55 protein-coding genes and 3 tRNA genes (1 of these 58 running past the window's edge) are annotated in these 56,080 nt (G+C 70.9%); 30 read left to right on the plus strand and 28 right to left on the minus strand.

The features are described 5' to 3' along the window. Positions 1-125: 125 nt before the first annotated feature. The 3 genes from CVS47_RS01005 to CVS47_RS01015 form a co-directional block, all read right to left on the minus strand. A complete protein-coding gene (locus CVS47_RS01005) occupies positions 126-1,730 on the minus strand; it encodes a sugar transferase (protein ID WP_127094415.1) in 1,605 nt (534 codons plus the stop codon). Positions 1,731-2,036: 306 nt separating this feature from the next. Continuing rightward, a complete protein-coding gene (locus tag CVS47_RS01010) occupies positions 2,037-3,200 on the minus strand; it encodes a polysaccharide deacetylase family protein (RefSeq protein WP_241240227.1) in 1,164 nt (387 codons plus the stop codon). 72 nt (positions 3,201-3,272) lie between these two features. Next, a complete protein-coding gene (locus tag CVS47_RS01015) occupies positions 3,273-3,887 on the minus strand; it encodes a TetR/AcrR family transcriptional regulator (RefSeq protein WP_127094416.1) in 615 nt (204 codons plus the stop codon). A gap of 108 nt (positions 3,888-3,995) precedes the next feature. On the opposite strand from CVS47_RS01015, the gene CVS47_RS01020 reads away from it, so the two are divergent. From CVS47_RS01020 to CVS47_RS01030, 3 genes are all read left to right on the plus strand, one after another. Further along, complete coding sequence (locus tag CVS47_RS01020) at positions 3,996-4,802, plus strand: sugar phosphate isomerase/epimerase family protein (RefSeq protein ID WP_127094417.1); 807 nt, start codon at positions 3,996-3,998, stop codon at positions 4,800-4,802. Beyond that, positions 4,799-5,932 (plus strand): Gfo/Idh/MocA family protein, encoded by a 1,134-nt coding sequence (locus CVS47_RS01025; protein WP_127094418.1) that lies wholly within the window; start codon positions 4,799-4,801, stop codon positions 5,930-5,932. The genes CVS47_RS01020 and CVS47_RS01025 overlap by 4 nt, the downstream gene beginning before the upstream one ends. Positions 5,933-6,158: 226 nt before the next feature. Continuing rightward, positions 6,159-6,671 (plus strand): glycine cleavage system transcriptional repressor, encoded by a 513-nt coding sequence (locus CVS47_RS01030; protein ID WP_127094419.1) that lies wholly within the window; start codon positions 6,159-6,161, stop codon positions 6,669-6,671. A 16-nt stretch (positions 6,672-6,687) separates the two neighbouring features. Here CVS47_RS01030 and CVS47_RS01035 read toward each other — a convergent pair whose 3' ends face one another. Continuing rightward, complete coding sequence (locus CVS47_RS01035; RefSeq protein WP_127094420.1) at positions 6,688-7,311, minus strand: TetR/AcrR family transcriptional regulator; 624 nt, start codon at positions 7,309-7,311, stop codon at positions 6,688-6,690. Between the two features lie 92 nt (positions 7,312-7,403). On the opposite strand from CVS47_RS01035, the gene CVS47_RS01040 reads away from it, so the two are divergent. After that, entirely contained in the window at positions 7,404-8,900 is a 1,497-nt protein-coding gene (locus CVS47_RS01040) for an MFS transporter (RefSeq protein ID WP_127094421.1), read from the plus strand. A 90-nt stretch (positions 8,901-8,990) separates the two neighbouring features. On the opposite strand, the gene CVS47_RS01045 is transcribed toward CVS47_RS01040, so the two are convergent. The 9 genes from CVS47_RS01045 to CVS47_RS01085 all read right to left on the minus strand — a co-directional run bounded on the left by CVS47_RS01045 (position 8,991) and on the right by CVS47_RS01085 (position 15,554). Beyond that, positions 8,991-9,743 (minus strand): amino acid ABC transporter ATP-binding protein, encoded by a 753-nt coding sequence (locus tag CVS47_RS01045; RefSeq protein ID WP_127097122.1) that lies wholly within the window; start codon positions 9,741-9,743, stop codon positions 8,991-8,993. 77 nt (positions 9,744-9,820) lie between these two features. After that, positions 9,821-10,840, minus strand: coding sequence for an amino acid ABC transporter permease (locus CVS47_RS01050; protein ID WP_127094422.1), 1,020 nt, complete (start codon positions 10,838-10,840; stop codon positions 9,821-9,823). Positions 10,841-10,845: 5 nt separating this feature from the next. Continuing rightward, the gene (locus CVS47_RS01055; protein WP_206502705.1) at positions 10,846-11,751 is read right to left on the minus strand and encodes an ABC transporter substrate-binding protein; all 906 of its coding nucleotides are present in this window, start codon (positions 11,749-11,751) and stop codon (positions 10,846-10,848) included. 42 nt (positions 11,752-11,793) lie between these two features. Continuing rightward, positions 11,794-13,467 carry an amidohydrolase gene (locus tag CVS47_RS01060; protein WP_127094423.1) on the minus strand — a complete coding sequence of 558 codons (1,674 nt, stop codon included), beginning with the start codon at positions 13,465-13,467 and terminating at the stop codon, positions 11,794-11,796. A 168-nt stretch (positions 13,468-13,635) separates the two neighbouring features. Continuing rightward, on the minus strand, positions 13,636-14,664 hold the full coding sequence (locus CVS47_RS01065; protein WP_127094424.1) for an RNA polymerase sigma factor: 1,029 nt from the start codon (positions 14,662-14,664) through the stop codon (positions 13,636-13,638). Continuing rightward, on the minus strand, positions 14,664-15,050 hold the full coding sequence (locus CVS47_RS01070) for a YciI family protein (RefSeq protein WP_127094425.1): 387 nt from the start codon (positions 15,048-15,050) through the stop codon (positions 14,664-14,666). The genes CVS47_RS01065 and CVS47_RS01070 overlap by 1 nt, the downstream gene beginning before the upstream one ends. 192 nt (positions 15,051-15,242) lie before the next feature. Beyond that, positions 15,243-15,315: transfer RNA gene (locus CVS47_RS01075), tRNA-Phe, on the minus strand. Positions 15,316-15,381: 66 nt separating this feature from the next. Continuing rightward, positions 15,382-15,455 (minus strand) — tRNA-Asp (locus CVS47_RS01080). 26 nt (positions 15,456-15,481) lie between these two features. Then, positions 15,482-15,554 (minus strand) — tRNA-Glu (locus tag CVS47_RS01085). A gap of 176 nt (positions 15,555-15,730) precedes the next feature. Between CVS47_RS01085 and CVS47_RS01090 the strand changes: the two genes are divergently transcribed. Further along, the gene (locus CVS47_RS01090; RefSeq protein ID WP_241240228.1) at positions 15,731-17,197 is read left to right on the plus strand and encodes a M23 family metallopeptidase; all 1,467 of its coding nucleotides are present in this window, start codon (positions 15,731-15,733) and stop codon (positions 17,195-17,197) included. 673 nt (positions 17,198-17,870) lie between these two features. On the opposite strand, the gene ppa is transcribed toward CVS47_RS01090, so the two are convergent. Continuing rightward, positions 17,871-18,404, minus strand: coding sequence for an inorganic diphosphatase (gene ppa, locus CVS47_RS01095; protein WP_127094426.1), 534 nt, complete (start codon positions 18,402-18,404; stop codon positions 17,871-17,873). 110 nt (positions 18,405-18,514) lie between these two features. Here ppa and tilS point away from each other — a divergent pair, with 110 nt between their 5' ends. The 13 genes from tilS (at position 18,515) to lysS (ending at position 30,460) form a co-directional block, all read left to right on the plus strand. Then, positions 18,515-19,525, plus strand: a complete 1,011-nt coding sequence (tilS, locus tag CVS47_RS01100) for a tRNA lysidine(34) synthetase TilS (protein ID WP_127094427.1) — start codon at positions 18,515-18,517, stop codon at positions 19,523-19,525. Between the two features lie 17 nt (positions 19,526-19,542). Then, the gene (gene hpt, locus CVS47_RS01105) at positions 19,543-20,094 is read left to right on the plus strand and encodes a hypoxanthine phosphoribosyltransferase (RefSeq protein WP_127094428.1); all 552 of its coding nucleotides are present in this window, start codon (positions 19,543-19,545) and stop codon (positions 20,092-20,094) included. Between the two features lie 128 nt (positions 20,095-20,222). After that, a complete protein-coding gene (ftsH, locus tag CVS47_RS01110; protein WP_127094429.1) occupies positions 20,223-22,229 on the plus strand; it encodes an ATP-dependent zinc metalloprotease FtsH in 2,007 nt (668 codons plus the stop codon). A 9-nt stretch (positions 22,230-22,238) separates the two neighbouring features. Next, positions 22,239-22,823, plus strand: a complete 585-nt coding sequence (gene folE, locus CVS47_RS01115) for a GTP cyclohydrolase I (protein ID WP_127094430.1) — start codon at positions 22,239-22,241, stop codon at positions 22,821-22,823. Beyond that, positions 22,820-23,659 (plus strand): dihydropteroate synthase, encoded by an 840-nt coding sequence (folP, locus tag CVS47_RS01120; protein WP_127094431.1) that lies wholly within the window; start codon positions 22,820-22,822, stop codon positions 23,657-23,659. The genes folE and folP overlap by 4 nt, the downstream gene beginning before the upstream one ends. Then, the gene (gene folB / locus CVS47_RS01125; protein ID WP_127094432.1) at positions 23,632-24,075 is read left to right on the plus strand and encodes a dihydroneopterin aldolase; all 444 of its coding nucleotides are present in this window, start codon (positions 23,632-23,634) and stop codon (positions 24,073-24,075) included. Before folP ends, folB begins: the two co-directional genes overlap by 28 nt. Further along, entirely contained in the window at positions 24,072-24,605 is a 534-nt protein-coding gene (gene folK, locus CVS47_RS01130; protein WP_127094433.1) for a 2-amino-4-hydroxy-6-hydroxymethyldihydropteridine diphosphokinase, read from the plus strand. The genes folB and folK overlap by 4 nt, the downstream gene beginning before the upstream one ends. Then, complete coding sequence (locus CVS47_RS01135) at positions 24,602-25,078, plus strand: DUF3180 family protein (protein WP_127094434.1); 477 nt, start codon at positions 24,602-24,604, stop codon at positions 25,076-25,078. Before folK ends, CVS47_RS01135 begins: the two co-directional genes overlap by 4 nt. After that, positions 25,035-25,610: a PH domain-containing protein gene (locus CVS47_RS01140; protein ID WP_127094435.1), complete on the plus strand. Its 576-nt coding sequence runs from the start codon at positions 25,035-25,037 to the stop codon at positions 25,608-25,610. The genes CVS47_RS01135 and CVS47_RS01140 overlap by 44 nt, the downstream gene beginning before the upstream one ends. Beyond that, the gene (locus tag CVS47_RS01145; protein ID WP_241240229.1) at positions 25,607-27,274 is read left to right on the plus strand and encodes a PH domain-containing protein; all 1,668 of its coding nucleotides are present in this window, start codon (positions 25,607-25,609) and stop codon (positions 27,272-27,274) included. Before CVS47_RS01140 ends, CVS47_RS01145 begins: the two co-directional genes overlap by 4 nt. Then, a complete protein-coding gene (locus CVS47_RS01150; protein WP_127094436.1) occupies positions 27,271-27,990 on the plus strand; it encodes a DUF2520 domain-containing protein in 720 nt (239 codons plus the stop codon). The genes CVS47_RS01145 and CVS47_RS01150 overlap by 4 nt, the downstream gene beginning before the upstream one ends. Beyond that, positions 27,987-28,832 (plus strand): pantoate--beta-alanine ligase, encoded by an 846-nt coding sequence (panC, locus tag CVS47_RS01155; protein WP_127094437.1) that lies wholly within the window; start codon positions 27,987-27,989, stop codon positions 28,830-28,832. Before CVS47_RS01150 ends, panC begins: the two co-directional genes overlap by 4 nt. 92 nt (positions 28,833-28,924) lie before the next feature. After that, the gene (gene lysS, locus CVS47_RS01160) at positions 28,925-30,460 is read left to right on the plus strand and encodes a lysine--tRNA ligase (RefSeq protein ID WP_127094438.1); all 1,536 of its coding nucleotides are present in this window, start codon (positions 28,925-28,927) and stop codon (positions 30,458-30,460) included. Between the two features lie 8 nt (positions 30,461-30,468). Here the strand turns inward: lysS and CVS47_RS01165 are convergent, their stop codons facing one another. Further along, on the minus strand, positions 30,469-31,602 hold the full coding sequence (locus CVS47_RS01165; RefSeq protein WP_127094439.1) for a DUF4192 family protein: 1,134 nt from the start codon (positions 31,600-31,602) through the stop codon (positions 30,469-30,471). A gap of 211 nt (positions 31,603-31,813) precedes the next feature. On the opposite strand from CVS47_RS01165, the gene CVS47_RS01170 reads away from it, so the two are divergent. The 3 genes from CVS47_RS01170 to CVS47_RS01180 all read left to right on the plus strand — a co-directional run bounded on the left by CVS47_RS01170 (position 31,814) and on the right by CVS47_RS01180 (position 34,411). After that, positions 31,814-32,023 (plus strand): hypothetical protein, encoded by a 210-nt coding sequence (locus CVS47_RS01170; RefSeq protein ID WP_164734578.1) that lies wholly within the window; start codon positions 31,814-31,816, stop codon positions 32,021-32,023. Positions 32,024-32,066: 43 nt separating this feature from the next. Continuing rightward, entirely contained in the window at positions 32,067-33,560 is a 1,494-nt protein-coding gene (gene cls / locus CVS47_RS01175) for a cardiolipin synthase (RefSeq protein WP_127094441.1), read from the plus strand. 137 nt (positions 33,561-33,697) lie between these two features. Further along, positions 33,698-34,411 carry a hypothetical protein gene (locus CVS47_RS01180; RefSeq protein WP_127094442.1) on the plus strand — a complete coding sequence of 238 codons (714 nt, stop codon included), beginning with the start codon at positions 33,698-33,700 and terminating at the stop codon, positions 34,409-34,411. Positions 34,412-34,430: 19 nt separating this feature from the next. Here the strand turns inward: CVS47_RS01180 and CVS47_RS01185 are convergent, their stop codons facing one another. Beyond that, on the minus strand, positions 34,431-34,664 hold the full coding sequence (locus CVS47_RS01185; RefSeq protein ID WP_127094443.1) for a helix-turn-helix domain-containing protein: 234 nt from the start codon (positions 34,662-34,664) through the stop codon (positions 34,431-34,433). Next, positions 34,661-35,269 carry a hypothetical protein gene (locus CVS47_RS01190; RefSeq protein ID WP_127094444.1) on the minus strand — a complete coding sequence of 203 codons (609 nt, stop codon included), beginning with the start codon at positions 35,267-35,269 and terminating at the stop codon, positions 34,661-34,663. Before CVS47_RS01190 ends, CVS47_RS01185 begins: the two co-directional genes overlap by 4 nt. A gap of 230 nt (positions 35,270-35,499) precedes the next feature. Here CVS47_RS01190 and CVS47_RS01195 point away from each other — a divergent pair, with 230 nt between their 5' ends. Then, the gene (locus CVS47_RS01195; RefSeq protein ID WP_127094445.1) at positions 35,500-38,022 is read left to right on the plus strand and encodes an ATP-dependent Clp protease ATP-binding subunit; all 2,523 of its coding nucleotides are present in this window, start codon (positions 35,500-35,502) and stop codon (positions 38,020-38,022) included. A gap of 116 nt (positions 38,023-38,138) precedes the next feature. After that, positions 38,139-38,651, plus strand: coding sequence for an amino-acid N-acetyltransferase (locus CVS47_RS01200; RefSeq protein ID WP_127094446.1), 513 nt, complete (start codon positions 38,139-38,141; stop codon positions 38,649-38,651). A gap of 168 nt (positions 38,652-38,819) precedes the next feature. Here CVS47_RS01200 and CVS47_RS01205 read toward each other — a convergent pair whose 3' ends face one another. The 10 genes from CVS47_RS01205 to CVS47_RS01250 form a co-directional block, all read right to left on the minus strand. Next, a complete protein-coding gene (locus tag CVS47_RS01205) occupies positions 38,820-39,590 on the minus strand; it encodes an enoyl-CoA hydratase/isomerase family protein (RefSeq protein ID WP_127094447.1) in 771 nt (256 codons plus the stop codon). 9 nt (positions 39,591-39,599) lie between these two features. Then, entirely contained in the window at positions 39,600-40,721 is a 1,122-nt protein-coding gene (gene paaE / locus CVS47_RS01210) for a 1,2-phenylacetyl-CoA epoxidase subunit PaaE (RefSeq protein ID WP_127094448.1), read from the minus strand. Further along, positions 40,721-41,212 carry a 1,2-phenylacetyl-CoA epoxidase subunit PaaD gene (paaD, locus tag CVS47_RS01215; RefSeq protein WP_127094449.1) on the minus strand — a complete coding sequence of 164 codons (492 nt, stop codon included), beginning with the start codon at positions 41,210-41,212 and terminating at the stop codon, positions 40,721-40,723. The genes paaE and paaD overlap by 1 nt, the downstream gene beginning before the upstream one ends. Next, entirely contained in the window at positions 41,209-42,087 is an 879-nt protein-coding gene (paaC, locus tag CVS47_RS01220; RefSeq protein ID WP_378790474.1) for a 1,2-phenylacetyl-CoA epoxidase subunit PaaC, read from the minus strand. The genes paaD and paaC overlap by 4 nt, the downstream gene beginning before the upstream one ends. A gap of 11 nt (positions 42,088-42,098) precedes the next feature. Next, positions 42,099-42,380, minus strand: a complete 282-nt coding sequence (gene paaB, locus CVS47_RS01225; protein ID WP_127094451.1) for a 1,2-phenylacetyl-CoA epoxidase subunit PaaB — start codon at positions 42,378-42,380, stop codon at positions 42,099-42,101. Beyond that, the gene (paaA, locus tag CVS47_RS01230) at positions 42,377-43,333 is read right to left on the minus strand and encodes a 1,2-phenylacetyl-CoA epoxidase subunit PaaA (protein ID WP_127094452.1); all 957 of its coding nucleotides are present in this window, start codon (positions 43,331-43,333) and stop codon (positions 42,377-42,379) included. The genes paaB and paaA overlap by 4 nt, the downstream gene beginning before the upstream one ends. Positions 43,334-43,429: 96 nt before the next feature. Further along, on the minus strand, positions 43,430-43,849 hold the full coding sequence (paaI, locus tag CVS47_RS01235) for a hydroxyphenylacetyl-CoA thioesterase PaaI (RefSeq protein WP_127094453.1): 420 nt from the start codon (positions 43,847-43,849) through the stop codon (positions 43,430-43,432). Next, entirely contained in the window at positions 43,846-45,924 is a 2,079-nt protein-coding gene (gene paaZ, locus CVS47_RS01240; protein ID WP_127094454.1) for a phenylacetic acid degradation bifunctional protein PaaZ, read from the minus strand. Before paaZ ends, paaI begins: the two co-directional genes overlap by 4 nt. Further along, positions 45,921-46,793, minus strand: a complete 873-nt coding sequence (locus tag CVS47_RS01245) for a 3-hydroxyacyl-CoA dehydrogenase family protein (protein ID WP_277600952.1) — start codon at positions 46,791-46,793, stop codon at positions 45,921-45,923. The genes paaZ and CVS47_RS01245 overlap by 4 nt, the downstream gene beginning before the upstream one ends. Beyond that, the gene (locus CVS47_RS01250) at positions 46,790-47,533 is read right to left on the minus strand and encodes an enoyl-CoA hydratase/isomerase family protein (RefSeq protein WP_127094455.1); all 744 of its coding nucleotides are present in this window, start codon (positions 47,531-47,533) and stop codon (positions 46,790-46,792) included. The genes CVS47_RS01245 and CVS47_RS01250 overlap by 4 nt, the downstream gene beginning before the upstream one ends. Before the next feature lie 118 nt (positions 47,534-47,651). Between CVS47_RS01250 and CVS47_RS01255 the strand changes: the two genes are divergently transcribed. Both CVS47_RS01255 and CVS47_RS01260 read left to right on the plus strand, forming a co-directional pair. Next, the gene (locus tag CVS47_RS01255) at positions 47,652-48,269 is read left to right on the plus strand and encodes a TetR/AcrR family transcriptional regulator (protein ID WP_127094456.1); all 618 of its coding nucleotides are present in this window, start codon (positions 47,652-47,654) and stop codon (positions 48,267-48,269) included. A 53-nt stretch (positions 48,270-48,322) separates the two neighbouring features. After that, positions 48,323-49,048: a hypothetical protein gene (locus CVS47_RS01260; protein WP_206502706.1), complete on the plus strand. Its 726-nt coding sequence runs from the start codon at positions 48,323-48,325 to the stop codon at positions 49,046-49,048. Positions 49,049-49,373: 325 nt separating this feature from the next. Here the strand turns inward: CVS47_RS01260 and CVS47_RS01265 are convergent, their stop codons facing one another. Then, a complete protein-coding gene (locus tag CVS47_RS01265; RefSeq protein WP_127094457.1) occupies positions 49,374-50,924 on the minus strand; it encodes an amino acid permease in 1,551 nt (516 codons plus the stop codon). 156 nt (positions 50,925-51,080) lie between these two features. Here CVS47_RS01265 and CVS47_RS01270 point away from each other — a divergent pair, with 156 nt between their 5' ends. The 5 genes in view from CVS47_RS01270 to CVS47_RS01290 are tightly spaced (at most 46 nt apart) and all read left to right on the plus strand, a layout consistent with a single transcriptional unit that may run on beyond the window. Next, entirely contained in the window at positions 51,081-52,436 is a 1,356-nt protein-coding gene (locus CVS47_RS01270; RefSeq protein WP_127097128.1) for a glutamine synthetase family protein, read from the plus strand. Continuing rightward, on the plus strand, positions 52,417-53,193 hold the full coding sequence (locus tag CVS47_RS01275; protein ID WP_127094458.1) for a gamma-glutamyl-gamma-aminobutyrate hydrolase family protein: 777 nt from the start codon (positions 52,417-52,419) through the stop codon (positions 53,191-53,193). The genes CVS47_RS01270 and CVS47_RS01275 overlap by 20 nt, the downstream gene beginning before the upstream one ends. Then, positions 53,190-54,545: an aldehyde dehydrogenase family protein gene (locus CVS47_RS01280; RefSeq protein WP_127094459.1), complete on the plus strand. Its 1,356-nt coding sequence runs from the start codon at positions 53,190-53,192 to the stop codon at positions 54,543-54,545. Before CVS47_RS01275 ends, CVS47_RS01280 begins: the two co-directional genes overlap by 4 nt. Before the next feature lie 46 nt (positions 54,546-54,591). Continuing rightward, entirely contained in the window at positions 54,592-55,371 is a 780-nt protein-coding gene (locus tag CVS47_RS01285) for a 3-oxoacyl-ACP reductase (protein ID WP_127094460.1), read from the plus strand. 31 nt (positions 55,372-55,402) lie between these two features. Then, positions 55,403-56,080, plus strand: the 5' portion of a protein-coding gene (locus CVS47_RS01290) for a FadR/GntR family transcriptional regulator (protein WP_241240231.1). It continues 36 nt past the right edge of the window; 678 of the gene's 714 nt are visible here — the first part of the coding sequence; it begins with the start codon at positions 55,403-55,405; the stop codon falls past the right edge of the window.

The raw sequence follows: 56,080 nt of genomic DNA on the forward strand, positions 1-56,080 counted from the left end.
AGGACCCACGGCCACCGCGGTCGGCGCGAAGAACGCGCACGTATCGCAGCCGACATGTGGGGGACACACCGGGGATGGTGGCCGTGGATCCGGTTCGGGAAATCTGTGTGGCGGTGCTGTTCATGTCAGTACGCGCCCTTCGGGTGGATCATGACGCGCGCGGTGCGGACCATGATCATGAGGTCGTTGGTGACCGACCAGTTCTCGACGTAGCGCAGGTCGAGTCGGACGCTCTCGTCCCAGGAGAGGTCGCTGCGACCGCTGACCTGCCAGAGGCCGGTGATGCCGGGCTTGATGTACAGGCGGCGGTAGACGCGTCCGTCGTAGCCGACGACCTCGCTGGGCAGCGGCGGCCGGGGGCCGACGATGCTCATGTCGCCGATGAGGACGTTCCAGAACTGGGGCAGCTCGTCGAGCGAGTACTTGCGCAGGACGGCTCCGACGCGTGTGATGCGCGGGTCGTTCTTCATCTTGAAGAGAAGACCGGACCCCTCGTTGGCTGCTTTGAGAGCGATGAGCTCGCTCTCGGCGGAGGTGCGCATGGTGCGGAACTTCAGGATGCCGAACTCGCGGCCGTCGCGACCGATGCGGGTCTGACGGAAGAAGACGGGGCCGCCGTCGTCCATCTTGATCGCGAGGGCGACGAACATGCCGATGAGAGTGATCGGGATCATCGCGATCACGGACAGGGCGATGTCCATCGCGCGCTTCATGGAGTGCGCGCCACCCTCGAAGCGGGGGATCTCGACGTGGATGAGCGGCAGGCCGTCGATCGGCTTCAGCGAGATGCGCGGTCCCGCGACGTCGGCGAGGCGGCCGGAGAGGATGAGCTCGGCTGCCGTGCCCTCGAGGTCCCAGCTCAGACGCTTGATGAAGTCGGGGTCGTCAGGCGGCGTGCTCGCGACGATGATCGTGTCGGCCTCGACAGCCCGGGCGTGCATCGACACGAGGCCCATCCGGCCGAGGACGGGATAGGCGCGGCCGTCGACGACGATGGTGTCGCGGTCGGCCTCGGGGGTCGTCGCCCCGACCACGTGGAAGCCGAGGCCGCGGTTGGCCGCGAGATTGCGGATGACGTATTCGACGTCGTGCTCCGTGCCGGCCACGATGACGCGGGAGGCGTAGTGGCCGAACTCGCGCTGGCGGGCGAGCCAGCGGCGCCAGCCCCAGCGCGCGGTGATCAGGGAGAGCAGTCCGACGGGAAGCGCGACGAGCAGGATCATGCGGATGCCGCTCCACTGGAACACCACGAACAGCATGGCGAGCACGCCGAACGCCGCCGCGGTCGCATGGGCGACCCGCTTGTACTCGGTCGCCCCGGTGCCCAGCACCTTCGGCGAGCGGGTCTGGAACATCCACAGCAGCAGCACCCAGGCGGCGAGGGTGATGGCCGCGACGCGCATCACGACACCCACTTCCGGCGACGTGGCGCGCAGGCCGATGGTGTCGATGCCTGCGGCGAGCGCGGTCACCGCGACGACGATGATGCCGTCGGTGATACGGAGACGCCGCACGTAGCGGCGCTCCCACATCCGGCGTCGCTCGAGGGAGGGCTGCACGCGCGGCATGACCGTCGGAGCCGAGCGAGAGGTGTGGGCCGTCGTCGACACGCGCGACGCCTCGACGCGCCGCAGCGTGCTGCGCGTCGGTGCGATGACCGCGGCGATCGGCAGGTAGGCCGCGGCGTTCGCGGCTGCCGGATCGGTGACCGTCGCCTCGACGGTCGTCACGACAGCGCAGCGGTCAGCTGCACGCCGGACATGGCGTCCTCAGACATATATCGTTTTCCCCAGTAAACGATGAGACGACCGAAGCCGTCCATTCCCCAGTTCACGCAATCTGTCGAGCCCCAGCCCGACATGCGAGACATCCCACTGCCCCACCTGCGTGGCTCCCCGTGGCGGCGTCGAAGACGGCACTACATGAGAGTTCCTTCATCCTAGGGTCGCAGGTCGCGAGCTGTCCACCCGGAGGTGGGTGATTGTTCATCTTCCCTGCTGGCGCATAGGAACGTCGTGCGCGCACAACGCGGGTGCTCAGCCGATCATGCCGACGAGCGCGTCGAGTCCCATTCCGTAATTCACGCGCTGCACGGGCAGGGCGAGCTTGTCCGAGCCGATGGAGACGTACCCCGGCTCGATCGTGCGGCCCATCTCGTAGCCGGCCTGCGCCACGCCGTGCTTGGTCACGTCGTTGTAGTGGCCGAACGGATACGCCACGACCTCCTTCACCCCGAGCACCGACGCCGACATCTCCAGGTCGGCGGCGATCTCGTCGGCGCTGGAATTGACCATCCGGCCCTGACCGTTGTCGCCGGCGCGGTGCATGTCATGGGTGTGCGACCGGCGCAGCACGTAGGGGTTCGGCGCAGCATCCTGTCGCCACGCGGTGATCATGAACGACGTGGTCATGACCTTGTACTTCTCCACCACGGGTGCGGCGAGGTCGAACCAGGTCTGGTCCGCATCGTCGTCGGTGACGATCACCGAGTGGTTCGGCAGGAACACCTCGCCGTCGATGAACGCCCCCAGTTCGCGCCACGTGGGCAGGTAGAAGCCGTCCGACGCGATGTAGGCCATGTGCGCATCGAAGTCGCCGATGTAGGCGTAGTTGCCGCGCAGCCAGCCCTCCTCGCCTCCCGGGCTGGTCGTGAACTGGTGGTACATGAGGATCGGGATGCGCGCGTTCTCGGCCGCGTTCTCCTCCGGCGTCTTCCATGACGCGAACAGCGTGACCTCGCGATCGGTGCAGGCGACGCTGCGGGACTCGTTGATGCGCTGCGCGGTGGTGAAGGCTGCAGCATCCTGAGCCGTCGTGTACCAGCCGGCGAATACGCGGCCGTCCGCGGAGGGCAGGGGGAGGTCGGCGTACAGCCCGCCCTCCGTCTGCAGCGCGGGCTGGTCGCTGATGCCGTCGCCGGTGAAGGTGACCGCGCAGGCGGCAGGATCGGTTGATCCGGCCAGCAGCTGCTGCGCGGCCGTGAGCGGCGTGGTGGGGGTCGCCGTCGGGAGGTCGGTCGGCGCGGACGGAGCGGGCTGCCCGTCGGCGACGGGCTCACCCGTGCCGGGCGTCACCAGCCGCGGCACGACGATGATCGCTGCGACGATGGCCCCGATCACCCCCACCGCGCCGAGGGCGGCGACGGTGCGCCGGCGCCTCATCTGACGTGAGGCGCGACGGCGTCGTCGGGTGGTGTCCATGGCGAGGTCCCCTTCGGTGCCGGGCGGCGAGACCGGCGGCACCACCGATGATAGGGGCCGTACGCCGCCGGCTCAGGGATTCTCGCGCGGCGACAGCAGGGCGTCGAGCAGCCCGAGAGCGCCTTCCAGGTCGACGGCGTCGTCGAGCAGCCACTGCGTCTGAAGACCGTCGGATGCCGCGATCACGAGCGATGCGGCCAGCTCCGCATCCACGTCCGCGCGCAGACGACCCGCGCGCTGCTGCGCGCGGATGTCATCGGCGAGCCCGGTGCGGATGCGGGAGAAGCGCTGCGTGGCGAACTCCCGCGCGTCGGGGTGGCCCTCCTCCAGCGCCGTCGCGACCAGCGTGCTGTAGAGCTGCACGAGACCCGGCACCGTGCGGTTGCGGCGCGCCGACTCCATCATCACGCCGACGGCGGAGGTGTCCTGCGGGTGCGGCTCGGTCTCGTCCGCGCGCCGCTCGGACGCCCGGTACACCTCGACGAGCAGCTGCTCGCGCGAGGTGAAGTAGTGCGTGAGGGCGGCGTGCGAGACGCCGATCGCGTCGGCGATGGAGCGCAGCGACGTGCGCTCGGCGCCGCGCTCGGCGAACACCTCGATGGCGCGGTCGAGGATCTGCTGGCGGCGGGCGAGCCCCTTCGCGTAGGACCCGCGCCGCCTGGATGCCTCGGGGGCGTCATCGGACATGGTCGAAGTGTATCCGGCGAATACTTCCAATTGGAGGTTTTGAGTTGTAGCCTGAGCGTGGTCGCCGGTCGCGGCGGCCTGTCAACGGCGATCCCAACGAGAGAGACCATGCCTCCGATCACTTCCGTCCAGCTCTTCACCGTCAAGACGGCCCTCGACGCCGATCTCGAGGGCACCCTCGCGAAGATCGCCGACGCGGGCTTCACCTCCGTCGAGCCCTACGACTTCGTGCGCCGTGCCGATGCGCTCGCCGCCGCCTTCACTGCACAGGGGCTCGCCGCGCCCACGGGCCACGCCTTCCTCGCGTCCGACTCCTTCGTGCGTCCCGACGGCACCGGCACCACGGTCGAGGTGCCCACGCACGACGAGGTCTTCGCCGCGGCCAAGACCCTCGGCATGACGATCGTCATCGACCCGTACACGGTCCCGGCCCGCTGGGAGACGCGCGAGCAGATCGAGGACACCGCCCGCCGCCTGAACGCCGCCGCCGCCGCCGCTGCTCCGCATGGCCTCCGCGTCGGCTACCACAACCACGCGCACGAGCTCGAGGCGCAGATCGACGGCGAGACCGGACTCGAGGTGCTCGCGTCGCTGCTCGACCCCGAGGTCGCCCTCGAGGTCGACCTCTACTGGGCCGCCCGCGCCGGCGTCGACGTGCCCGCGCTGCTGCAGCGTCTGGGTGACCGCGTCAAGGCCGTGCACGTCAAGGACGGCACTCTCGCCCCCGAGCTGCTCGACGCCTACCCGCCCGCCGACCAGGTGCCGGCCGGCGAGGGCACGGTGCCCCTCGCGGAGGCGCTGGATGCGGCATCCGCCCTCGAGTACTCCGTCGTCGAGTTCGACGCGTTCGACGGCGACCTGTTCGACGCCGTCCGCACGAGCCGCGTGTTCCTGGACGAGCGGGCCGGCCGGTGACCGGCGGCACGGTCGGCGTCGGCATCATCGGCGCGGGCAACATCAGCGACACCTACCTTGAGAACCTCTCGAGCTTCCCCGACGTCACGGTGCACGTCGTCGGCGACATCCTCGAGGACCGCGCGAAGGCGCAGGCCGATAAATACGGCGTGGCGGCATCGGGAGGCGTCGACGCGGTCCTGAGCCACCCCGACGTCGAGATCGTCGTCAACCTCACGATCCCGGCGTCGCACGTCGAGATCTCGTCGGCGGCGATCGCCGCGGGCAAGAACGTGTGGAGCGAGAAGCCGATCGGCGTCGACCGCGAGAGCGCGAAGGCGCTGATCGAGCAGGCGGATGCCGCGGGCCTGCGTGTCGGCATCGCACCGGACACCGTCCTCGGCCCCGGTCTGCAGTCGGCCAAGCGGGCCATCGCCCGCGGCGACATCGGGCGCCCGCTGTTCGCCCAGACGTCGTTCCAGTGGCAGGGTCCGGAGATCTTCCACCCGAACCCCGGCTTCCTCTACGCCCGCGGCGGCGGTCCGCTGCTGGACATGGGGCCCTACTACGTCTCGGCCCTCGTGCACCTGTTCGGTCCGGTCGCCGCCGTGGCGGCTCTCGGTCTGCGCAGCTCCGAGACCCGTCAGGTGCAGGTCGGCGAGCTCGCGGGCACGGACTTCCCGATCGAGATCCCCACGACCGTCAGCGTGCTGACGCAGTTCGAGCAGGGCGGCCAGGCGCAGAGCCTCTACAGCACCGACTCGGCGCTCAAGCGCCACGGCGTCGTGGAGATCAACGGCACCGAGGGCACGCTCGTCATCCCCGACCCGAACACCTTCGGCGGACGCATCTACATCACGCGCCCGATGACCGAGGTCGTCGTGCCCCCGGCGCCGACGGTGCAGGATGTGGTGGAGGTCGAGCAGGAGGGCGTGCTCGTGGGGCGTGGTCTCGGACTGCTCGACATGGCGCGCGCGATCCGCGAGGGCCGCCCGCACGTCGCGAGCGGCGAGCTCGGCTACCACGTGCTCGACACGCTGCTGGCGATCGAGGAGTCCGCCGAGCGCGGCGCCTTCGTGCCGGTCGAGAGCACCGTCGCCGGCGTCGGCTCGGTGCCGGCCGGCTTCGACCCGCTGGCCCGCACGGTCTGACGTCTCTCGGAGGGGCGGGTGCGCGCGGCGCGCCCGCCCCTCCGCGTTCGCGGAGGCAGACTCGCTCGTCAAGGGCGGGTTCACAACTCCACGGATCGCGCCGCTGTCGAGCCTGCAGGCCGGGCGGAGCGCCGGCGGACGTCCGGATTCGTGGAGGTGCGCACGCCGCCGGGGTGGGCAGAGCGAGCGGATGCCGCGCCCCGGCCCCGTCGCTACGCTGAGCCCCATGACAACTCTCGTGCTCACCGTGGTCGGCGACGACCGTCACGGACTCGTCGCCGCCGTCGCCGACATCGTCGGGGAGCACGGCGGCAACTGGGAGAACAGCGAGCTGGCCGAGCTCGCCGGCGCCTTCGCCGGGATCGTCGAGATCTCGGTCCCCGACGCGCGCGAGGCGGAGCTGCGTGCCGCACTCGGACGTCTGGAGGGGATGCTGTCGGTCACGGTGCACGCCGGGACGCCGACCGCCGCAGCGGCGGGGGAGCGGCGCGTCACCATCCGCGTCCTCGGCAACGACCGGCCGGGCATCGTCAAGGACGTCTCCTCCACGGTCGCGGCGCAGGCGCTGAGCATCGAGCGCATGACGACCGAGACGCGAGACGCGGCCATGGCCGGGGGCCGTCTGTTCGAGGCCACCATCGTGGCGGCGGTCGCGGCATCCGTCGATGTCGATGCCGTGCGGTCGGCCGTCGAGGCCCTGGCCACCGACATCCAGGTCGACGTCGCCCTCGAGGTCTGAGGCCGCGGGCGAAGCCTCAGGCGTTCGGCCGGAGTCCTGCCGCCGGCAGCACGACCTGGTCGATCGTGCGGATCATGAAGTCGCGGTCGACCGGCTGCTGGAGCATCAGCGAGCGGAAGTTCACGATCGCCGCGCCGAGGGTGGACAGCATCTCCAGGTCGGCGTCGGCGGGGATCTCGCCCCGGTCGATCGCCCGCTGGAAGATGAGGCGGTTGGCTGCGGCTCGGGGCTCGATCAGCGCGGCCTGGGCGGCCGCGGCCAGCTCGGGGTTGCGCGCGATCATCGACATGATCCCCGCCATCACCTTGAGCCGGTGCTCGGCGTTCTTCAGCGTCGGCGACTTCACCATCGCGACGAGGTCGCCCCGCAGCGTCCCGGTGTCGGGCGGCGACGACAGGTTCAGGTCGCCGGACTTCATGCGGGCGACGGCGTCGATGACGAGGTCCTCCTTCGAGGACCAGCGACGGTAGAGAGTCGCCTTGCCGGCTTTCGCCCGCGCGGCGACCATGTCGATCGTCATGCCGTCGTAGCCGGTCTCGGCGAGGACGTCGAGCGCGGCATCCAGGATCTCGGGATCGCGGGACTCGTCCCGCTTGCGTCCGAGGCGCGGCTTGACGTCAGCCTCATCGACCTGGGTCATCAGCGCCCCCTTCCTGTCACATCGAGATTACCAGCGTATGAATTCCTGTACGAAGTATTTCCGGAACTGAACATTACCGTATAGTGATCGCCATGTCCTCTGAACTCACCCCGCCGCCGACCGGTCGCCGGCACTGGATCACCCTCGTCGTGGTCGGACTCGCCCAGCTGATGGTCGTCCTCGACGGCACCGTGGTGAACATCGCCCTCCCGTCCGCACAGGCCGACCTCGGCTTCACCGACGGGCAGCGCCAGTGGATCATCACGGCGTACTCGCTCGCTTTCGCCAGCCTCCTGCTCCTCGGCGGCCGCCTCTCCGACCTCATCGGCCGCAAGCGCACCTTCGTGATCGGTCTCGTCGGCTTCGCCGTCGCCTCGGCGCTCGGGGGCGCCGCCGGCTCCTTCGAGCTCCTCGTGGGCGCCCGTGCCCTGCAGGGCGTCTTCGGCGCGCTGCTCGCCCCGACCGCGCTCGCTGTGCTCACGACGACCTTCACCGTCCCGAGGGAGCGCGCCCGTGCCTTCGGCGTCTTCGGCGCGATCGCCGGCGCAGGCGGAGCGATCGGACTCCTCCTCGGCGGCGTGCTGACCGAGGCGCTGAACTGGCGCTGGAATCTCTACATCAACGTCGTCATCGCCGTCGTCGCGATCATCGGCGCCTTCCTGTTCGTCCCGCCGATCACCCGCACCGGCCCGCGGCCGCGACTCGACGTGCCGGGCACGATCCTCGTCTCCGGAGCGCTGTTCGGTCTCGTCTACGGCTTCTCGAACGCCGAGACGGACGGCTGGGACGCCCCCGTGACGTGGGGGATGCTGGCCGCCGCGGCCATCCTGCTCGTCGCCTTCGTGCTGTGGCAGCGCCGCGCGCGGCACCCGCTGCTGCCGCTGTCGATCGTGCTCGACCGCAACCGCAGCGCCGCGTACCTGTCGGTGCTCATCGCCGGCGCGGGGATGTTCGGCATCTTCCTGTTCGTCACGTACTACCTGCAGCTCACACTCGGCTACTCGCCCATCCAGACCGGGCTCGCCTTCCTGCCGATGATCGGGATGCTGGTGCTCGCCGCCCAGCTCGGCACGAACCTGCTCGTGCCCCGGTTCGGCCCGAAGGTGCTCGTGCCGATCGGCATGCTGCTGGGCGTGATCGCGATGATCTGGCTCACGTTCCTCGACACCTCGAGCGTGTACGTCGCCGACGTCATGCCCCCGCTGATGATCATGGGCTTCGCGATGGGCACGATCATGCCCGCCTCGATGCAGACGGCCACCCTCGGGGTGGACCGGCAGTTCGCCGGCGTCGCCTCGGCGATGGTCAACACCAGCCAGCAGGTCGGCGGCTCGATCGGCACCGCTCTGCTGAACACCCTGGCCGCGACGGCCATGGCCGACTACCTCGCGGGGCACACGCCCGTCACTCCCGAGATCGGGGTGGATGCGGCCCTGGCGAGCTATTCGACGGCGTACGCGTGGGGCGCCGGATTCTTCCTCGTCGGCGCGATCGTCTCGGCGACACTCTTCCGGCGACGGGGACAGGGGCTGTCGCTCGCGCACCCGCCCGCCGACGCCCGCGCCGAGGAGCCGGTCGTCGCACACTGAGCCTCGCGCCCTGTGCTCTGAGCCCCGCGCCCTGAGTCCTGACACAGCAGAACGCCCCGGCCGCCACGGCCGGGGCGTTCTGCGCGCGGGTCAGAGCACGCGGGCCAGGAAGGCCTTCGTGCGCTCGTGCTGCGGGTTGCTCAGCACCTCGCGGGGGTCGCCGGTCTCGACGACGACGCCGCCGTCCATGAAGACGAGCGAATCGGCGACCTCGCGGGCGAAGCCCATCTCGTGCGTGACGACGATCATCGTCATGCCCGACTTCGCCAGCTGCTTCATCACCTCGAGCACCTCGCCGACGAGCTCGGGATCGAGGGCCGAGGTCGGCTCGTCGAAGAGCATCAGCTTCGGGTCCATCGCGAGGGCACGCGCGATGGCGACGCGCTGCTGCTGACCGCCCGACAGCGAGGCCGGGTACGCCTTGGCCTTCTCGGCGAGGCCGACCCGCTCGAGGAGCTCCATCGCGCGCGCCGACGCCTTCGCCTTGGACTGCCGCTTCACCTGGGTGGGCGCCTCGATGACGTTCTCCAGCACCGTGAGGTGCGGGAACAGGTTGAAGCGCTGGAACACCATGCCGATGTCCTTGCGCTGCTCGGCGGCCTCCTTCGGGCGCAGCTCGTAGATCTTGTCGCCGCGCTGGCGGTAGCCGATAAGCTCGCCGTCGACCGTGAGGCGGCCGCCGTCGATCTTCTCGAGGTGGTTGATGCACCGCAGGAACGTGGACTTGCCCGACCCGCTGGGCCCGATCACGCAAACGACCTCGCCGCGCTTGACGCTCAGCGAGATGTCCTTGAGCACGACGTTCGAGCCGAACGACTTCACGATCCGGTCGGCGACGACCATCGTGTCGGTGCCTCCGGAACCGTTCGCGTTCCGGCCGGTCGAGGCCGCAGCATCCGGTGCCGTCGCATCGCCGAGCGTCATGATGTCGTCCCCTCATCGTGCGGCCGCCGTCGTGGCCCGTCCGGCGGTGCGGCGATCGTTCCGGTCACGGGCGTCTCGACCACCATCGCGTCTCCTTGGTGCGCACCGCCGAGGTCGACGTGCCGGGTGCCGCGGGCGAAGCGGCGCTCCAGGAAGTACTGGCCGATCATCAGCAGCGACGTGAAGAACAGATACCAGATCGACGCCACGATCAGCAGCGGGATCGGGTTGAACGTCTCGGCCGAGATGTCGCGCGTGCGCGTGTAGAGATCGGTCGAAAGCGGAACGGCCGTCACCAGCGATGTGGTCTTCAGCATCGAGATGACCTCGTTGCCGGTCGGCGGAATGATCACGCGCATCGACTGCGGGATGATGATGCGCCTCATCGTCTGCGACCACGACATGCCCAGAGCGGTCGACGCCTCGGACTGCCCCGGATCGACCGACAGCATGCCGGCGCGCACGATCTCGGCCATGTAGGCCGCCTCGTTCAGCGCGAGGCCGATGACCGCGAGCCAGAAGACGTTGATGGCGTCCTGGGTCGTGAACTCCGTGAAGACCTGCGTGAAGGGGATGCCGACGCTGATCGTCTTGTAGATGGTGGCGAGGAGTCCCCAGAACACCAGCTGCACGTAGACGGGGGTGCCGCGGAAGATCCACAGGTACACCCACGCGACGCTCTTGAGCACCGGGTTCGGCGACAGGCGCATGACGGCCAGCAGTGTGCCCAGCACGATCGCGCCCACCATCGCGAGCACGGTGAGCTGGAGCGTCACGAGTGCCGCCTGCGAGACGCGGACGTCGAAGATGTACTTGCCGACCGCAGGCCAGTCGTAGGCGGGACGGTTGAACGCGGCATCCCAGAGGAATGTCAGCACGATCAGCACGATGATGACCGCGATGACGTTGCGCACCGGGTGGCGCAGCGGGATCGCCGTGATGCGCTCGGGGCCCGAGTCCGGGCCCGCGCCCGGCGTCGCGCCGGAGCGCGACGCCGAGCCGGAGGGGGTGGCCACGGGTGTTACTCCGTGGCGCCGTTGATGTCGATCGCGTCGATGGCGCCCTGCTCGACGCCCCACTTCTCGAGGATCGCGGTGTAGGTGCCGTCCTCCATCAGCGACTGGAGCGCGGCCTGCAGGGCCTCGCCGAGCGTGCCGCGGTCCTTCGCGATCGGCATGCCGTAGAGGAAGACGGAGTATACGTCGCCCTGCGTCTCGAGCTTGCCGCCGGACTGCGCCACGGCGTACTGCGTGACGGGGGAGTCGGCCGACATGGCGTCGGCGCGGCCGAGTGTCACGGCCGCCGTGGCGTCGTCCTGCGTGTCGTAGCCGAGCAGCTGGATCGGCTCCTTGCCGGCGGCGACGCACGCGTCGCTCTTGGCGGGGCCGTCGTCGAGCGCTTCGGTCGTGCCGTTCTGGACGGCGAGCTTGAGGCCGCAGGCGTCATCGGGGTCGATGGTCTTGCCCGCGAGGGCCGCCCACTGGATGCCGGCGGTGTAGTAGTCGATCATGTCGACCTGCTGCTGACGCTCCTTCGTGTCGAAGAAGGAGGACAGTCCCACGTCGTACTTGCCGCCGGTGATCGACGGGATGATGTTGTCGAACTTCGCGATGTTGTACTCGGTGGTGAGCCCGAGCTTCGCGGCCATGGCGTCGGCCAGCTCGATCTCCCAGCCGACCGGGTTGCCCGCGGCATCCTTGAACTCGTTGGGGGCGTAGGTCGCGTCGGTTCCGATGACGAGCTTGCCCGCCGACACGACCTCCTCGGGGAGCTTGGCGGCTGCCGCATCGTCCTTCGTGACGGATGCCGCACCGCCGGAGGCGGCGGCGGAGCCCGCGGGAGTGGCGGGGGCGTTGTTCACGCAGCCGGAGAGCAGCAGGGCTGCGGACGCCAGGAGGGCGATCGGGGCCAGACGGGCGAGTTTCATGGTGTCCTTCTTGGTTCTCATCGGGAGGGGGGACGTGATGACTCAGTCACCGTAGACGCGGACGCCCCGCGTGTACGTCTGACGAGTTCGAGTCGATGCGATATCGAGACGATCGAGAGCGAACGGATCGCGGTCGGTGACGACCAGATCGGCGTCGTAGCCGGCGACGATGCGTCCGGCTCGATCCTGGTGGTTGATGGCCGCCGAGCCACTCGTGTACGCCGCGAGCGCGGTGACGAGGTCGAGCGCCTGCTCGGGATAGAAGGGGCGGTCGGAGTGATCCGGATGCCCCGCCGGCAGCATCCTGTTGACCGCGACGTGCAGCGCGGCCCAGGGGTCCGGCGTGGTGACGGGCCAGTCGGATCCCGCGCACAGGGCGGTGCCCGCCCGGGCCAGGTCGCCGAACGGGTACTGCCAGGCGGCGCGCTGCTCGCCGAGGATCGGCAGGTTCAGCTCGACCATCTGCGGCTCGAACGTCGCCCACAGCGCCTGGAGGTTCGCGGCGACGCCGAGCGGAGCGAAGCGCGGGACGTCGTCGGGGTGCACGACCTGCACGTGCGCGAGGTGGTGGCGGTTGTCGTTGGCGCCGTTCGCGTCGCGGGCGACGGCCAGGGCGTCGAGGGCCTCGCGCACCGCCCGGTCGCCGATCGCGTGCACGTGCACCTGGAAGCCCTGCGCGTCGAGCGCCGTGACGGCCCGGGTGAGCTCGTCGGGCGAGAGGAAGGAGTGTCCGCGGCTGTCGCCTCGCAGTGACGTCGCGCACCGGCATCCCGCGGCATCCGTGCCGGGCACGAAGTACTCGTCGAGCATCGAGGCCGTCTGGTTCTCGGGGATGCCGTCCTGCATGATCTTGACGCTGCCGGCGCGGAAGCGCGGGTGGCGGAGGCGCTCGCGACGCGCCAGGAGGTCGTCGAGCTGCTCGAGCCCCTGATGGCGTTCCCACCACAGGGCTGCGACGACCGTCGCGGTCAGCTCGCCGCTCTGCGCGGCGGCGAGGTAGATGTCGCCCGTGTCGGTGTGGTTGCCGTAGTCGCCGACGATGGCGTCCTGCCAGCCGGTGACGCCGAGGGAGTGCAGATAGCGCTGCGCGGTCATGAGCGCGGCGTGGTTCTCGGCGTCGGTGTCGGCGGGGATGACCCGCGAGACGCGCAGCCGCGCGCCCTCCTGCAGCACACCGGACGGAGCGCCGTGCGCGTCGCGCTCGATGCGTCCGTCGTCGGGATCAGGGGTCTGGGCATCGACGCCTGCGAGTCGGAGCGCGGCGGAGTTGACCCACGCGCCGTGGTGGTCGCGGTTGGAGAGGAAGACCGGGCGGTCGGGCACGACGGCGTCGAGATCGGATGCCAGGGCGATGCCCCCCGGGAAGGCCGCGAGCTGCCAGCCCCCGCCGAGGATCCAGGGCGCGTCGGGGTGCGCCCCGGCGTAGTCGCGGATGAGACGGAGGTAGTCCTCGCGGGTGGCGGCCTCCGAGAGGTCGCAGCGCATGCGCTCGAGTCCGCCTTCGATGGGATGGATGTGCGCATCCACGAAGCCCGGGGCCAGCATCCCGCCCTCGAGGTCGACGATCGTCGTGCCGGCGCCGATGAGGCCGTCGACGTCGATGCCGACGGCGGCGATCGTGCCGCCCTGCACGGCGACCTGCGTTCCGGCGGGCAGCACGCGCGTGCCGTCGAAGACCGTTCCTCCGCGGAACACGGTGTCGGCATGGACCGTCATAGAACCTGGACTCTCACTGCGCAGCGACGCGCATCGGGTGGGACGCGTCGACGATATCGGCAGGATAGCCCTCCCGCGCGTCGCGCAGGAGTCGCGGCCGTTTCGCCCCCGCTCCGCCCGGCCGTTGAGCGAGCGCAGGGAGTCGGATCGCACGACCTTCGCCGAACGTCACTCGGCCGCCAGAGCCGCCGCGTACGCCGCCCGCGCTCCCTCGGTCGGCGCGACCGCGAGCAGCGCCCGGTAGAGGAGGAGCAGCGCGTCCCGATCGACGACGCCCGAGCGTCGGCGATCGCAGTGCACCGACTGGATGGCCGCCTCGAGCTGGAAGCGTCCGAGCGGGGAGCCCAGGGCCGCCGCGCGCTTCAGCAGCGCCTCGCCTTCGGCGATGAGCTCACGCGACCACAGGGCGGTGTCCTGCTGGTCGAGCCGAGGCCACGGGTGGCCGACGCGCGCGGGCGCGCGCGACTGCGCGAGGGTGAGCAGCGCGGCGAGGCCCCATGCCTCGGGCTCCGTCTCCAGGAGCGACGCCACGAGCACGGCCAGCCACCGCGCCTCGTCGGCGGTCGACGCGCGGATGTCGTCCCCCTGCGTCAGCCAGTCGATCGCGTAGGCGCCGTAGATCGCCTCGAGCACCGCGGGAAGCCGGGCCGGCATGTCCTCTCGGGCGGGGATGGCGAAGGGGATGCCCGCGTCGCGGATGCGTCGCTTGGCCCGCACGAGGCGCTGCGCCATCGCTTTCGGCTCGACTCCGAACGCGGCGGCGATGCGCGCGGCGTCGAAGCCGAGCACGGTCTGGAGCATGAGCGGTGTGCGGACACCGGCGTCGATCGCCGGGTGCGCGCAGGCGAACAGGAGCTCGAGCCGGCGGTCGGGAATGGCATCCGCTCGCTCGACGATCGCGGCCACGTCCATCCCCCCGACCGCGTCGGCGCCGAGATCCAGCGGCGCCGAGGTGCGGCGGGCCGCTGATCCCAGCAGATCGCGCTGTCGGTTGCGTGCCACGGTGAGCAGCCATCCCTCCGGATTGTCGGGGATGCCCGAGTCGGACCAGGTGAGGAGTGCGCGCTCGAAGGCGTCGGCGAGGGCGTCCTCTGCGAGGGCGACGTCGCGGGTCGGCGCGGCGAGGAGCGCGACGAGCCGGCCGTAGGACGTCCGCGCCACGCGCTCGGCGGTGGCGCGGGCATCCTGCGGCGGCATCACTTCAGGACCGGCCCTCCGGTCCAGGCGCCGTCGACGAAGCGGGTCGCAACCGGGCGGATCTCCACGTGGCCGTACCGGGCCGCCGGCGCGCGCTGCGCCCACTCGATCGCCGCGTCGAGGTCGGGCACGTCGATGACGAACGTTCCGCCCAGCTGCTCCCTCGAGTCTGAGAACGGACCGTCCTGGATGACGAGGTCGCCGGAGGCGAGCGTGATGGTGGTGGTCGCGGAGGAGGGCATGAGCACCTCCGCCGAGATGAGGATGCCCGCGGCATCCACCGCCTTGGCATAGTCGTCGAAGGCGCGCATCCCCTCGGCCAGCGCCTCGGGGCCGAGCTCGTCGGCGGTCATCTCGGGATAGGTGAGGAGCAGGGTGTAACGCATGGCGGATCCTTCCGGTGAGTCGATACTGACACCAGGGTGACGATCGAACACGGGAGGGATCGACAGGTCCCACAACATCCGCGGAGGGGATGACCGGACGCGTTGCGGCGGCGCCGGCATCCGGGCAAAGCGAAACCCCCGTGAGTAGAAGCCTCACGAGGGTCTCTGGGGTGATTGTAATGATCACCCTTGTGGCTCCGACGGGCGTCGATCCCGTGACCTCACGATTTTCAGTCGTGCGCTCTACCAACTGAGCTACAGAGCCGAGCGGCATTGCGAGAATGGCGCTCCCGAAACGAAAGGCCCTCCGAAAAGGGCCCGTCGCTCGAAGCGACCCTGACGGGACTTGAACCCGCGACCTCCGCCGTGACAGGGCGGCACGCTAACCAACTGCGCTACAGGGCCATGCGTTTTTAGTTGTGTTGTCGACGTGACCCCAACGGGATTCGAACCCGTGCTACCGCCGTGAAAGGGCGGCGTCCTAGGCCACTAAACGATGGGGCCGAGTGAACCCGGGGGCCCACGCTTGCCGACGCCCAAGCATACGCAATCCATTGTGGATCCGCCAATCGGAGGCGCGTCCGCCCGCCGATCCGGCCCGTCTGACGGAGGATGAGGATGCCGCGGACCGGGCCTTCCGCGGACGGAGAACGGTTGCGAATGTGACTGATGTTGCTAATGTGAACGAGGTCAAGCGATCGGAGGACCCGCTGGACGTCACGCGTGTCAACAGCGAGGAGTGCGGCTGCGGCCCCACTGCCGATGAGAAGCGCGCCCTCTGGCCGACGGTGAACCGGCGCGCGGCGCTCGGACTCGGAGCCCTCGGGTTCCTCACCTTCGGCGCACTGAGCTCCGGCGCCATCTCTCCCGCGTTCGCCGCGGACTACCCCTCCTGGGACGACGTGCAGGCGGCGAAGGCCAACGAGGCGGCCAAGGGTGCGGAGATCTCCCGCATCCAGGGCATCATCGACAGCCTCAACAGCGAGGTCGCCCGCACGCAGGCCGAGGCCGTGCGCACGTCCGACGTCTTCTACCAGGCGCAGCAGACCTTCTTCGAGGCCGTCCACCGGGCCGACGACCTGCAGGCGCAGGCGGATCAGCAGGCGGCGACGGCGACGGATGCGGCGAACAAGGCCGGACGCATCGCCGCCCAGCTCTACCGCAACGGCGGTGACGACACGTCGATGGAGCTGTTCTTCGCGGGCTCCGCCGCCTCGGCCGACGATCTGCTGTCGCGCCTCGGCACGATGGACAAGCTGATCCAGCGCAACCAGGCCGTCTACGCCGACGCCGTGACCGCCCGTGATTCGGCCCAGAACCTGAGCAACCAGGCATCCGCCGCCCGTGACGAGCGCGACCGCCTCCAGAAGGAGGCCGAAGCCGCCATGCTCGCCGCGCAGAACGCGGCCGATGCGGCGCAGGCCGCGCTCGCCGAGCAGGAGGCGAATCTCACCACCTTGCAGGCGCAGCTCATGGCGCTGCAGGACACGACCGCCAAGACGATCGCCGACTACCAGGCCGGTGTCGAAGCCGCCCGCCTGGCGAAGGAGGCCGAGGAGCGCCGTCAGCGCGAAGAGGCCGAGCGCCTCGCGCGTGAGGCCGCCGCGCGCCGCCAGCAGGAGATCGACGCGGCGGCGGCTGCAGCGGCTGCCGGTGGTGGCGGCGGCGGAGGCGGCTCCGGCGGTGGTGGCGGTGGCTCCGGTGGGGGCGGCGGCGGTGGCGGCGGTGGCTCAGGATGGGTTCGACCCAACTGGGGCAACGAGTCCTCCGGCTACGGCCCGCGCTACGTCCAGTGCGGCAACGGCTACTGCTCCAGCGGATTCCACGAAGGCGTCGACCTCGCCCAGGGCTGCGGGTCCGCGATCTACGCGGCCTCGTCGGGCACGGTCACCTACGCCGGGTACAACGGCGGCTACGGCAACTACGTCCGCATCGACCACGGCGGCGGCATCGGCACGGGCTACGGCCACATCCGCGACGGCGGCATCTACGTCCGCCGCGGCCAATGGGTCAACGCCGGCGACGTGATCGCGGCGGAGGGCAACACCGGCAACTCGTTCGGATGCCACCTCCACTTCGAGGTCTACATCTGGGGCGCCACCACCAACCCCGTGCCGTTCATGGCCGATCGGGGCATCTCGGTCTGATGCGCGGTGCCGGCGTGCGTCGGATCCGGCGTCTCGGCTCGCTGCGCTCGCTCGACGGCGGTGACGCGTCGACGCTTGCGTCCATCTGACGCTGCCTGCGGGCATGGGGCGCCGGATTCCGCGATACGCGTCAGGTGAGTGAGACGGATGCTGCGGCATCCGATCCTCGCGACCCTTCACGTGACGCTTCCTGCGGGAAGGGGTCGCCGGATGCCGCGTCACGCGTCAGGTGAACGGGCCGGATGCTGCGGCATCCGACCCTCGCAACCGTTCACATGACGCTCCCTGCGGGAATCGGCCGCCGCATGCCGCGATATGCGCGTCAGGTGAACGAGGCGGCTGCTGCGGCATCCGATCCTCGTAACCGTTCACGTGACGCTTCCTGCGCGAATCAGCCTCCGCATGCCACGTCACGCGTCAGGTGAACGGGCCGGATGCTGCGGCATCGGATCCTCGCGACCGTTCACGTGACCCTCCCCGCGGGAGTGAGTCAGCGGATGCCGCCGAATGCGTCAGGTGAGTGAGACGGATGCTGCGGCACCGGATCCTCGCGACCTTTAACGTGACGCCCCCTGCGGGAGTCGGCCACCGCATGCCGCAACCGGCGTCAAGGCCGCGCACAGAGCGAGGGCGGATGCCGCGTCGTGCGCAGCATCCGCCCTCGTGACGATCCTCAGACCGTGCGGGGGGCTTCGCCCTCACCCTGCGTCTTGGTCTGACCCTCGTGCTCGTCGAAGCGGACGATCGACTCGGCGAGGAGGCGCTCGGCCTCGTCCTTGCCGGCCCACACGTCGACCTTGACCCACTTGTTGGGCTCGAGGTCCTTGTAGTGCTCGAAGAAGTGCTCGATCTCCTTCTTCGTGTACTCGGGGATGTCGTCGAGGTCCTGGATGTGGCTCCAGCGGGGGTCCTTCGTGAGGACCGCGACGAGCTTGTCGTCTCCGCCGGCTTCGTCCTTCATCTTCAGCACGCCCACGGGGCGCACGCTGACCATGACGCCCGGGAAGAGCGTGACGTCGAGCAGCACGAGCACGTCGAGCGGGTCACCGTCCTCGCCGAGCGTGTTCTCGAAGAAGCCGTAGTCGGCCGGGTAGCCCATCGGGGTGAACAGCACGCGGTCGAGGAACACGCGCCCGGTGCCGTGGTCGACCTCGTACTTGACCCGGCTGCCGCGCGGGATCTCGATGACGGCGTCGTGTGAGGCCATGCCTGGTGCTCCTTCTGAAGGGGTCGTATGCCGCGGACCAGCCTAGCCGGGGCGGTCGTCGCGCCGTGAGCGGATGGGCGGGTGGCGCGGGGCGGGGATAGCGTGGTGCGGTGACGCATCGACCCTCTCTCGACCCCGCCGTGGCCGACGTGCGGCGGGCGGTGCGCGACGCGCTCGCCGGTCTGCCCGAGGGTGCGACCGTGCTCGTCGGCCTCTCCGGCGGCGCGGACTCCCTCGCCCTCGCCGCTGCGACGGCGTTCGAGGCGCCGAAGGCGGGACTGCGCGCCGGCAGCGTCACCGTCGACCACGGATTGCAGGGCGGCTCGGAGGAGATCGCGGCGCGCGCGGTGGCGCAGGCGGAGGCGCTCGGGCTCGACGCGATCGCGGTGACGGTCGACGTGGGCGGCGCCGGCGGACCGGAGGCGGCGGCACGCGACGCGCGGTACGGCGTGCTGAAGGATGCCGCAGCCGACGCCGGTGCGGTCGCGGTGCTCGTCGGACACACCCTCGACGATCAGGCCGAGACGGTGCTGCTCGGGCTCGCGCGCGGCGCCGGCGCGGGGAGCCTGCAGGGCATGGCGTGGTCGTCCGAGCTCGCTCCGGGCGTCGCTCTGATGCGCCCGCTCCTCGGCCTGCGCCGTGAGACGACCCGCGCGGCGTGCGCCGCGCTGCAGCTCGCGCCGTGGGACGACCCGCACAACAGCGACCACCGGTTCGCCCGCGTGCGCGTGCGCGAGACGGTGCTGCCGATGCTCGAGGCCGAGCTCGGGCCGGGCATCGCGGAGGCGCTCGCGCGCACCGCCGCGCAGCTGCGCGAAGACGCCGAGGCCTTCGACGAGATGATCGACGAGACGATCGAGGACATCGTCGAGCACGCCGAGGCGGGCATCTCCGTGTCGGTCGCCGCGCTCGCCGCCAACCCCGCCGCCCTGCGACACCGCATCATCCGTCTCGTCGTTGCTTCAGAGTTCCACCAGAGCCTCACGAGGGCGCAGACGCTCGAAGTGGCACGGCTCGTCACCGACTGGTCGGGGCAGGGGCCGATCGACCTGCCCGGATGCCGCGCCCGGCGCGTCGGAGGGCGCCTCGAGTTCACGGCGCCCGTGGCACCGACCGGGTAGCGACCTAGACTTGCCGCATGCGTGCGGCCGACATCTCCGGAGACCTCAGTCGGATCCTCGTCACCGAGGAGGAGATCACGGCGAAGCTCGACGAGATCGCCGCCCAGGTGGCGGCGGACTACGAGGGCAAGGACCTCCTGCTCGTCGGCGTGCTCAAGGGCGCGGTCATGGTGATGGCCGACTTCGCCCGCGCTCTGCCGGTGCTCGCGCCCATGGACTGGATGGCCGTGTCCTCGTACGGGGCCGGCACGCGCTCCAGCGGCGTCGTGCAGATCCGCAAGGACCTCGACACCGACCTCCACGACAAGCACGTGCTCATCGTCGAGGACATCATCGACTCCGGTCTCACGCTGAGCTGGCTGCTGGAGAACTTCGCGTCGCGGGGCGCGGCATCCGTCGAGGTCTTCGCCCTGCTGCGCAAGCCCGAGGCCGCCAAGGTGCACGTCGACTGCCGTTACGTGGGCTTCGACATCCCGACGGAATTCGTCGTCGGCTACGGGCTGGACTACGCCGAGCAGTACCGCAACCTGCGGGACGTCGCGATCCTCGCCCCGCACGTCTACTCCTGACCGACGCCGGAGGGCCCTGTTTCGCCGTCGGCGAATGCACAGACCCCCCATAGGCCGCCCGGGATACCCTGAGTCCACCGCGCCGAGCCGCGGTTCGTCGACGAAAGGGAACGGGCCTCGCCCGCACCATGAACTTCAAGAAGCTCACCCGCAACCCGCTCATCTATGTGCTGATGATCGGGATCTTCCTCATCGTGGGGTTCTCGCTCATCTCGAGCCTGGGCGGCGCAAAGCAGATCTCCACGCAGGAGGGTCTGCAGCTGCTCAAGGGCGACACGGTCACCGAGGTGGTCAACACCGACGGCGACCAGCGCGTGGATATGAAGCTCTCCCAGCCCTACGAGGGTGCGAGCGATGTGCAGTTCTACTACGTCTCGGCGCGCGCCGGCGAGGTCGTGCAGGCCGTCACGACAGCCAACCCGTCGGACGGCTTCAACGACGCCGTCCCGAAGGCGAGCTGGTTCGACGGCATCCTCTCCCTCCTCATCCCGATCCTCCTGCTCGGCCTGCTCTTCTGGTTCCTGATGTCCAGCGCCCAGGGCGGCGGCAGCAAGGTCATGCAGTTCGGCAAGTCGCGCGCGAAGCTCGTCAGCAAGGAGTCGCCGTCGGTGACCTTCGCCGACGTGGCCGGCTCCGACGAGGCCATCGAGGAGATGCAGGAGATCAAGGACTTCCTGAAGGACCCGTCGAAGTTCCAGGCCGTCGGCGCCCGCATCCCGAAGGGCGTGCTGCTGTACGGCCCTCCCGGAACGGGCAAGACGCTCCTCGCCCGCGCCGTCGCCGGTGAGGCCGGCGTGCCCTTCTATTCGATCTCCGGCTCGGATTTCGTCGAGATGTTCGTCGGCGTCGGCGCCAGTCGCGTCCGTGACCTGTTCAACCAGGCCAAGGAGTCCTCTCCCGCCATCATCTTCATCGACGAGATCGACGCCGTCGGACGCCACCGCGGCGCCGGCATGGGCGGCGGCCACGACGAGCGCGAGCAGACGCTCAACCAGATGCTCGTCGAGATGGACGGCTTCGACCCGAAGGTCAACGTCATCGTCATCGCGGCCACGAACCGCCCCGACATCCTCGACCCCGCCCTCCTGCGTCCCGGCCGCTTCGACCGTCAGATCGGCGTCGACGCGCCCGACCTCAAGGGCCGCAAGCGCATCCTCGAGGTGCACGGGCGTGGCAAGCCGCTGGCCGATGGCGTCGACCTCGAGGTCGTGGCCCGCAAGACGCCGGGCTTCACCGGCGCCGACCTGGCCAACGTGCTGAACGAGGCTGCCCTGCTGACGGCGCGATCCAATGCGCAGCTCATCGACAACCGCGCTCTCGACGAGGCGATCGACCGCGTCATCGCCGGTCCGCAGCGGCGCACGCGCGTCATGAAGGATAAGGAGAAGCTCATCACCGCGTACCACGAGGGCGGCCACGCCCTCGCCGCGGCGGCGATGAACCACACCGACCCGGTGACGAAGATCACCATCCTGCCGCGCGGCAAGGCGCTCGGCTACACGATGGTGCTGCCGCTGGATGACAAGTACTCCGTCACCCGAAACGAGCTCCAGGATCAGCTCGCGTACGCCATGGGCGGCCGCGTCGCCGAGGAGATCGTCTTCCACGACCCGACCACCGGTGCGTCCAACGACATCGAGAAGGCCACGGGCATCGCCCGCAAGATGGTGACCGAGTACGGCATGACCGACGAGGTCGGCCCGGTCAAGCTCGGAGCCGCCAGCGGTGAGGTGTTCATGGGTCGCGACATGGGTCACGGTCGCGAGTTCAGCGAGAAGCTCGCCGAGCGCGTCGACGGGCAGGTTCGGGCGCTCATCGAGCAGGCCCACAACGAGGCCTACGAGGTGATCAACGCCAACCGCGATGTGCTGGACCGTCTCGCCCTCGAGCTGCTCGAGAAGGAGACCCTCGACCACATCGAGCTCGCCGAGATCTTCAAGGATGTCAAGCGCCTGCCGCCGCGCCCGCAATGGCTCTCCAGCAGCGATCGCCCCGTCTCGACCCTGCCGCCGGTCGACGTGCCGCAGCGTCGTCAGGAGGCCGGCCTCGCCGCGTCGGTCGAGGCGGAGGCGCCCGTCGCCGAGAAGGCCGCCCGTCGCCAGCCCTCGGGACAGGCCCGCCCGGCGACCGCGTAGGCTCCGTTCGTGGCCGTAGACCGCGAACGCGTCGTCGCACTGGTGCGAGAGCTCCTGGTGGCGATCGGTGAGGACCCCGATCGCCCCGGGCTCCGCCAGACGCCCACGCGCGTCGCCGACGCCTACTCCGAGTTCTTCTCCGGAGTGGGGGAGGATGCTGCTGCTCCCCTCGCCCACACGATCTCGATCGCACGCGGCCCCTTCCCCGACACGCTCCCGTCGGGGGCGGTGATGCTCCGCGGCATCCGCTTCCGCTCGGTCTGCGAGCATCATCTGCTGCCGTTCGGCGGCCATGCCCACATCGCCTATCTTCCGGGCGAGCAGGTCGTCGGCCTCGGGTCACTGCCCAAGGTCGTGGACATCCTGGCCTCCCGCCCGCAGGTGCAGGAGCGGCTGGGCGAGCAGATCGCCGACACCCTCGCCGCATCGCTCGACGCCCGCGGCGTGCTCGTCGTGCTCGACGCGGTGCACGAGTGCGTGACGATGCGCGGAGGGCGGCAGTCCGATTCCTCCACCGTCACCATCGCGGCGCGCGGCGAGCTGGCCGAGCCGGCCGCCCGCGGCGAGATCATCGCGCTGCTCGGGCGGTCATGAGCGCCCTCATCATGGGGGTGGTCAACGTCACACCCGACTCCTTCAGCGACGGCGGGCGCTACATCGACGCCGATGCGGCGATCGTCCACGCCCGCTCGCTGCACGCGCAGGGCGCCGCGATCCTCGACATCGGCGGTGAGTCCACCCGCCCCGGCGCCGTGCGCGTCGAGCCCGCCCTCGAGCAGGAGCGCGTGCTCCCCGTCATCGAGGCGCTCAGCGCCGACGGCATCGCGGTCAGCATCGACACCATGAACGCCTCGACCGCCGTGGCCGCGGTCGCTGCCGGTGCGCGCATCGTCAACGACGTCTCCGGCGGCCTCGCCGATCCCGACCTGCTCGCGGCTGTCGCCGGCACGGAGGCCGACATCGTGCTGGGGCACTGGCGCGGTCCGTCGGCGGAGATGTACGCCTCGGCGCAGTACGACGACCCCGTGCGCGAGGTCGTGGCCGAGCTCGCGCGCCGCGTCGAGGCGGCGGCCCAGGCCGGCATCCCGCCCGGGCGCATCGTGGCCGACCCGGGCATCGGCTTCAACAAACGCGGCGAGCAGAACTGGGCTGTTCTGCGCGGACTCCCTCGGCTCATCGGCCTCGTGCCCCGTGTGCTCGTCGGCACGAGCCGCAAGCGGTTCCTCGGCGAGGCGCTGGGCGAGCCCGACGCGCCGGTCGACGACCTCGCCCGCCGCGACCTGGCGACCGCGGTCACCAGCGTGCTGGCTGCCCACGCCGGCGCCTGGGCCGTGCGCGTGCACGACGTCGCCGCCACCCGTGACGCGCTGCGCATCGCGCAGTGCTGGGAAGGAGAGGGACGTTGGACGTCTCGGACCAGATCATCCTGACGGGCGTCCGCGCCTTCGGGCACCACGGCGTCTACGACGAGGAGCGGCGCGAGGGGCAGGAGTTCGTCGTCGACCTCGTGCTCGACGTCGACACGCGCGCGGCGGCGGCCTCCGACGACGTCGCCGACACCGTCCACTACGGGGAGCTGGCCGAGCAGATCGCGGCCCTCGTCGCCGCCGACCCCGTCGACCTTCTCGAGACCCTCGCGGCGCGGATCGCCGACGCCGTCCTCGAGCGTCCGTCCGTCGCCGGCGTGCAGGTCACCGTGCACAAGCCCGCGGCACCCATCCCGGTGCCGTTCGGCGACGTCGCCGTCCGCATCCACCGCCGGGCCGCAGCAGCCGGCTCCGCGGCATCGAAGCCTGCGGCCTCGAAGCTTGCGACGTCGGAACTCGAGCAGGGGGACACCGCATGAGCCGCCGTCTCGCCGAGGGATTCCAGGGGGATGCCGCGGCCGCCGACCGCGCGGCCGTGACCGCCGTCGTCGCGCTCGGCGCGAACCTCGGAGACCGCGCAGACGTCATCGCCGAGGCCGTGCGGGATCTCGCGCGACTGCCGCTGGTGACCGAGGTGCGGGCCTCCGAGACGATCGAGTCGGTGGCCGTCACGCCGGACGGTCCCGACGAGTCCCGCCCCGGCTACCTCAACGCCGTCGCGCTCCTCTCGACCCGCCTCGCGCCGTCGGTGCTGCTGACGTACCTGCACGCGATCGAGGCGCGGCACGGCCGCGAGCGGCGGGAGCGCTGGGGCGACCGCACCCTGGACCTCGACCTCATCTCGTACGGCGACGTCCGCAGCGACGATCCGGCGCTCCGGCTGCCGCACCCCCGCGCCGCCGAGCGCGACTTCGTGCTCGGGCCGTGGCTGGCCGTCGACCCCGACGCCGAGCTGCCGGGCGCGGGACGGGTCGCCGACATCCTCGACGCCCTCCGGAGCGCGTCGTGAGGCGCACGGGCCCCGGCGTCCTGATCGTCGCCGCGGTGCTCGGCATCGCCGCCGGCTTCGGCGTGGACAGCGCGCTCACCGCGGCGGGCCGCGCCACCTTCACCCCGGCGGTCACCCTGCCGATCCTGCTCGTCCTGCTGGGCGCCCTGGCCGTGCTGCTGGCGCTGCCGGTGCGACGAGCGGTGCGGGGCGGCCAGCCGACCGACCCCTTCCGCGCCGTGCGGACGGCGATGCTGGCCAAGGCCTCGAGCATCGTGGGCGCCGCCGTCGCGGGCTTCGCCGGCGGGCTGGCTGTCTTCCTGCTGTCCCGGCCGACCAGCCCCTCGGTAGGCTCGTTGACGGCGATCATCGCAACGGCTGTCAGCGGTGCGATCCTGGTCGCCGCCGCCCTCGTCGCGGAGCACATGTGCACGATCCCGAAGGACGACGATGACGAACAGCCTGGAAGCACCGGTGCCGGACCCGACGCCTGACCCGGTGCTCGACGCCGGCACCTACACGAGCATCCGCGAGCCACGCAGCGCGCGCCGCCTTCCGCTCGGCGACGGCACGTGGCATCAGATCTCACCCGCCTACGTGCGGGTGCAGCTCATCGCGAACGGCCTGTTCCTCCTGGTCGTCGTGGCCGCGATGCTCGCCGTGGCCCTCGTGTGGAAGCAGTGGTGGGCCTGGATCCCCGGCGGCATCATCTCGCTGCTGATCGTGTGGACGATGGCGATCACTCCTCGCCAGGCCCGCTCGATCGGCTACCAGCTGCGCCAGGACGATCTCGTCTTCCGCCGCGGCATCCTGTGGCAGCGCACCGTAGCCGTGCCCTACGGGCGCATGCAGCTGGTGGACATCACCCACGGTCCACTCGACCGCGGGTTCGGCATCGCGCAGCTCAAGCTCGTGACCGCCGCCGCCTCCACGGGCGTCGTCATCCCGGGGCTCGCCCAGAAGGCCGCCGACAGGCTCCGCGACACGCTCATCGACGTCGCCGAGACGCGCCGGACCGGACTGTGACCGACCCCTCCCTCCCCGCCGCGGACCGGACGGACATCGGTCCGCCGACGCACCCCGGGCCGCCGTCGGCGCAGCCGGTGCCGACGGCGGCATCGGACCCGTCGCCCACGGCTCCCGACCCCCGACGGGTCGGATCGCCGCTCAGCGACGGCGAGTGGCATCGCCTCCACCCGCTCACCCCGCTCTTCCGCGGCGGGCTCTTCCTCGTCGTCGTGATCGGCATCGTGATCGCCAACTTCCGCGATCGCCTGATCGAGCTGTTCTTCCCGCTGCCCGCCGGTCGCAGCGGACGGAGTGCGCCGCCCGATCCCATCGACTACGTCCTGAGCCACGACCTCGCCATCGTCGCCCTCCTGGTCATCGTGGGGGTCGCCGCGATCCTCGTCGGAGCGTTCTACGTCTCGTGGCGGTTCCACACCTTCCGCATCACCGGCGACGACGTGGAGGTGCGCTCCGGCGTGCTGTTCCGCTCGCACCGTCAGTCGCCGCTCGACCGCGTGCAGGGGGTCAACCTCACGCGCCCGATGGTGGCGCGCCTGCTGGGCATGGCCAAGCTCGAGGTCGTCGGTGCCGGACTCGACGCCAACGTGAAGCTCGAGTACCTCTCGACCTCCAGCGCCGAGGCCGTGCGCGCCGACATCCTGCAGCTCGCCTCCGGCCGTCAGCTGGCCGAGCGCGCGCTCCGCGGCGAGCCGCGCACCCGGCGCGAGGCCGCGTCGTCCGCCGTCAGCGAGGGCTTCACCGGTCTCATCGCCGGCGCGGAGCAGCCGGTGGAAGACCCCGCATCGGTCGTCCACATCCCGATCGGGCGGATCGTGGCATCCCATCTCCTCAGCGGCTCGACCATCACCCTCGTCGTCCTGATCGTCGGCATCGTGGTCGGAGCGATCCTCGGCACCCCGTGGATCCTCTTTGGCGTCCTCCCCACCGTGCTCGGATTCGGCGCCTACTGGGTGCGCGGCATCACGAAGACCCTGCGGTACTCCATCGCGCCGACTTCCAGCGGCGTGCGCATCACGTTCGGGCTCTTCACGACCGTGACCGAGGTGCTGCCGCCCGGCCGTATCCACGCCGTCGAGATCCGCCAGTCCGTGCTGTGGCGACCGTTCGGCTGGTGGTCCATCACGGTGAACCGCCTCTCCGGCGGGAGCGCCGCGCAGAGCGCCGCCGACCCCTTCACCACCGTGCTGCCGGTGGGCACGCGCGAGGACGTGGCGAAGGTGCTGCAGCTCATGCTGCCCGCGATGCCCGAGGCGGAATGGCCGGTGGTGTTCGACGACGGCGTGCTGGGTCCGCGCGCGGACGACCCGTACACGAACACCCCGCGACGCGCGCGTCTGCTGCGCCTGCTCTCGTGGCGCCGCAACGGCTTCCTCCTCGTGCCGGGCGTGCTGCTCCTGCGCCGCGGGTTCATCTGGCGCACGCTCGGCATCTTCCCCCTGGCTCGCGCCCAGAGCTTCGGGCTGGAGCAGGGTCCGCTGGCCCGGGCGCTGAACCTCGCCGCGGTGACCGTGCACACGATCACCGGCCGGGTGACAGGAACCCTCGGAGCCGTCGATCGGGATGCTGCGCTCGCCCTCTTCGCGGACGCGTCGGCCGCGACGGTGGCTGCGGCGGCCACCGACCGCAGCCACCGCTGGGCCGGCGAGGAGGACCGCTCGTGAGGCGCGACGGACGCCTGGGCGTCGGCATCATCGGCGCGGGCCGGGTCGGACCCGTGCTGGGAGCAGCGCTGGCCGGCGCCGGCCACGCCCTCACCGGCGTGACCGCCGGATCGGATCCCGAGCGGGTCGAGGCGGTGCTCCCCGGCGTTCCGGTGCTCGACGCCGTCGAGGTCGCGCGGCGCAGCGAGCTGGTGGTCGTGGCCGTGCCGCACGATCAGCTCCCCGGCCTCGTGAAGGGCCTTGCCGACCTCGGCGGCTGGCAGCCCGGACAGCTCATCCTGCACACCGATCCCGCCTACGGCGTGGCCGTGCTCGGACCGGCGATGGCGCTCGGCGCGATCCCGCTCGCGGTGCACCCGGCGATGACCTTCACCGGCACGTCGATGGACCTCCGCCAGCTGCCCCACAGCTACGCCGCCGTGACCGCCCCCGGGCCCGTGCTCCCCATCGCGCAGGCGCTCGCCGTGGAGATCGGCTGCGAGCCCGTCGTGGTGGGCGAGGCCGACCGCCCCGACTACGCCGAGGCGATCGCGACGGCGACGGAGTTCTCGCGCTCGATCGTGCGGCAGGCGGCGTCGATCCTCGCGCGGGTGGGCGTCGACAACCCCGGGTCGTACCTCTCCTCGCTGGTGCACTCGACGGTCGACCACGCCCTCGCCGACGCCGGCCGGCGCGTCACGGACGAGGGTCCGCTCGACGTTACGATCGACGGATGATCCGCACCGTCTCGGAATTGCGTTCGCGGCTGACCGAGACCCGTGCCGCTGCCGGCACGCCGCGGGTGGCCTTCATCTCGACGATCGGCGCACTCCACGACGGGCACATCGACCTCGTCCACCACGCGCGCGAGATCGCCGACATCGTGGTCGTGTCGATCTTCGTCAATCCGCTGCGCTTCCGCACCGCGGACGAGCGCACCGCCTACCCGCGGACACCCGAGGCCGACGAGGAGCTGCTCACGTCGCTCGGGGTCGACATCGTCTTCGCCCCCGATGAGGCGGAGCTGCTGCCGCGCGGCTTCGACACGACCAAGGTGACGGCCGGCGACCTCGGCCTCCGCTACGAGGGCCGCACCCGCCCGTTCTACTTCGACGGCCTCCTCACCGTCGAGGCGAAGCTGCTGAACATCGTCCGCCCCGACGTCGCCGTCTACGGGCTGCGTGACCGGCAGCGGGTCTTCCTCGTCGAGCGCATGGTGCGCGACCTGTTCGTGGACGTCGAGATCGCGACGGTCGACACGGTGCGCGAGGACGACGGCCTGCCGATCTCGACGCGGGTCGGCATGCTCGAGGACCGTGACCGCGCCGCGGCGGCGAAGCTCCCCGCGGCGCTGGACGCCGCAGCATCCAATGCCGACCGCGGTGTCGACGCCTGCATCGCCGCGGCCCAGTCCTCGCTGATGGGCGAGCCGCGCATCCGGCTCGAGTACCTCAGCGTCGTCGACCCCGCCACCTTCCTCCCCGTCGACGAGGGGCACGCGGGCCGCGCGCTCGCGCTGATCGCGGCCTCCGTCGCCGGGCACCGATTCATCGACAACGCCGAGATCGTCCTCAACTGACGCGGGTGCGCCCGCCTCGGCGGGTGTCTCCGCGCGTGGGGTCGCACGGGCGCCGCCGGTAGACTTCCGGAGACTTCCGAGGAGCCCCCACCGTGACAGACACGTCGTCGCCCGCGCCCGCCGATCAGGAGATCTCCGCCGAGGAGATCGCCGACGTCTTCGAGCAGAAAGCCGTGCGCCTCGCCAAGCGCGAGCGCCTCATCGCGGAGCGGACGGACGCCGCGGGTGGCGCCTATCCGGTCTCGGTGCCGGTCACCGACACCATCCCCGCGCTCCGCGAGCGCTTCGGCACACTTGAGGCGGGCGAGGAGACCGGCGTCACCGCCGGGGTGGCCGGACGCGTCGTGTTCAGCCGCAACACCGGGAAGCTCTGCTTCGCCACGCTCCAGTCGGGCGACGGCAGCCGCATCCAGGCGATGGTCTCCCTCGCCGTCGTCGGCGACGAGAGCCTCCAAGGCTGGAAGGAGCTGGTCGACCTGGGGGACCACGTGTTCGTCTCGGGCGAGGTCATCTCCAGCCGCCGCGGCGAGCTGTCGATCATGGTGTCGGAGTGGACCATCGCGTCCAAGGCGGTGCTGCCGCTCCCCAACATGTACTCCGAGCTGAACGAGGAGAGCCGCGTCCGCAGCCGCTTCCTCGACCTCATCGTGCGCGATCGCGCCCGCGAGACCGTCCTCGCCCGCGCCAAGGTCAATGCCAGCCTCCGTGCCACCTTCACCGCGCACGGCTTCGTCGAGGTCGAGACCCCCATGCTGCAGGTGCAGCACGGGGGAGCCTCGGCGCGCCCCTTCGTCACCCACTCGAACGCCTTCGACGCCGACCTCTTCCTACGCATCGCGCCCGAGCTGTACCTCAAGCGGGCCGTCGTCGGCGGCATCGACCGCGTGTACGAGATCAACCGCAACTTCCGCAACGAGGGCGCCGACTCCACGCACAGCCCCGAGTTCGCCATGCTCGAGGCCTACCAGTCGTACAGCGACTACAACGGCATCGCCGACCTCACGCAGGAGATGATCCAGAACGCCGCCGTGGCCGTGACCGGCTCCACCACCGTGACGTGGGCCGACGGCACCGAGTACGACCTCGGCGGTCAGTGGGACCGGCTGTCGATGTACGACTCGCTCTCGGCGGCGGCCGGGCGATCCATCACCCCGCAGACGCCGCTCGACGAGCTCGTCGCCTTCGCGGCCGAGGTGGGCGTGGACGCCCCGCCGCACCCGACGCACGGCAAGTACGTCGAGGAGCTGTGGGAGCACTTCGTCAAGAGCGGCCTGACCCGCCCCACGTTCGTCATGGACTTCCCCGTCGACACCAGTCCGCTCGTGCGCGAGCACCGGTCGATCCCCGGCGTCGTGGAGAAGTGGGACCTGTACGTCCGCGGGTTCGAGCTCGCCACCGGGTACTCGGAGCTCATCGATCCCGTCATCCAGCGCGAGCGCTTCGTCGAGCAGGCGGCGCTCGGCGCCTCCGGCGACGTCGAGGCCATGCGCATCGACGACGAGTTCCTCCGGGCGCTGGAGCACGGCATGCCGCCGACCGGGGGCATGGGCATGGGCATCGACCGCCTGCTGATGGCCATCACGGGCCTGGGCATCCGCGAGACGATCCTCTTCCCGCTGGTCAAGTAGCGACCGACTCACCGCGTCCCGCCGGCGCGGAAGGCCCAGTCGGGGAGGTGGCCGGCGACGACGAACGAGCGCACGATCTCGGCCAGGCCGTGCTCGGGCTCGATCTCGCACGCCCATGAGGCGTACTGCTCGGCGTGGGTGGATCGTCCGAGCGCCCACGACAGCCACGCGCAGGTGGCGAGAGAGCCGGCGCGCTGGGGCCGCGGGGCGGCCACCGCCGCGCGGCGGGCGATCTCCAGCGCCCTCGCGAGCCGGGTGTGGACGGGCACCGGCCCCTCGCCCCACATGCGCATCGCGAGCCCCGAGGGATACTCCTCACCGGCCTCCCACCGGAGCTGCGCGTCGAGCGCCTGGTCGCCGTCGTCCACGCCGCCGCACCACTGCACGAGCGCGATGTCGCGCAGCGACGGCCGGCCGAGCGTCCAGATCATGAGCGCCGTCTGGAACGGCGTGAGGGCCGCGGCATCCCACCCCAGGGCGTCTTCGAACAGCGACGGCACATCGTCGAGCGCGCACATCGCCGTCAGCGCCGTCGGGTCGACGCGGCCACCCGTGCCGGCTCCCTCGCCGCCCGCGTCGGGACCGCAGACGAGCGCGATCGCCCGGCGCAGCGCGGTGAACGCCCCGGCGACGTCCTTCCGCTCGGATGCGCTCGCGGCGGGCAGCGCCGCGCCGGCGAGCTGATCGCCGGTCGGCAGGTCGGGCATCTCGCCCGCCGGCGCGGCGATCTCGCGGAGAGGCCTGCCCGCCTTCGGCCCGTCCGGATCGAGGAAGGAGCCCCAGCCGTCCGCAGCGACGCAGAGCATGTCGGTCACGTGGAGGCCGCACTCCCGGGCACGCCGGGCGAGCGCGTCGGCGAGGCCGCGGTGGGGCATGTCGCCGGGCGTCCACGCGTCGTCCGTATAGACGACGACGGCGACCGCGTCGGCCGCGGAGACCCGGCACACCATGCCGATGAAGGTGGCCGCGAGCGGCGCGGGTGCGAGGTCGCCGGGCGGCAGGTCGACCCGCATCCCGCCGAGGCTGCGGCCACGTCCGAACGGGATCAGCACGATGCTGCGCCGCGGCAGGAAGCCCACCATGCGCGGCACGAGGGCGAGGAACTGCGCCGCGTCGGCGGCCTTCACAACGGGAGTGGTCATGTCCCGAGGATCGGATGCCGCGGCTCCGGCCGTGCGGAGTCTCCACAGGGTGCGCACCGTGACGTCGAGGTCGAGCGGGATGCAGACGGGACGGACGGAACGGGGGAGGAGCGGGCGATGGGGGACGGATCGGTGTGGCGACCGCGTGGGGGAGGAGGCGCGTACGGGACCTGCTCAGCCGCGACCGTCCGGGGCCGCGTATCCTGGACACATGGACAGCAGTTTCTGGGCGGCCGTGTTCTGGTCGCTGGTGCCGACGGCCGTCGTGAGCACCCTGTTCTTCTGGATCCTGCGCAGCATCATCCGCTCCGACCGCACCGAGCGACGCATCTACGCGCGCATCCAGGCGGAGGAGCGCGCGAAGCGCGGGCTGCCGCCCGTCCCGGCATCCGCTCCCGCCGCGGCTCCCGCCGAGCGCTGAGCCCCCGCCCCCACGGGGCCGTCCCCGGCGCGCACTACGCTGGATGGACTGCCCGCCGGGAGGACGTTCCGTGGTCGACATCACCTTCGACGCGTCGTGGTGGCTGATCCTCGTCTTCGTCAGCGATGTGATCATCCGCATCGCCGCCATCATCGTGGTGCCCCGCAACCGCCGTCCGACGGCCGCCATGGCCTGGCTCCTGGCGATCTACTTCATCCCGTTCGTGGGCGTTCTGCTCTTCCTGCTCATCGGCAACCCGCGTCTGCCGCGCAAGCGCCGGCGCAAGCAGGAGCAGATCAACGAGTACATCACCGAGACCAGCAGCCACCTCGACTTCGGCACGCTCCGCCCCCACGCACCCGACTGGTTCACGTCGCTGGTGACGATGAACCGGCGCCTGGGCGCCATGCCGCTCGCGGGTGACAACGCGGCGCACCTGATCGCCGACTACCAGGAGAGCCTCGACACGATGGCCGCCGCCATCCGCACCGCCGAGGGGTACGTGCACGTCGAGTTCTACATCCTGCAGAGCGACGACTCCACCGACAATTTCTTCTCGGCGCTGGAGGAGGTCGCGGCGCGCGGGGTCACCGTGCGGGTGCTGCTGGACCACTGGGCCAACCGCGGCAAGCCGTTCTACAAGAAGACCCTCGCCCGGCTCGATGCCATGGGCGCTCAGTGGCGGCTGATGCTGCCGGTGCAGCCGCTCAAGGGCAAGTACCAGCGCCCCGACCTGCGCAACCACCGCAAGCTGCTGGTCGTCGACGGCACCGTGGCGTTCATGGGGTCGCAGAACGTCACCGACTCCACCTACAACCTGCGCAAGAACATCCGTCGCGGGCTGCACTGGGTCGACCTGATGGTGCGCCTGGAGGGGCCGGTCGTGGCATCCGTCAACGCCGTCTTCCTCAGCGACTGGTACAGCGAGACCGACGAGGTGCTCACCGACGAGATCGACCTCTTCGACGTCAAGAGCGGGCCCGGAGACCTGGACTGCCAGGTGGTGCCGTCGGGTCCCGGGTTCGAGGTGCAGAACAACCTGCGCCTCTTCGCCGCCCTGCTCTACTCCGCCCAGCGCCGCATCACCGTCGTCAGCCCGTACTTCGTGCCCGACGAGGCGATGCTGCTCGCGATCACCACCGCCTGCCAGCGCGGACTGCAGGTCGAGCTGTTCGTCTCGGAGGAGGGCGATCAGGCGATGGTCTATCACGCGCAGCGCAGCTACTACGAGTCGCTGCTGCGCGCGGGGGTGAAGATCTGGATGTACCGGAAGCCGTACATCCTGCACACGAAGTGCTTCACCATCGACGACGAGGTCGCCGTCATCGGCTCGAGCAACATGGACATGCGCTCCTTCGGTCTCAACATGGAGATCTCGCTCCTCGTGCGCGGCGAGGAGTTCGTGCAGGAGATGCGCAACGTCGAGGACCGCTACCGGCGCATCAGCCGTGAGCTGACGCTCGAGGAGTGGCAGAAGCAGCCGCTGCGCTCCACCATCCTCGACAACATCGCGCGCCTCACCTCGGCGCTGCAGTGACCGCGCACGCGGCGACAGGGTGAACCGTGTCGGCCCGAGCTCGGCGGGGCGAACCGTTACAGGGGCGTAGCCAACCCGTTATGGCGCCGTGACCGCATTCGCCGAAGACCCCCAGAGGGCTCGGACAGAATCGGATCATGCCCCTTCTCTCGCGTCGCGCCGTGGCCGCGGCATCCGCTCTGGCACTGGCCGTCGGCCTCGCCGGGTGCGCCACCGCCTCGGGTCCCGGGTCCGCACCCGCCTCGCCGTCCGATGATCCGACGGCGACGACGCAGCTGCACGCCGCGTGGCTCGACGACGGTCGCGCCGTGGGCATCGTGACCCAGGGCAGCTCGACCTGCGTGCCGATGGCCGACGAGCCGATGTATGCCGACGGCGTGGTCACGGTGGAGCTCACCGACCCCGAAGGTCAGGCGTGCACCAAGGACCTCGTTCCTCGCGCGAGCGTCGTCACCCTCCCCGCCGGTGTCGATCCGGCGGACGGCCTCTCCATCGTCGTGACCGGCACCTACGCGGGGGAGGCCGACCTCCAGGGCGACTCCGCGCTGACCGGTGTGCCCGGCGACCCGACCGAGTACCTGCCCAGTGCCGGCTGGTTCGACACGGGCGCCTTCCTCATCCTCACCTGGGGCAGTTCGACCTGCCTGCCGGTGGCCGAGTCGGTCACCGCGACCGGCCCGAGCGACGTGACCGCGGTCTTCGCGACGCCGCCGGCCGATCAGGTCTGCACGGCCGACATCGCCCCGCGCGTGCTGGTCACCGCGGTCGACGGCCTCGACGAGCAGAGCGGTGCGCACCTGACGATGAAGGGCGACAAGTTCGACGGCGTCCGGATCCCGATCGCGGGCTGAACCGCGTGACAGTGGGCGGTCAGTCGGTGCGGACCAGCAGGTCGCCCACGCTGCAGTCCAGCGCCCGGCAGATCGCCGACAGCGTCGAGTAGCGGATGGCCCGCGCTCGGTCGTTCTTGAGGACCGACAGGTTCACGATCGACACGCCGACCAGCTCGCTCAGGCGGGTGAGTGTCATGCCGCGCTCGGCGAGGAGCTCGTCCAGGCGGCAGTGGACGCCGGACGGACCGTCGTCGGCCTCCGCCGGGCTCATACGAGCCCTTCGGTCTCGCGCTGCAGCCGCTCGCCGACCTGGAACGCCGTGGCCACCGCGGTGAGGGCCAGCAGAGCCAGGACCGGGACGAAGTCGAACTCGAACGACGTGCCGTCGTACGTGTAGTCGCTCACGGCGGACAGGGCGCCGTTGACGGTCATCGAGGTGAGGATCGAGCCCGCGAACCAGCCGACCGCGAAGATGCCGAGGCCCGTGTAGACGAGGCGCGAGGTGCCCTTCTGGAACGCGAGGCCGCGTGCCAGTCGCAGGCAGAAGAGGGCGGCCACGACGATGCCGGCGATGAGCGCCAGACCGACCACGATCGGCTCCGCCCACAGGGCGAAGAGGGTGGCCGGCGCAGGCGACGCCACCGTGACGGTCGCCTGCTGCACGGCGACGTCGACCGGCGCGCCGTCCGGGCCGATGGGGAGCGTCGCCGTCTCGTCGACGAACGGCACGAGGACCGGGATGTCGCGGCCCCGGGCGACCTCGGTGAGCCGGGCGATGACGGACACCGTCACGGCGACGATGCCGACCGCTCCCAGGCCGGCGTACAGGTACATGCCGAGGCGGTCGCTCTTAGACAGCTGGGTGTCTGAGGACATCGGAGTCTCCTATCGATGATCGTTACCAACGACTTTCGATAACAACGATAAACGATACGCGAGGAGTGTCAAGAGCTCCGTCACGGACACCGGCCGGCTCGGGAGAGGACGGCTCCGCGGGGTCGCTATGCCGACGGCGAACACGGGGATGCGGCATCCGTCGCCTGGTTACCCTCGTTACAAGACGCGGAAACCCGCGTCGGATGTGGCCCCCGGCCGGAGGAATTGAGATGTTCGAGAGATTCACGGACCGTGCTCGACGCGTGGTGGTGCTCGCCCAAGAAGAGGCGAAGATGCTCAACCACAACTACATCGGCACCGAGCACATTCTGCTCGGGCTGATCCACGAGGGAGAAGGCGTCGCCGCCAAGGCCCTCGAGTCCCTGGGCATCTCGCTCGACGCCGTGCGCGAGCAGGTGCAGGACATCATCGGCCAGGGCCAGCAGCAGCCGACGGGGCACATCCCCTTCACGCCCCGCGCCAAGAAGGTGCTCGAGCTGTCGCTGCGCGAGGCGCTTCAGCTCGGCCACAACTACATCGGCACCGAGCACATCCTGCTCGGCCTCATCCGCGAGGGCGAGGGTGTCGCCGCCCAGGTGCTGGTCAAGCTCGGCGCAGACCTGAACAAGGTGCGCCAGCAGGTCATCCAGCTCCTCTCGGGCTACCAGGGCAAGGAGCCGGCCGCCGTCAGCGGCGCCGCCAACGAGTCCGGTCAGGCCGCTCAGGGCGGATCCGCGGTGCTCGACCAGTTCGGCCGCAACCTCACGCAGGCCGCCCGCGACAACAAGCTCGACCCGGTGATCGGGCGCGAGAAGGAGATCGAGCGGGTCATGCAGATCCTCTCGCGTCGCTCCAAGAACAACCCCGTCCTCATCGGCGAGCCCGGCGTTGGCAAGACCGCCGTCGTGGAGGGCCTCGCGCAGGCCATCGTCAAGAACGAGGTGCCCGAGACGCTGAAGGACAAGCAGGTCTACTCGCTCGACCTCGGCTCGCTCATCGCGGGTTCCCGCTACCGCGGTGACTTCGAGGAGCGCCTGAAGAAGGTCACCAAGGAGATCCGCACGCGCGGCGACATCATCGTCTTCATCGACGAGATCCACACCCTCGTGGGTGCGGGCGCCGCCGAGGGTGCGATCGACGCGGCCTCGATCCTGAAGCCGCTCCTGGCCCGTGGAGAGCTCCAGACGATCGGCGCCACCACGCTCGACGAGTACCGCAAGCACTTCGAGAAGGATGCTGCGCTCGAGCGCCGCTTCCAGCCGATCCAGGTCGCCGAGCCGAGCCTGCCCCACGCGATCAACATCCTGAAGGGGCTGCGCGACCGCTACGAGGCGCACCACAAGGTGCAGATCACCGACGGCGCGATCGTCGCGGCGGCGAACCTCGCCGACCGCTACATCTCCGACCGCTTCCTGCCCGACAAGGCCATCGACCTGATCGACGAGGCCGGCGCCCGCCTGCGTCTGTCGATCCTGTCCAGCCCGCCCGAGCTGCGCGAGTTCGACGAGAAGATCGCCAAGGTCCGCGAGGACAAAGAGCGCGCCTCCGAGGAGCAGGACTTCGAGAAGGCCGCGGGCCTCCGCGACGAGGAGAAGTCCCTGCTCGCCGAGCGCCTGCGCCTGGAGAAGCAGTGGCGCAGCGGTGACGTCGCGTCGCACGCGGTCGTCGACGAGGGCCTGATCGCCGAGGTGCTCGCCCAGGCCACCGGCATCCCCGTCTTCAAGCTCACCGAGGAGGAGTCGAGCCGACTCGTCTTCATGGAGAAGGCCCTGCACCAGCGGGTCATCGGCCAGGAGGAGGCGATCGCGGCGCTGTCGCGCACGATCCGCCGTCAGCGCGCCGGCCTCAAGGACCCGAAGCGTCCCTCGGGCTCGTTCATCTTCGCCGGTCCCACGGGCGTCGGAAAGACCGAGCTGGCCAAGGCCCTCGCCGAATTCCTCTTCGATGACGAGTCCGCGCTCATCGCGCTCGACATGTCGGAGTTCGGCGAGAAGCACACCGTCTCGCGGCTGTTCGGTGCCCCTCCCGGGTTCGTCGGCTTCGAAGAGGGCGGCCAGCTCACCGAGAAGGTGCGTCGCAAGCCGTTCTCGGTCGTGCTCTTCGACGAGATCGAGAAGGCGCACCCCGACATCTTCAACTCGCTGCTGCAGATCCTCGAGGAGGGTCGCCTGACCGACGGTCAGGGCCGCGTCATCGACTTCAAGAACACGGTCATCATCATGACGACCAACCTCGGCTCGTCGGCGATCGCCGGTGGACCCGTGGGGTTCCAGGTCGAGGGCAACGCGACGACCAGCTACGAGCGGATGAAGGGCAAGGTCGACGAGGAGCTCAAGCGCAGCTTCAAGCCGGAGTTCCTCAACCGTGTCGACGACGTCATCGTCTTCCCCCAGCTGGACAAGGACGAGCTGCGTCAGATCGTCGGCCTCTTCACCAAGCGCCTGAGCGAGCGCCTGCTCGACCGCGACATGACGGTGGAGCTGTCGGACACCGCGAAGGACAAGCTCATCGAGATCGGCTTCGACCCGACCCTGGGTGCTCGTCCGCTCCGCCGGGCGATGCAGCGCGAGATCGAGGACCGTCTGAGCGAGAAGATCCTGCACGGCGAGCTCAACTCCGGAGACCACGTGAAGGTCGATGTCGAGAACGGCGAGTTCGCCTTCGAGACCGGACCGCGCGGCGACAAGGTCGCCGTCGGCGTGGGTGCCGCGGGCGAGATCACCGCGACGCCGGACATCGTCGCCGGAGGCTGACACACGATTCGATAAGAGGGGCGGATGCTGCGGCATCCGCCCCTTCGTCATGTGCGGCCGGTCGCATCGACGCGTCGCGCGGCGAGCGGCCGGTCGGGCGAGCCTAGGCTGGGGGGATGAGCTCCTTCCAGGTCCGTCCGGCGCGCACGGGTGACGTGCGCGCGATCCAGGACCTGCTCGAGCCGTTCGTGCAGAAGCGGATCCTCCTCGGCAAGGACCTCGTCGTGCTCTACGAGGCCGTGCAGGAGTTCCTCGTCGCGGAGACCTCGGCCGGCGAGATCATCGGGTGCGGCGCCCTCCATGTCATCTGGGAGGACATCGGCGAGGTGCGCACGCTCATCGTCGGCGACGACTGGCTGCACCGCGGCGTCGGCAGGGCGCTCGTCGACGGTCTGGAGGAGCGCGCGCTGCGCCTCGGTCTGTCGCGCCTGTTCTGCCTCACCTTCGAGGTCGACTTCTTCACGCGGCGAGGCTTCTCGCCGATCGGCGAGCAGGTCGTCGACCCCGATGTGTACTCGCAGCTCGTGCGCAGCCCGGACGAGGGCGTCGCGGAGTTCCTCGACCTCGCCCACGTCAAGCCGAACACGCTCGGCAACACCCGCATGCTCAAGCGGCTCTGGGCGCGCTAGCACTCCCGCCTGCGCGCTGAGAGGTGCGCGGGGGCGACACGTCTTTCCCTCGAGAAGTCGCAACACGCCGTTCCACTCCGCGCGGGAACGGCGTGTTGCGACGTTTCGCGAGGCGGAGAGGGATGGCGGCGGAGAGGGATGCGCGGCGGAGAGGGGTCGCGGGCAGGGTCAACGGCCGCGGAACATCGGCGCGCGCTTCGCCTGGAACGCGGCGAAGCCCTCGCGGTAGTCGTCCGTGGCGCTGAGGGCCGTCTGCGCCGCGCTCTCCTCGGCGATGGCGTCCCACAGCGAGAGGCGCTCGTCGCGGATGCGCGCGACGAGACGCTTGCTCGCGAGGAACGCGGACGTGGGTCCGGTGGCGGCCCGGGCCGCGGCATCCTGGATCGCCGGCAGCACCTCGTCCGCGGCGAGCACGCGGGAGAAGAGGCCGGACTGCACGGCCTCCGCGCCGGTCATGAGGCGTCCGCTGTAGATGAGGTCGAGGGTCTTGTGCGCGCCGAGACGCTCGGCGAAGAGCGCGTGTCCGCCCGAGTCGAGCGTCGCTCCGAGGCCGGCGAACGGCGACCCGATCTTCGCGGTGTCGGCGACGTAGACGACGTCGGTGGCGATGAGCAGGCCCAGTCCGACGCCCAGACAGGCGCCGTGCGCGGCGGCGAAGGTCGGCGCGGGGAAGGCGGCCATGCGTCGCAGCAGCGGCGCGAGCAGCCCGTCGAGGTAGCCGGGCACGTCGTCGGTCGCCGGGTCGACCGCGGAGATGTCGCGACCGGCGCAGAACGCCCGTCCCTCGCCGCGCAGCACGAGTGCCCGGACGCCGGCCGACTGCGCACGGTCGTAGGCGGCGCCGAGCTCGCGGAGGCCGGTCTCGTCGAGCGCGTTCAGACGATCGGGGGCGTTCAGCACGACCGTGGCGATCTCGTCCACGATGCTCAGGTCGATCATGCGGGCCTCCTAGCCGTCGTAGTCCACGACCACCCGCGGGGTCTGCGGGTGCGACTGGCACGTGAGCACGTAGCCGCGCTCGATCTCGTCGGGCTCGAGCGCGAAGTTCTGCGTCATCCGCACCTCGCCCTCGATCACCCGCGCCCGGCAGGTGCCGCAGACACCGCCCGCGCACGCGAACGGCACATCGCCGCGCACGCGGAGGGCGGCATCCAGGATCGCCTCGTTCGCCCCGACCGGCGATTCGACGGTGGAGGACAGGCCGTCGAGCGTGAACTCGATCGAGACCGTCGCGTCGCCGGCGTCGGCCGCCATCGGCCCCGGATGCGCGGGCCGCGGACCGTCGGCCTCGCCGGTGAAGAGCTCGAACCGCACGTCGTCGTCGGGCACGCCCCGCGCGGACAGCGCCGTGCGGCAGAGCGCGACGAGGTCGAACGGCCCGCAGAGGAACCATTCCGTGACGGAGGCCGGCGGCACGAGCCGGTCGATGATCGTGCCGAGCTTCTCCGCGTCGATCCGCCCCGACAGCAGGGGCGCTCCGCGCTGCTCGCGGGAGAGCACATGGTGCAGGGCGAGCCGGCCGGGATACCGGTCCTTGAGGTCGGCGAGGTCGTCGAGGAACATCACGTCCTGCGTGGCGCGGTTCGTGTACACGAGCGTGAAGCGGGCGGTGGGGGAGGAGGAGAGGACGGATGCCGCGAGCGACATCATCGGCGTGATGCCCGACCCCGCGGCGATGCCGGCCAGATGGGCGTCGTCCAAAGACGGGAGCCGCGACGTGAACCGACCCTCCGGGCTCATCACCTCGAGCCGGTCGCCGACCCGCAGGTTCTCGTGCGCCCAGACGGAGAAGAACCCGCCGCGATCGCGCTTGATGCCGACGCTGATCCTCCCGGGCGAGGGCGGGCGGCACAGCGAGTAGCTGCGGCGCACCTCGCGCTCGTCGATCCGTGTCCGGAGCGCGACGTACTGCCCGGGCAGGTAGTCGTAGTCCGCGACGAGGTCGGCGGGGACGGCGAAGGACACCTCGACGCTGTCCGCGGTGAGGGGTCGGATGTCGGCGACCTCGAGCTCGTGGAACCGCGCCCGTCGCCGCGACCCGCTCGTCGCGGGGGCCTCGGCCGTCGCCATCAGATGACCTTGAAGAAGTCGAAGGGCTCGAGGCACGCGCGGCACTCGTAGAGCGCCTTGCAGGAGGTCGACCCGAAGCGGGCCACCTCGCGGGTGTCGAGCGACGCGCACCGCGGGCACTTGACCGCCATCCGCACGCGCAGCGGCCCCTCGCCGAGCGAGGATCGTCCGCTCGGAGGGGCGATGCCGTAGGCGGTCAGCTTGTGCTTGCCGGCATCCGTCATCCAGTCCGTCGTCCAGGCGGGGGTGAGGGTCGTCCGCACGTCCACCCGCGCGAAGCCCGCGGCGGTGAGCGCCAGGATGACGTCGTCGCGCATGGTCTCCAGAGCCGGGCATCCGCTGTAGGTCGGGGTGAGGGTGACCGTCGCGCGGTCACCGTCGACCTCGACGGCGCGGAGGACCCCGAGGTCTTCGATCGTCAGCACGGGCACCTCCGGGTCGGTCACGGTGGCGGCGATGCGCCAGGCGTCCTCCCGTGTGGCCGCGCTCACCAGGTCGCTCCGGGATGCCGGCGGGCCAGCACCTGCATCTCGGCGAGCAGGTACGCCATCGCCGGGAAGTGCGCGCCGCGTCGACCGCCGCCCGACGAGACGAAGCCATCGGGGACCCGCAGCCCCGCCTCGGCGAAGACGGAGGCGATGACCGCGTCGAAGGGGGCGCGCAGGCTCGACGGCCGGACGGCCACGCCCTCGAGGCGATCGATCACGGGCTCGTCGCGGAACAGCTCGTCGACGTAGGGCCAGACCGCCTCGATCCCGCGGAGCATGCGCGCCCGCGACTCATCGGTGCCGCCGGCGAGGCGGAGCGTCCACTGCACGGCGTGGTCGCGGTGGTAGTCGACCTCCTTCACGGCCTTCGCGGCGACGGCGGCGAGCGTCGGATCGGCGGAGTCGCGCAGGCGCAGGTGGAGCTCGAAGAGGTAGACGGATGCCGCGAGCTGGCGTGCGATCGTCTGGGCGAAGTCTCCGTTCGGCTGCTCGAAGAGCCACGCGCTGCGGAACTCGTACTCGTCGCGGAAGTAGGCGAGGTCATCCTCGGTGCGGCCGTCGGCGGTCCCGGCGTAGCGCAGAAGCGAGCGCGCGTGGCCGAGGAGGTCGAGGGCGATGTTGCCCAGGGCGACGTCCTCCTCCAGCTCCGGTGCGTGCGCGATCCAGGCCGCCAGCTGCTGCGAGAGGATGAGCGCGTCGTCCCCCAGCCACAGCGCGTATTCGGCCACATCGGCCGAGGCGACGGCGTCGGCGTCGCCCGTGAGCTCCCCGGCGAGGTCGAGCGCGTCGACGGTGACGCGTGCCGTCTCCGTCGCCGCGCTCCCGCGCACGGCGGGTGGAGCGCCCTCGGTCGTCGACGGAGCGGACCGCGTCGACACGCCGTCCCTGCTCACAGGTGCGGCACCCCCTCCGACGCGGTGTAGTACACCGCGTGCCGGAAGTTCTTGCCCTCGGGGCTCTCGAAGAACGCGTCCTTCTCGTCGGGATCGCTCGTCGTCATCGCGTCGGCAGGCACCACCCAGATCGAGACGCCCTCCCCGCGCCGCGTGTACAGGTCGCGGGCGTTGCGGACGGCCATGTCTGCGTCTGGGGCGAGCAGCGACCCGACGTGCACGTGGCTCAGCCCACGGCCGGCCCGCACGAACACCTCCCACAGCGGCCAGGTGCTCACGCGGCCACCGCCTCGGCGGCGGACCGCTTCTGCGCGTAGGCGGCCGCGGCCTCCCGCACCCAGGCGCCGTCCTCGTGGGCGGCGCGGCGCGCGCGCAGCCGCTCGGCGTTCATCGGTCCTCGGCCGGCCAGCACCTCCCGGAACTCGGTCCAGTCGATCTCGCTCATGTCCCACCGGCCCTCGGCCTCGTTCCAGCGCAGCTCCGGATCGGGAAGCGTGACGCCGAGCGCGGCGGCCTGCGGCACCAGCATCCCGACGAAACGCTGGCGCAGCTCGTCGTTCGAGAAGCGCTTGATCTTCCACGCCGTGGACTGCGCGGAGTTCGGGGAGTGCTCGTCGGGCGGCCCGAACATCATGAGCGAGGGCCAGTACCAGCGGTCCACGGACTCCTGCGCCATCGCCTGCTGCGCGCGGGTGCCGCGCATGAGGGTGAGCAGGATCTCGAAGCCCTGCCGCTGGTGGAAGGATTCCTCCTTGCAGATGCGCACCATCGCGCGGGCGTACGGTCCGTACGACGCCCGGCACAGGGGCACCTGGTTGCAGATGGCGGCGCCGTCGACGAGCCAGCCGATCGCCCCCATGTCGGCCCACGACGGCGTCGGGTAGTTGAAGATCGACGAGTACTTCGCCCGCCCCTCGATGAGCTGCTGCGTCATCTCCTCGCGCGTGATGCCGAGGGTCTGCGCGGCCGAGTAGAGGTAGAGCCCGTGGCCCGCCTCGTCCTGCACCTTCGCCATGAGGATGGCCTTGCGCTTCAGGCTGGGCGCGCGCGTGATCCAGTTGCCCTCAGGCTGCATGCCGATGATCTCGGAGTGGCCGTGCTGCGAGATCTGGCGCACCAGCGTGCGGCGGTAGGCATCCGGCATCCAATCCCGCGGCTCGATGCGGGAATCGGCGGCGATCAGCGCGTCGAAACGCTCCTGCGCGCGCGTGTCCTCGGTGGGGGAGGTCATCGTCGACTCCTTTACAGAACGATCGTTCAGTTAGTCTAGACGCGCGCCTGCGACGGGACAAGAGACCGGATGCCGCGGCATCCGCCCCCGCTCGCGTCAGCCGGTCTGCGGTCTGTCGGTCGCGAACGACCGGCCGCGCACCTCGGCCACGACCTCGCCGGTCTCATCGGTCACCGTGATGTCGTAGATGCCGGTGCGGCCGCGGCGGAAGCGGCGCACCGCGTGGGCGGTGAGCACCTGTCCCGCGGTGGTCGGCTTGAGGAACGCGATGTCCGCCCCGGCCGCGACGGTCACCCGCTCGTCCTCGTTGCACGCGATCGCGAACGCCGTGTCGGCGAGGGTGAACACCAGGCCGCCGTGGGTGAGTCCGAAGCCGTTGGTCATGTCGGGCCGGATCGGCATCGACACGATCGCGTCGCCGGGCAGGTCCTGCTCCACGACCATGCCGAGCGCGGCGGACGCGCGATCGCGGCGCATCATCGGTCGCACCGGTGGACGCCCGTCGGGGTCGGTCATGCCGGCACCGGCTCCGCGGCCTCCCACGTCTTCGCGACGAGGGTGAGCACGTCGTAGGTGGCGACGGTCTCATCGCGCTGGTTGCGGATCAGCGCGTCCCAGCGCACCTCGCCGTAGTCGTCGGTCTCGCGCGGGGTGATCTGCTTGGCCGTCAGCGTCACGCGGATGCGGTCGCCGGGGGAGACGGGCGTGACGAAGCGGAGGTCCTCGAGCCCGTAGTTGGCCAGCACCGGACCCGGATCGGGGTCGACGAACAGCCCGGCGGCCCACGACACCAGCAGGTAGCCGTGCGCCACGCGCCCGGGGAAGAAGGGGTTGGCCGCGGCGGCGGTCTCGTCCATGTGGGCGTAGAAGGTGTCGCCCGTGAACCGGGCGAAGGTCTCGATGTCGGCGAGGGCGACCTCCCGCTCGGGCGAGTCGACGCGGTCGCCGATGCGCAGGTCGCTCAGCGGCTTGCGGAACGGATGGATGCCGGCGCTCGCCGCCTCGGCGCCCGTGTGCCAGACCCCGGTGAGGGCCGTGAGCATGTCGGGGCTGCCCTGCACGGCCGTGCGCTGCATGTGGTGCAGCACGGCCCGCATGCCGCCCAGCTCCTCGCCGCCGCCCGCGCGTCCGGGACCGCCGTGCACGAGGTGCGGAACGGGGGCGCCGTGACCGGTGGAGCTGCGCGCGTCGGCGCGGTCGAGGAAGAGCATGCGGCCGTTCGAGGCCGCGGTGGCCGTCAGCAGCTCGAGGGCGACGGCGGGGTCGCCCGTGGCGACGCTCGTGACGAGCGAGCCCCCGCCTCGCGTGATGAGGTCGGCGGCCTCCGCCACCGTGGCGTAGGGGAGGAGGCTGGCGACGGGGCCGAAGGCCTCGACGTCGTGGGCGGCGGCGGTGGTCGGGTCGTCGAAGCCGATCAGCAGCGGCGCGAGGAAGGCGCCCCCGGGGGCTGCTCCGGTCGTGCCGTCAGCGCGGCGCACCTGCGGTTCGGCGAGGTCTCCGAGGAGCAGGCGACCCCCGGCATCCTGCAGCAGCCCCACGTGACGGATCACCTCGTCGCGCTGGCCACGGGAGACGAGCGGGCCCATCGTGACGCCCTCCGCCCGCGGATCGCCCAGCACCGTGCGCGCCTCGAGCAGGGTGCGGAGGGCCTCGACGACCGCATCGGCCTCGGCGGCGGGCACGATCGCCCGCCGGATGGCCGTGCACTTCTGCCCCGCCTTGGTGGTGAGCTCGACCATCAGCTGCTTCACGTAGGCGTCGAACTCGGGTGTGCCCGCGACTGCGTCGGGGCCGAGCACCGACGCGTTGATGGAGTCGGTCTCGCTCGTGAAGCGGACGTCGGGCGACACCGATGCCCGCAGCCGTCGTGCCGTGTCGGCGCTGCCCGTGAAGCCGACGAGATCGCCCAGCCGGAGCGCCTCGAGCAGGCCGGGCACGGGTCCGCTCACCAGCTGCAGCGCGCCGTCGGGCAGCAGTCCGGAATCGGCCAGCATCCGCACCCACGCCTCCGCGACGTAGCCGGTCGGAGTCGCGGGCTTGATCACCGACGGCACCCCGGCGAGGAACGCCGGCGCGAACTTCTCCAGGGCTCCCCACATCGGGAAGTTGAAGGCGTTGATCTGCACGGCCACGCCGGTGAGGCGCGTGTAGACGTGGCGACCGAGGAACGTGCCGTCCTTCGACAGCGTCTCGATCGGGCCGTCGAGGTAGACGCGGCCGTCCGGCAGCTCCCGGCGCCCCTTCGACGAGTAGGTGAAGAGCACGCCGATGCCGCCGTCGACATCGCTCAGGGAGTCCCGACGGGTGGAGCCCGCGGTCGTCGACAGCTCGTACAGCTCCTCCTTCCGCTCCGTCAGCGCGGTCGCCATCTGCTTGAGCAGCACGGCCCGCTGGTGGAAGGTGAGCGCGCCGAGGGTGCGCTGACCGACCGTCCGTGCGTGGTCGAGCACGGCGGCCATGTCGATGCCGGCGGTGCTGACGCGCGTGATCGGCGCTCCCGTCGAGGCGTCCACGACGACCGCCGCACCGGCCGGGTCGGCCGGAGTCCACCAGGAGTCGCGCAGATAGCTGGCCAGCACCTCGGTCGTCATTCTTCGCTCCATTCGTAGAAGCCGGATCCGCTCTTGCGGCCCAGCCGGCCCTCAGCGACCATGCGGCGCAGCAGCGCGGGCGCGGCGAAGCGCTCGCCGTAGGCCGCCTCGAGCTCCTCCGCGATGCCGAGACGCACGTCGAGTCCGACGATGTCGGTCGTGCGCAGCGGGCCCACCGGATGCCGGTAGCCGAGCTCCATGGCCCGGTCGATGTCGGCCGCCGACGCGATGCCCTCCTCCAGCATCCGGATCGCCTCGAGCCCGAGCGCGACCCCGAGGCGGCTGGAGGCGAAGCCGGGGGTGTCGCGCACCACGATCGCGTGCTTGCCGAGAGCGGCCACCCACTCCTCGGCCCGCGCGACGAGGTCGGCCCTGGTGGACGTGCCGACCACCACCTCGACGAGCTGCGACGCCGGCACGGGGTTGAAGAAGTGCAGCCCCAGGAAGCGCTCCGGATGCTGCAGCTCGAGCCCGAGCGCATCGATCGAGATAGAGGAGGTGTTGGTGGCCAGCGCCGCGTCGCCGTCGAGCACGTCCTCGACCCGCCGCAGGCCGTCGAGCTTGATGACGCGGTCCTCGGGCAGCGCCTCGACGACGAGCGTTCGACCGGCGAAGGCGCCGACGTCGGTGCCGACGTGCACCGCGGCCGCGAACGCCTCGGCAGCGGCATCCGTCGCACCCCTCGCGACGGAGCGCTCGATCGACGCGAGGATGCGGGAGCGAGCGGATGCCGCAGCCTCCGCATCGCGCTCGACCACCGCGACGTCCGACCCCGCGAGGAGGAACGCGTGGGCGATGCCGGACCCCATGCGGCCGCCGCCGAGCACGCCGACACGGGCGGGAGGGCGAGGGGGATCGGTCGTGGTCACGGGCGTGTCCGTTCGAGGAAGGCGGTCATGCGGGCGTGCTTCTCGGGCCGCTCGAACAGCTCGGCCTGGAGCTCGAGCTCGAGGTCGGGGTGCGCGGCGGCCGGCGCACGGAGGGCGGTCTTGGTGTGCCGGGTGGCGAGGGGGTCGGCGCGCGCGATGCGGTCGGCGATGGCGTGCGCCGCGTCGAGGAGCCGATCGGCGGGATGGACGGCCGTGATCAGTCCCCACGCCAGAGCCTCCTCGGCGTCGAGGATGCGCCCGGTGAGGAGCATGTCGGCGGCGCGGGCGGCGCCCACGAGCTCCGGCAGCAGCCAGGTGGCCCCGGCCGCCGCGATGATGCCCAGGCCGGTCTCGGGATTTCCGATGCGCAGGTCGGGTGCGGCGATGCGCACGTCGGCGGCGTACGCGAGCTCGGCGCCGCCGCCCAGCGCGTAGCCTTGGATCGCGGCGATCACGGGCATCGGCAGATCCTGGATGCGACGGAACACCGTGGTGTTGATGCCGCGGCGGGCGTCGTCCGCGGTGCGGTCGCGCAGCTGCCGGATGTCGGCTCCCGAGGCGAAGACGCGGCCGGCCCCGGTGAGGATCAGGGTCCGCGGGTCCGCCTCCAGCTCTGCGCACAGCGCGTGGAGCGCGTCGACGATCCCCAGGTCGATGGCGTTGCGCGTCGCGGGGCGATCGAGGGTGGCGACGACGCGGTCGCTCCGCCGGTCGATGCGGAGCGCGGCATCCGTCGACATCGTCCGTCCTTCCCGGCCCTGCATGGCATGCATCTTTGCAGACCGATCGTTCAGTAATCATGTCAGGCCGGCGGAGGCGCGGCAAGGTGGCGGGACCCGCGGGTGCCACACTGGGGGCATGACCTCCGCGCCCGCGTCGACGCGCCGCGGCCGCCCCGGCCACGACCGCGCGCAGGTGCTCGCCGTCGCGGTCGCGCTCTTCAACGAGCAGGGCTTCGACGCCACGTCGGTCGCCGACCTGACCGGACGCCTGGGGCTCACGAAATCCGCGCTGTACCACCACTTCCCGTCCAAGGACGCCCTGCTCCAGGTCGCGCTCGACGAAGCCCTCGACGCTCTCGAGGCAGTGCTGCGCGACGCCGAGTCCGACGCCGGCGATGCCGCGCAGCGCCTGCGGGTCATCGTCCGCGGCGCCGTCTCCGTGCTGACCGACAAGCTCCCGTACGTCACCCTGCTGCTGCGCGTTCGCGGCAACAGCGACGTCGAGCGCGCGGCCCTCGCTCGTCGGCGCTCGTTCGACCAGGCCGTGTCGCACCTCGTGCACGTCGCCCAGGACGAGGGGATGCTGCGCCCCGACGTCGACGCCGCCGTGGCGACGAGGCTCATCTTCGGCATGATCAACTCCCTCGTCGAGTGGTACCGGCCGGGGGGCGCCGTCGACGCCGACGAGCTCGGCGAGGACGTCCTGCGCATGGTGCTCAAGGGTCTGCAGGCCGACTCCGCGCCCCGACCCTGACCTCGGGGCGCGCCGGAACGGGCGCTCGCAGGACCGCCGCTTAGCCTGGAGGGGTGACTGCTCCGACCACCCGCACGCGACGCTCGAAGGCGGTGTACCGACGCCGGCGCATCATCCTCCTGCTCGCGGTGCTCGCCGCCGTCGCGCTGGTGTGGGTGCTCGTCGCGCAGCCCTGGCGCGGCAACGCGCAGCCCACGGATGCCGCGGTGCCCGCGGCATCCGCTTCGCCGTCGGCGTCACCGACCGAGGAGCCCGTGCCCGACGAGGCGCCGGTCGCCTCCCCGACGCCGTCGGAGAAGCCCGTGGATGCCGCGGCCTCCGCATCACCGGCTCCGAGCCCTTCCTCCTCGGCCACGGCCACTCCGGCACCCGCGCCGTGCCGGGCAGCGGATGTGACCGTGCAGGCGCGCACCGATCAGGACACGTACGCGGCCGGCCAGAACCCGCAGCTGTCGATCACCCTGACCAACGACAGCGCCGTCGGCTGCACGATGAACGTCGGCACGACGACGCAGAAGTTCACCGTCACGAGCGGCGAAGACGTGTGGTGGCGCTCGACGGACTGCCAGACCGAGCCCAGCGACATGGTCGTGCTGATCGCGCCCGGCCAGTCCGTCTCCAGCGCGACCCCGCTCGTGTGGGACCGCACGCGCTCCTCGGTCTCGTCCTGCGATGCGACGGATCGCCAGCGCGCCCCGGGGGGCGGGGCGTCGTACTTCCTGTCGGTCGAGATCGGCGGCGTCGCGTCGTCCGATCCGGCGCAGATGCTGCTGTACTGACACCGCTCCCACACAAACCGAGGGGCCGACGGGATTTTGTCCCCCGAAGAGGGGACAGACGAGATTTGACCGGCCGCTTAGCATTGAGCTAGCTCCCAAATGACTCGTCGCTTCCCCCAGTAGCGATTCCGGACCTCGTCCCCAGCGAACCGGTACGAATCACGCGGAGAGCCCTGGGCCCTCTCGAATCATCCGCCGCGCAGCGGGGGAATCGAGAGGGCCCTGTGTCTTTCCCGGCACATGCTCGCGCGACCGCTCGGAGCATCGCCGCCGCGGACGACGAGGGCCCGCCGACGGATGCCGGCGGGCCCTCGTGTGCGATCCGTCAGCGGCGTTCGCCGAAGACGTCCTTCTCCATCGCGTCGTAGCCCTCGGCCTGCGGGTCGCCGTGCTGACCCCCGGACAGGGCGTACTCCTCCTCCGGCGAGAGCACCAGGCGGTGCCGGAAGAACAGGGCGAAGCCCAGCAGGATCACGACGTACACGATGACGATCGCTATGATGGCGGGTCCGAACGTGGGGTTCAGCAGGAACCCGACGAAGATGAGCGCGGAGATCGCCGCGGCCAGCACCGCTCCGGGGACGCCCCACGGGCTGCGGTACGGGCGGTGGGCGTTCGGGAACTTCCTGCGGAGGATGACGAACGAGATCATCTGCAGCAGGTAGGCCAGGACGGCGCCCCACACGGCGATGTTCAGCACGATCGCGCCGGCGAGCGCCCCGGCGCCCTCGTTGAGCGTGGCCAGCACGTCCAGCACCACCAGCGCGACGAAGCCGATGACCGCGCCCACGATGAGGGCGACCCACGGTGTCTGGCGCTTGCCGGTGAGCGAGAGGAACTGCGGGTAGTAGCCGGCCCGCGAGAGCGAGTACATGTTGCGGCCGTAGGCGAACATGATGCCCTGCAGCGAGGCGAGGAGGCCGATGAGGGCGAACAGGGCCAGCACGGCCGCCGCCTGGTCGCCGACCATGGCGCGGAAGCCGTTGAGCAGCGGCTCACCCTGGTCGGGCGCGCCCATCGCCTCGGAGCCGATCAGCGCCGTGTTGAAGAAGAGCACCAGCAGGCCGGTGACGATGAGGGTGCCGCGGGCCCAGAAGCCGGCCTTGGGGATGTCGCGGACCGGGTCGTGGGCCTCCTCCGCGGCCAGCGGAAGCTCCTCGATGCCGAGGAAGAACCACATCGCGAACGGGAGGGCGAACAGGATCGGCAGCACGCCGTGGGGGAGGAACTCGTTCCAGCCCGGGTCGGGGGCGATGTTCCACAGCGAGCTCCAGTCGAGCGCCGGGGAGAAGATCGCCATGCCCGTGAAGACCAGCAGGATGCCGATGGAGATGATCGACACGACGATCGCGAAGCGGAAGGAGATGCTCGCGCCGGCAGAGTTCAGGGCGATGAAGACGCCGTACAGGATGATGTACAGCACCCATCCGGGCAGGGTGATGCCCAGCAGCGACTCGAGGATGCCGTTGGCATAGCTCGCCGAGAAGTAGACGATCACGGCCGTGGTCGCGACGTACTCGATCGTCTCGGCGGCGCCGGTGATCAGGCCGCCCCACGGTCCCATGGCGGAACGGGCGAAGGAGTAGGCGCCGCCCGTGTGAGGCATGGCGGCCGCCATCTCGCCGATCGAGAAGATCATGCCGTAGTACATGAGCACGAGGATCGCGAAGGCGATCAGCATGCCCCCGAATCCGGCGAAGCCGATGCCGAAGTTCCACCCGGAGAAGTCGCCGGAGATGACGGCGGCCACGGCGAGCCCCCACAATCCCCAGACCCCGGCCGAGCGCTTCAGCGTGCGCTTCTCGAAATAGCCCTGTCCGGCGCGCGTATAGGTCGCGCCGGCGACCTTCCGGCCGCCGCTGCTCTCGTGAGACATCCATCCTCCGGGGGTTCGGGTGGCGCGCTCGACGGCGCGTGGCCCCATGCTGATGCCTATTGGTACCCCATGTCTACCTTTGCGTGTAAGTTCCTCGTTACGATCACTCGACGGATGCGCACGGCGTCCGGCGTCGACGACGAGAGGGCGCAGCACATGCCGGGAAACCTCAGCGTGACCGACCTGAAGGCCGACATCGCATCGGGAGCCGTCGACACGGTGATCCTCGCGTTCGCCGACGCGCAGGGACGCCTCGTCGGCAAGCGGGTCGCCGGGCGCTTCTTCGCGGAGGAGGTGCTGGGGCACGGCGCGGAGGCCTGCAACTACCTGCTCTCGGTGGACGTCGACATGAACACCGTCGACGGATATCCCATGGCCAGCTGGGAGACCGGCTACGGCGACATGGTGCTCTCGCCCGACCTCTCGACGCTGCGCCGGATCCCCTGGCTCCCCGCGACCGCGCTGGTCATGGCCGACCTCCAGTGGGAGAACGGCGACCGCGTCGTGCAGTCGCCCCGCGACATCCTGGATCGCCAGCGTGCGCGCCTGGCCGACCGGGGCCTCACGGCCTACGCCGGCACGGAGCTCGAGTTCATCGTGTTCGACGACTCCTTCCGGGACGCCTGGGCGAAGGGCTACACGGGACTGCAGCCCGCGACGGACTACAACGTCGACTACAACATCCTCGCCTCCACCCGCATGGAGCCGCTGCTGCGCGACATACGCAACGGGATGGAGGGCGCAGGCCTCTACTGCGAGGGCGTGAAGGGCGAGTGCAACTTCGGCCAGCAGGAGATCGCGTTCCGCTTCGCCGAGGCGCAGGAGACCGCCGACCAGCACGCGATCTACAAGAACGGTGCGAAGGAGATCGCCGACACGCACGGCAAGTCGCTGACGTTCATGGCGAAGTTCAACGAGCGCGAGGGCAACAGCTGCCACATCCACCTCTCGGTCCGCGGCGACGGCGGCGAGGCGGTGATGGCCGGTGACGGAGATCACGGCTTCAGCCCGTTCATGGAGCACTGGATCGCGGGCATCCTCGCGACGCTGCGCGAGTTCACCCTCCTGCTGGCGCCGAACATCAACTCCTACAAGCGCTTCGCGAAGGGCTCCTTCGCCCCGACCGGCATCGCGTGGGGCATCGACAACCGCACGTGCGCGCTGCGCGTGGTCGGCCACGGCGGTTCGCTGCGCGTGGAGAACCGCGTGCCCGGCGGGGACGTGAACCCCTACCTCGCCATCGCGGCCATCATCGCCGGCGGCCTGCACGGCGTCGAGAACGAGCTGCCGCTGCCCGACCCGCTCGCCGGCAACGCCTACGCGGCCGGCGTCGACCACCTGCCGACGACGCTGCGGGAGGCCGCGCAGCTGTTCAGCGAGTCCTCCGTGGCGCGGGCGGCGTTCGGTGACGACATGGTCGAGCACTACCTGAATCAGGCGCGCATCGAGGTCGAGGCCTACGACGCCGCCGTCACCGACTGGGAGCGTGTGCGTGGTTTCGAGCGTCTCTGACCGCCCACCGGTCATCGGACTGACGACCTACCTCGAGCGAGCGACGCAGGGCGTCTGGGACGTCCGCGCCGCCTTCCTGCCTCAGCAGTACTTCGACTCCGTGACCGCATCCGGCGGCGTCGCGGTGCTGCTGCCGCCGCAGCACGCGACGGATCCCGAGATGGTGGATGCCGCGGCATCCGCCGTCCTGGACGGCATCGACGGGCTCATCCTCACCGGCGGCATGGACGTGCAGCCGGAGCTGTACGGCGCGGAGCGCGACCCGCGCACCGATCCTGCCCGGCCCGATCGCGACGCGTGGGAGCTCGCCCTGTACCGCGGAGCGGAGGCCCGGCGCCTGCCGGTGCTCGCCATCTGCCGCGGGCTGCAGCTGGTGAACGTCGCGCGGGGCGGCACGCTGCACCAGCATCTTCCCGAGGCGCTCGGCACGGAGCGCTATCGCGTCGGCGGCGGCGTCTTCGCGACGAACACCGTCGAGGTCGCCATGGACTCGCGACTGGCCGGGATGCTGGGCGCCGGCCCCTTCGCCGTGCACAGCTACCACCACCAGGGCGTCGACCGGCTCGGCGACGGCCTCGTGCCGGTCGCCGCCGCCGACGACGGCCTCGTGCAGGCGTTCGAGTCGGGCCCGGGGGAGTCGTACCTGATCGGCGTGCAGTGGCACCCCGAGGAGAACATCGAGGACCGGCGGCTGTTCGCCGGTCTCGTCGGCGAAGCGGAGCGCTACGCGGCCGCCCGGACAGGAGTGCACGCATGACCGCCACCTTCACGCTGATCGATCCGTCGACCGGCCAGGCGTTCCAGGAGGTGCCGCGGGCCTCCGTCGAGGAGGTCGACGAGGTCATCGCACGGGCCGTCGCCGTGCAGCGGACCTGGGCGGACCTCGCGCCGCTGGCGCGCGCCGATGCCCTGCGCCGCTTCGCGCGGGTCGTCGAGGAGCATGTCGAGGAGCTGGCCCGGCTCGAGGTGCGGAACTCCGGCCACCCCATCGAGTCTGCCCGCTGGGAGGCGTCGCACGTCGCCCAGGTGCTGAACTTCTACGCCGGTGCGCCGGAGCGGCTCTCGGGGCAGCAGATCCCCGTGAGCGGCGGGCTGGACGTGACCTTCCATGAGCCCTACGGCGTGGTGGGCATCATCGTGCCGTGGAACTTCCCGATGACGATCGCGTCGTGGGGCTTCGCCCCGGCGCTCGCCGCGGGCAACGCCGTCGTGCTGAAGCCCGCAGAGCTCACCTCGCTCACGGCGGTGCGTCTGGGCGAGCTCGCCGTCGAGGCGGGGCTGCCGGAGGGGCTCTTCGCCGTCGTCACGGGCGCAGGCTCGGTCGTCGGGGAGCGGTTCGTCACGCATCCGGACGTGCGCAAGGTCGTCTTCACCGGCTCGACCGAGGTGGGCGTCTCGGTGGCCGCGGGGTGCGCGCAGGGGCTGAAGCCCGTGACGCTGGAGCTCGGCGGGAAGAGCGCGAACATCGTCTTCGACGACGCCGACCTCGAGCTCGCGGCGCAGTCGGCGCCGGCATCGGTCTTCGACAACGCGGGGCAGGACTGCTGTGCCCGCAGCCGCATCCTCGTGCAGCGGTCGGTCTACGACCGGTTCCTCGAGCTGCTCGAGCCGGCCGTCGCGGCGTGGCAGGTCGGGGATCCCCGCCTGGAGTCGACGCAGATGGGCCCGCTCATCTCCGCGTCGCACCGCGACTCGGTCGCGTCCTTCCTCGACGGCGCCGACGTCGCGTTCCGCGGGTCGGCGCCGGAGGGCGACGGGTTCTGGTTCGCGCCGGCCGTCGTGCTGGCGGACCGCCGAGACCGCATCGCGCAGGAGGAGATCTTCGGGCCGGTCGTCGCGGTCATGCCGTTCGACGACGAGGCGGACGGCATCCGTCTGGCCAACGACACCGTCTACGGCCTCGCGGGCTCGATCTGGACGGAGAACCTCGGACGCGCGATGCGTGTCTCGCGGGCGGTGAAGAGCGGCGTGCTGTCGGTGAACTCGCACGCGTCGGTGCGCTACTGGACGCCGTTCGGCGGCATGAAGGCGTCGGGACTCGGACGCGAGCTCGGCCCGGACGCGGCCGAGCACTTCACCGAGACGAAGAACGTGTTCTTCGCGACGTGATCCCCCTGTCTCCTCACGTTCCCCCCTCTACCGAAGGAATCGCACCATGACCATCGACCTCACGCAGCGCCTCAAGGACAGGGTCGCGATCATCACGGGCGGGGGGTCCGGCATCGGACTGGCCACGGCCCGCCGCTTCGCCGCGGAGGGCGCGAAGGTCGTCATCGCCGACGTGGATCCCACGGCGGGCGAGGCGGCTGCGGCCGAGGTGGGCGGCGTCTACCGTCGCGTGAACGTCGCGGACGAAGCATCCGTCGACGCGCTCTTCGACGGCGTCGCGGAGGAGTTCGGCCGCCTGGACATCGCGTTCAACAACGCCGGCATCTCGCCCGCCGATGACGACTCGATCGAGACGACCGAGCTGCCCGCATGGGATCGCGTGCAGGACGTGAACCTCAAGAGCGTCTACCTGTGCTCGCGCGCGGCGCTGCGGCACATGGTGCCCGCCGGCCGCGGTTCGATCATCAACACGGCGTCGTTCGTGGCGCTGCTGGGGTCGGCGACGTCGCAGATCAGCTACACCGCGTCGAAGGGCGGGGTGCTCGCCATGACCCGCGAGCTCGGCGTGCAGTTCGCCCGCCAGGGGGTGCGGGTGAACGCGCTGTGCCCGGGGCCGGTGAACACTCCGCTGCTGCAGGAGCTCTTCGCGAAGGACCCGGAGCGCGCGCAGCGTCGTCTCGTGCACGTGCCGATGGGCCGGTTCGCCGAGCCCGAGGAGCTCGCCGCCGCTGTGGCCTTCCTCGCATCCGATGACGCGTCGTTCATCACGGCCTCGTCGTTCGTGGTGGACGGCGGCATCACCAACGCCTACGTCACGCCGCTCTGATGAGCGCCGCGGGGCGGGACCGGAACCGGCCGTGACGGAGGCGCCGCTCGAGGAGGTGCACCGGGCGGTCTACCGCCCGGTGCGCGAGGGGAACGCGCTCGAGGACACCGTCGCCCGCCTCGTGCAGACCCTGCGGCTCGGGGTGGTGGCGCCGGGCGAGTCGCTGCCGCCGGAGCGCGAGCTCGCGTCGCGCTTCGCCGTGAGCCGCGACACCGTCCGCGACGCGATCAAGGAGCTCGCCGACGCCGGCTACCTCGTGCGCCGGCGCGGACGATACGGCGGAACCTTCGTCGCCGACCCGGTGCCGCCGCCCGCGCACTCGACCGCGACGCCGGCCGAGATCGACGACATCCTCGGGCTGCGGCGCGTCCTGGAGGCCGGTGCGGCGCGCGCCGCCGCCGAGCGGACCTTCTCCGCCGAGGAGCGCGCGGCGCTGTGGGCGCGTCACGAGGCGACGGTCGCCGCCGGAGCGGGCGAGTACCGCCGGGCGGACACCCTCCTGCATCTCGCGATCGCCGAGGCGGCCGGCATCCCGTCGCTCGTTCCGCTGATCGCCGAGAACCGGGCGCAGGTGAACGTCTGGCTCGACACGTTCCCGCTGCTGCCCCGCAACATCGAGCACTCCAACGCGCAGCACGAGCAGGTGGTGACGGCGATCCTGTCGGGGCGGGCGGATGCGGCCGAGGCATGCGTGCTCGCGCATCTGGCC

This window comes from Microbacterium lemovicicum, assembly GCF_003991875.1.
GTDB lineage: Bacteria > Actinomycetota > Actinomycetes > Actinomycetales > Microbacteriaceae > Microbacterium > Microbacterium lemovicicum.

Bases quoted from the DNA above. Each gene is read 5' to 3' on its own strand.
- CVS47_RS01010 (WP_241240227.1), bottom strand. From the start codon at position 3,200: ATGGACACCACCCGACGACGCCGTCGCGCCTCACGTCAGATGAGGCGC.
- CVS47_RS01015 (WP_127094416.1), bottom strand. From the start codon at position 3,887: ATGTCCGATGACGCCCCCGAGGCATCCAGGCGGCGCGGGTCCTACGCG.
- CVS47_RS01020 (WP_127094417.1), top strand. From the start codon at position 3,996: ATGCCTCCGATCACTTCCGTCCAGCTCTTCACCGTCAAGACGGCCCTC.
- CVS47_RS01030 (WP_127094419.1), top strand. From the start codon at position 6,159: ATGACAACTCTCGTGCTCACCGTGGTCGGCGACGACCGTCACGGACTC.
- CVS47_RS01035 (WP_127094420.1), bottom strand. From the start codon at position 7,311: ATGACCCAGGTCGATGAGGCTGACGTCAAGCCGCGCCTCGGACGCAAG.
- CVS47_RS01040 (WP_127094421.1), top strand. From the start codon at position 7,404: ATGTCCTCTGAACTCACCCCGCCGCCGACCGGTCGCCGGCACTGGATC.
- CVS47_RS01045 (WP_127097122.1), bottom strand. From the start codon at position 9,743: ATGGTCGTCGCCGACCGGATCGTGAAGTCGTTCGGCTCGAACGTCGTG.
- CVS47_RS01055 (WP_206502705.1), bottom strand. From the start codon at position 11,751: ATGAAACTCGCCCGTCTGGCCCCGATCGCCCTCCTGGCGTCCGCAGCC.
- CVS47_RS01060 (WP_127094423.1), bottom strand. From the start codon at position 13,467: ATGACGGTCCATGCCGACACCGTGTTCCGCGGAGGAACGGTCTTCGAC.
- CVS47_RS01065 (WP_127094424.1), bottom strand. From the start codon at position 14,664: ATGCCGCCGCAGGATGCCCGCGCCACCGCCGAGCGCGTGGCGCGGACG.
- CVS47_RS01070 (WP_127094425.1), bottom strand. From the start codon at position 15,050: ATGCGTTACACCCTGCTCCTCACCTATCCCGAGATGACCGCCGACGAG.
- ppa (WP_127094426.1), bottom strand. From the start codon at position 18,404: ATGGCCTCACACGACGCCGTCATCGAGATCCCGCGCGGCAGCCGGGTC.
- hpt (WP_127094428.1), top strand. From the start codon at position 19,543: ATGCGTGCGGCCGACATCTCCGGAGACCTCAGTCGGATCCTCGTCACC.
- ftsH (WP_127094429.1), top strand. From the start codon at position 20,223: ATGAACTTCAAGAAGCTCACCCGCAACCCGCTCATCTATGTGCTGATG.
- folP (WP_127094431.1), top strand. From the start codon at position 22,820: ATGAGCGCCCTCATCATGGGGGTGGTCAACGTCACACCCGACTCCTTC.
- folK (WP_127094433.1), top strand. From the start codon at position 24,072: ATGAGCCGCCGTCTCGCCGAGGGATTCCAGGGGGATGCCGCGGCCGCC.
- CVS47_RS01140 (WP_127094435.1), top strand. From the start codon at position 25,035: ATGACGAACAGCCTGGAAGCACCGGTGCCGGACCCGACGCCTGACCCG.
- panC (WP_127094437.1), top strand. From the start codon at position 27,987: ATGATCCGCACCGTCTCGGAATTGCGTTCGCGGCTGACCGAGACCCGT.
- CVS47_RS01165 (WP_127094439.1), bottom strand. From the start codon at position 31,602: ATGACCACTCCCGTTGTGAAGGCCGCCGACGCGGCGCAGTTCCTCGCC.
- CVS47_RS01170 (WP_164734578.1), top strand. From the start codon at position 31,814: ATGGACAGCAGTTTCTGGGCGGCCGTGTTCTGGTCGCTGGTGCCGACG.
- cls (WP_127094441.1), top strand. From the start codon at position 32,067: ATGGACTGCCCGCCGGGAGGACGTTCCGTGGTCGACATCACCTTCGAC.
- CVS47_RS01180 (WP_127094442.1), top strand. From the start codon at position 33,698: ATGCCCCTTCTCTCGCGTCGCGCCGTGGCCGCGGCATCCGCTCTGGCA.
- CVS47_RS01185 (WP_127094443.1), bottom strand. From the start codon at position 34,664: ATGAGCCCGGCGGAGGCCGACGACGGTCCGTCCGGCGTCCACTGCCGC.
- CVS47_RS01190 (WP_127094444.1), bottom strand. From the start codon at position 35,269: ATGTCCTCAGACACCCAGCTGTCTAAGAGCGACCGCCTCGGCATGTAC.
- CVS47_RS01195 (WP_127094445.1), top strand. From the start codon at position 35,500: ATGTTCGAGAGATTCACGGACCGTGCTCGACGCGTGGTGGTGCTCGCC.
- CVS47_RS01200 (WP_127094446.1), top strand. From the start codon at position 38,139: ATGAGCTCCTTCCAGGTCCGTCCGGCGCGCACGGGTGACGTGCGCGCG.
- CVS47_RS01205 (WP_127094447.1), bottom strand. From the start codon at position 39,590: ATGATCGACCTGAGCATCGTGGACGAGATCGCCACGGTCGTGCTGAAC.
- paaE (WP_127094448.1), bottom strand. From the start codon at position 40,721: ATGGCGACGGCCGAGGCCCCCGCGACGAGCGGGTCGCGGCGACGGGCG.
- paaA (WP_127094452.1), bottom strand. From the start codon at position 43,333: ATGACCTCCCCCACCGAGGACACGCGCGCGCAGGAGCGTTTCGACGCG.
- paaI (WP_127094453.1), bottom strand. From the start codon at position 43,849: ATGACCGACCCCGACGGGCGTCCACCGGTGCGACCGATGATGCGCCGC.
- paaZ (WP_127094454.1), bottom strand. From the start codon at position 45,924: ATGACGACCGAGGTGCTGGCCAGCTATCTGCGCGACTCCTGGTGGACT.
- CVS47_RS01250 (WP_127094455.1), bottom strand. From the start codon at position 47,533: ATGTCGACGGATGCCGCGCTCCGCATCGACCGGCGGAGCGACCGCGTC.
- CVS47_RS01255 (WP_127094456.1), top strand. From the start codon at position 47,652: ATGACCTCCGCGCCCGCGTCGACGCGCCGCGGCCGCCCCGGCCACGAC.
- CVS47_RS01265 (WP_127094457.1), bottom strand. From the start codon at position 50,924: ATGTCTCACGAGAGCAGCGGCGGCCGGAAGGTCGCCGGCGCGACCTAT.
- CVS47_RS01270 (WP_127097128.1), top strand. From the start codon at position 51,081: ATGCCGGGAAACCTCAGCGTGACCGACCTGAAGGCCGACATCGCATCG.
- CVS47_RS01280 (WP_127094459.1), top strand. From the start codon at position 53,190: ATGACCGCCACCTTCACGCTGATCGATCCGTCGACCGGCCAGGCGTTC.
- CVS47_RS01285 (WP_127094460.1), top strand. From the start codon at position 54,592: ATGACCATCGACCTCACGCAGCGCCTCAAGGACAGGGTCGCGATCATC.